Consider the following 57671-nt stretch of genomic DNA (forward strand, 5'->3'; position numbering starts at 1 on the left):
TCTTGTCGACCTCCCGGTCGTGGAAGGCCCGTTTGAGGTGCGTGTACGCGTGCTCGGACTTCGCGACGACCATGAGGCCGCTGGTCCCGACGTCGAGACGGTGCACGATGCCGGCCCGTTCGGACGCACCGGAGGTGGCGATGCGGTAGCCGGCGGCGGCGAGGGCGCCGAGCACCGTCGGGCCGGTCCAGCCCACGCTGGGGTGGGCCGCGACGCCGGATGGCTTGTTGACGACGACGATGTCGTCGTCGTCGTGCACGATCGTGAGATCGGGTACCGCGATGGGCACGATGACGAGGTCCTGCTTGGGCGCCCAGCTCACGTCGAGCCAGGCCCCGGCACGCAGCTTGTCCGACTTGCCGACCACGACGCCGTCCTGGGTGACCCCGTCGGACTCGGCGACTTCGGCCGCGAAGCTGCGGGAGAAGCCGAACAGCTTGGCGATGCCCGCGTCAACGCGTACACCGTCCAAACCATCGGGCAGGGGAAGGGCTCGGTTTTCCATGATGCCGTTCAGTTGGAGGGAGTGAGGGGCGCGGCGCTGCCGGCGGGCACGGTGCTGGCGGCCGGTTGGGCGGCATCCGGGTCGGATGTCGGCGTGCGACGGCCGTCGAGGCCGATGCCACGCAGGGTGAGCAGCATGAAGAGCGCCATGCTCACCACGATGCAGCAGTCCGCGATGTTGTAGATGGCCGGCATCATCCACGGGGTGTAAAGGAAATCTACGACGTGCCCGAGGCCGAAAGACGGCTCCCGGAACAGTCGGTCGGTCAGGTTGCCGAGCACACCGCCGAGCAGGAGACCGAAAACGATCGCCCACAGGCTCGAGCGGATGCGTGGGGCGAACCACACGACAAACACGACGACACCGGCCGCAATGAGTGAGAACACCCAGGTGAGGCCGGTGGCGAAGGAGAAGGCCGCGCCGGGGTTCCGGATGAAGTGCAGTTGAAGCACATCACCCAGAACCCGGGCGGTCTGACCCTCGGTCATCAAGCTGACGACGAGGGCCTTGCTGATCTGATCGAACGCATACCCACCCACGGCCACGAGGGCCAGGACGATAAGTGCGCGGTAACTGATCTTCGACGGGTTGTTACGCGCCAAAGCCCTGGAAGCTCGCCTTCGGCGAGTTGCCCGAGTCCTTGCCCGCACCCGCGCCGACGGGCGACGTGGAGTCGAGGTCGCGCAGCTGACCCTCGATGTAGCTCTTCAGCTTCTGGCGGTACTCGCGCTCGAAGGTGCGCAGTTCCTCGATCTTGTTCTCGAGGACGGCACGCTCCTTGTCGAGGACGTTGATCTGGGCGCGCTGCTTGGCTTCGGACTCCGCGATCACGCGGGCAGCCGTGGCGTGGCCCTCAGCGATCAGGGCGTCACGCTTCTCGGCGCCTTCCTTGACGTGCTCCTCGTGCAGGCGGCGGGCCAGCTGCAACAGGTTCGTCGTGCCGGCGGTCTCGTCGATCGGCTCGGCAACCGGCGCCGGGGCGACGGGTGCTGCAGCGACGGGCTCGGGCACGACGGCAGCGACGGGCTCTGCGACGGGCTCAGGAGTGTTGACGGGCTCAGCGGTCTTGGCCGCAGCGGCACTGACCGGAGCAGCAGGTGCGACCTCGCCGCCGGAGAGACGGGCCTTGAGGTCCTCGTTCTCCTGGGTCAGGCGTCGCAGCTCGACAACGACCTCGTCGAGGAAGTCGTCAACCTCGTCCTGGTCATATCCCTCGCGGAACTTGGTCGACTGAAACCTCTTGTTGACTACATCTTCCGGAGTTAGCGCCATGGCTTTCCACCTCAAAACTTAATTGCGAACAGTTGTGCGAACACGTGCTTACGACCAACTGGCACTCGGTGTTGTACCGGGCCGGTTGGCCGTCATCGATCAAGAATACATGCCGAGGCCCTGGTGAGGCTGCGTGTCAGAACCGAATCGCCGTAATCCACATGCCGATGATGCAGCACAGCATGGTCAGGCTCCAGCCAAAGTCGAACGCGATCGGGCCGACGCGGAGCGGCGGGAAGATCCGACGGAAGAAATTGATCGGCGGGTCGGTGAGTGTGTAGACCAGCTCAATGAGAACCAGGACGAACCCGTGCGGCCGCCACGACCTGTTGATTCCCCGGACGAGGTCGACGATGAATCGGCCCCACATGACGAAGAAGTACAGCAGCAGGAAGTAGTAGGCGATCCCCAGGATCAGGTTGACTACGGACACGTCGGGTTATGACTGGGCGAAGAAGGAGGAATCGGCGTCCCCCTCCTCGACGGCGTTGTCGCCGGAGATGACGACGTGCGACGGCGACAGCAGGAAGACCTTGGCCGTTACGCGCTCGATCTTGCCGTAGAGACCCTGAGACAGGCCGCTGGCGAAGTCGATGAGACGGCGCGCATCGGCATCGCTCATCTGGGAGAGGTTGATGATGACCGGGATTCCATCACGGAAGGACTCGGCGATCACCTGCGCGTCGCGGTACTGGCGCGGGTGGACGGTAAGGATCTCGTTCATTTCGGACACGACAACATTCTTGGGGGTGGAGGTCTTGTGCAACGGCGTGACCGGTGCGCGGCCGGCGTTCGCCGGAGCAGCGTGGGACGACGCGACATGGGCTGACTGGGTGGGGAGAGTGGAGACGGGAGCCGCTGCCGGCGCCTCATATTCCAGCTCTTCGTCTGCCAGACCCAGGTAGACCATGGTTTTCTTGAGCGGGTTGGACATCTCGACCTCCGTGTTGGTATTACGACGTTTTCAGATTAACCGCTGCCGGGCGATTCCCGGTGATTGCGGTGCCAATTCGCAGGTGTGTCGCGCCTTCGGCGATGGCGGCCGCGTAGTCCTGGGACATTCCCATCGACAGGTACCTGGCGTCGGGAGCGATGCCGCGCATCTGGGCGCCCAGCTCGCTGACCAGGGCGAAGGAGCGCTTCGGTTCCGCGCCGAGCGGCGCGACGGCCATGAGCCCAAGCAGCCTGAGGCCCGGGGCCGACAGAACCCGCTCCACCAACGGTGCGAGGTCCGGAATCGACACCCCGCCCCTGGCCGGGTCCTCGGTGAGGTTGACCTGCACGAAGCAGTCCACCTCGGCACCGGCCTCGACGGCGCCGGTGTGCTCCGCCACCGGGGTGGCAAGGCCGGTCACGAGCGACTCCCGGTCCACCGAGTGGATCACCGACGAGTAGGCCCGCACCTGGCGGGCCTTCTTGCCCTGCACCTGACCGACAAAGTGCCAGCGGATGCCGGCTCCGGCCAGTTCGGCCGCCTTGGCCTGGGCCTCCTGGTGCCTGCTCTCGCCGAGGTCCCGCACCCCGAGCTCGAGGAGCTCACGGATCAGGGACACCGGTTGGAACTTGGTCACCACGACCGTGGTGATGTCGTCCACCGAGCGACCGGCGAGCCGTGCGGCGTCGGCTATGCCGCCGCGCACGTTCGCCAGCCTTTGGGCGAGGTCCGGTTCGCTCATTACTTCAGGAAATCGGGGATGTCCAGGTCGTCTGAATCGTCCTCGAAGGCCGGGTCGGCGACCGGAGTGCTCGCAGCGGGGTCGCTGGACCAGACCGAGCCGCTGGGCTCGGCGACCGGGGCGTTGTCTGCTGCGGCAGAGGCACCGGCGATGGCACCGGCGGCGCCACCGGAGACTCCCGCTGCCACACCGGCGGCGACCAGGTCGGAACGACGGACCTCGGCAACCTTGGCACCGGGCTCACCGCCGTCGAAACCCGCGGCGATGACGGTGACGCGCACCTCGTCACCGAGGGTGTCGTCAATGACGGCACCGAAGATGATGTTGGCTTCGGGGTGCACGGCCTCCTGCACCAGGCGGGCGGCGTCGTTGATCTCGAAGATGCCGAGGTTCGAGCCACCCTGGATGGAGAGCAGCACGCCGTGGGCGCCATCGATCGACGCCTCGAGCAGAGGAGAGGCAACGGCGAGTTCCGCCGCCTTGATGGCCCGGTCCGCTCCGCGCGAGGAACCGATGCCCATGAGGGCGGAGCCGGCTCCCTGCATGACCGACTTGACGTCGGCGAAGTCGAGGTTGATCAGGCCGGGTGTGGTGATCAGGTCGGTGATTCCCTGCACACCGGCGAGGAGCACCTGGTCAGCGGTGGCGAAGGCCTCGAGCATGCTGATGCCGCGGTCGCTGATTTCCAGCAGGCGGTCGTTCGGCACGACGATGAGGGTGTCGACCTCGTTCTTGAGCGAGGCGACACCGGTCTCGGCCTGAGCCTGACGACGCTTGCCCTCGAAGCCGAACGGCTTGGTGACGACACCGATGGTCAGAGCGCCGATGGACTTGGCGATCCGGGCGACGACGGGGGCGCCACCGGTACCGGTACCGCCGCCTTCGCCGGCGGTGACGAACACCATGTCGGCTCCGGCCAGCGCTTCTTCGATTTCCTCGGCGTGGTCCTCGGCGGCGCGACGGCCGACCTCGGGGTCCGCTCCGGCGCCGAGACCCCTGGTGAGGTCGCGGCCGACGTCGAGCTTGACGTCTGCATCGCTCATCAGGAGTGCCTGGGCATCCGTATTGATGGCGATGAATTCGACCCCTCGGAGGCCGAGCTCGATCATGCGGTTGACGGCGTTCACGCCGCCGCCGCCAATTCCAACAACCTTGATGACTGCTAGGTAGTTCTGATTAGTTGACACGTCCGGCCTCCGGTGGAACCCTAAACCTCTACTCGAGGCTTAAAGTTATTCTGAGTATGCAATTCTAAATTCGAAGTTAGGTGCCACCGCTGATGGCTTGGGGAGGCGCGCCCGCGTGTCGCGAATACCCGGTCGGTTTCAGCGAACGACGGCGCTGTCCGGCGATGACACGTCGTATTCGGTCACGCTGCCGACGGGGTGGCTCACAAGTAGGGCCGCCAGAACGAGCGCCTTGTACTCGCTGCGCTCAGCGTTGCCCCAAAGGACCCGCGCTCCCCCACCCAGGGTGAGCGTCACGTCGTCCTTGGTGGCGGCTGTCACGCTGTCCAACTGGCCGCGGATGCCCTCCGGCAGTGCTCCGACCACGGCGACCGCGGCCTGGAAACCGGCACCGCTGGCACCGCCAGCGGCGTCGATGAGGGGGTAGCCCTGCGGCCGGTCCGGTCCACTCTGGATGACCACACCGGCCGCGTCGACGAGGTCGAAGCCGGCGGCGGACGTGATCGCGCCGACGGGCTCCCGTTCGACGATGCGCACCACGAGGGTATCCGGCGGCCGGCTCTCCGTGACGTAGCTGCGGATGAGGCTGAATTCGCTCAGTTGCCCCTTCACCTCGGCGAGGTCGAGGAGCGGCAGCGGGGTACCCAGCTGCCCCTCGAGCGCCTGCGCCACGTCGGCGGCCGGGATGCGGTTGGTTCCGGTGATCTCGATGGTGCGCAACGCCATCAGCGGGGAGAACACGCCGACCAGGACGAAGGCCACCAGGGCGACCACGGTGCCGCCGGCGGCGAGCCAGAGATTGCGGCGGTGGCGGGAGCGGGAGGTGAAGCGACGCACCTCGTTGCGCTCGTACTGCTTCCGGGCTCGCCGCGCCGCTCGCAGCCGGGCCCGGGCCGCTCGCGCGGTCAGCGGGGGCTCCTGTCCCAACGATTGTGGAGTCGACGTCTCCGGAGCGTCCCGTGCGGCGGCGGCCTTAACGCCTCGTTTAGGCAGACTGAAGCCGCCGGGGCGCCGCCGTGTCGGTGGGGTATCCGTCGCTGGGGTGTCGGACGCAGCGCTGGCCGGCAGGACGATGGGCTCGGTCAGCGCCTCAGGCTCGGCACGGGTGGGCGCGGCGCCGGGGCCGGCGGCAGGCCGTTTAGGCCCGCGGGCAGGCTGCTGTCGCGGCTCAGGGGCACGCGGCGGTGTCGCCGCAGCTGGTTTCGCTGCAGCGGGCTTAGGTGCCGCTGGTCGCGCCGCAGGGCCTGCGGGACGCTTCATGCGCGAGCGCCTGGACGGTGACTCATCCGCGCGTACCCGCCGCCGGCTCATCGGCGAGAGATTCGAGCAGCTGCGGAACGATGCGGTACACGTCACCACAGCCGAGTGTCACGACGAAGTCGCCGTCTCTGGCGATGGTGCCGAGGTAGTCGGCGGCATCCTGCCATTCGGGGATATAGGCGACGTGAGCCGGGTCCTGGAAGCGTTCGGAGACCAGCGCACCGGTCACGCCGGGTTCGGGGTCTTCCCGGGCGCCGTAGACCGCCAGCACGATGGTCTCGTCGGCGTATTTCTCCAGTGTGTCGGCGAATTCCTGGGCGAACAGCCGGGTGCGGCTGTACAGGTGCGGCTGGTGCACGGCGATGATCCGGCCGGCGCCGACCACCGTGCGTGCGGCGGACAGCGCCGCGGCGACCTCGGTGGGGTGGTGGGCATAGTCGTCGTAGACGCTCACACCGCGCACGGTGCCGTGCAGCTCGAACCGGCGCTCGGTGCCGCCGAACGCCGAGATCGCCGCCAGGGAAGCGGCCGGCTCGAAGCCGAGCCCCACGAGTACGGCGAAGGCGCCCGCCGCGTTGATGGCGTTGTGCCGGCCGGGGATGCGCAGGGTGGCGGAGTAGTCGACGCCGTCCCAGGTCACGGTGAAACTCACCGGTCCGCTGGTGCCGATGGAGTGCACCCGCGCCGTGGCGCCCTCGGCCTCGCCGAAGGTGATGATGCGCTTGTCGGTGAGCCGGGCGGTGACGTGCACGGCGCCGGGGTCGTCCGATGAGACCACGACGAATTCGTCGGCGTTCTGGGCGAATTCGACGAAGGCCGCTTCGAAGGCCTCGAGCGAGCCGTAGTGGTCGAGGTGGTCGGGGTCGACGTTGGTGATCAGCGCGACGCCGGTGTTGTAGAGCAGGAACGAGCCGTCGGACTCGTCGGCCTCCACGACGAAGAGGTCGTCGGCGCCGCTGCCGGCGCTGACGCCGAGGGATTCGATCACCCCGCCGTTGACGAAACTGGGGTCCTGGCCGAGGCCGAGCAGGCCGGTGACGATCATGCCCGTCGAGGTGGTCTTGCCGTGCGCGCCGGCGACCGAGACAAGCCGGTGCGAGCGGATCAGCCAGGCCAGCGCCTGGGACCTGTGCAGCACCGGGAGACCGCGTTCGGTGGCGAGGACGTACTCGGGGTTGTCCTGCCAGAGTGCGCCGGTGACGACGAGGCTGTCCGCGTCGCCGACGTTGGCGGCGTCGTGACCGATGGTGATGGTCGCGCCCAGCTCGCGGAGCGCGTGCACATTGTCGGAGTCGCGTGAGTCTGAGCCGGTCACGGTGTGGCCCGCGGCCAGGAACAGTCGGGCGATGCCGCTCATTCCCGAGCCGCCGATGCCCACGAAGTGCACAATGCCGAGGTCTTCGGGAACTATCAGGGTCAGGTCAGGCTTGATCACGTGAAGGTCTTTCTGGCTGGCGGTGCGCGGGGTGGTGCAGGTTCTGCGGGTTCAACGTTACGCGGAGTGCGGTGCGGTCGCACCCGCCGCCTCGTCGATGAGGTCGATCGTGCGCGCGGTGCCGTCGAGCACGCCCGCGGAGTGGGCGGCGACGCTCATGCCGTGGATGCGCTCGGGCTCGGCGAGGACCGGCAGCAATTCAGACTGGACCCAGCCCGGCAGGAAGGCGGCGTCATCGACGAGGATTCCGCCGCCAGCGGCCACGACGTCGGCGGCGTTGAACCGCTGTTCGCCGTTGCCGACCGGGTACGGCACGAACACGGCGGGGATCCCGAGGGCGCTCAATTCGCAGACCGTGGCAGCTCCGGCACGGGAGACGGCGAAGTCGGCGACGGAGAGCGCCAGATCCATCCGGTCGCAGTACGCGATCATCCGGTAACCGGGCAGGTTCGGATCGTCGACCTCGGCGGAGGTACCGGTGATGTGGAGTACCTGCCAGCCGGCGTCGGTGAGGACAGCCGCGGAATCCACGACGGTGCGGTTGATGCGGCGGGCGCCGAGCGAGCCGCCGGTGACCAGCAGGATCGGCCGGTCGGCGTCGAGGCCGAAGAAGGCCAACCCAGCCGCGCGGGAGCCGGCCCGATCGAGAGTCTCGATTTCCCGGCGCAGCGGCATCCCGACGACCCTGGCGTGGCGCAGCCGGGTACCGGCGAAGGCGACCCCGACCGAACGGGTCAGTAGGGCGCCGACCCGGTTGGCCAGCCCGGGCTTGGCGTTGGCTTCGTGGATGGCGATCGGTACGCCGGCCCGGCGCGCGGCCAGGTAGGCCGGCGTGGCGACATAACCGCCGAAGCCGACGACGACATCGACGCGGCGGTCGCGCAGGATGGTGACCACGTCGTTGATGGCGCGATTGAATCTCGGCGGGAAGCCGAGCGCCGCGCGGTTGGGCCGCCGGGGGAAGGGCAGCCGCGGGACTATCAGCAGTTCGTAGCCGCGTTCGGGTACCAACCGGGCCTCGAGGCCCTCGGCCGTGCCGAGGACGAGGACCGTCGCGTCGGGCTCGCGCAGGCGGAGCGCGTCGGCGACCGCGAGCAGCGGGTTGACGTGGCCGGCGGTACCGCCCCCGGCCAGCAGGTATGTGGTCATCGGGTGGTTCCTCGTTTCGGTGCGGCACCGACGGGCGCCGGGCGTGCGGGCGCGGCCGCAGGGTCGCGGGTCTTGGCGTCCTCGCTCAGGTTGTGGTCGCTTCTGGCGAAGGACAGCACCACCCCGATCGCCGCGAGGGTGGTCAGCAGCGCCGTGCCACCGGCGGAGATCAGCGGCAGGGGCACACCGAGGACCGGGAGGACTCCCAGCACGACACCGATGTTCACGAGGGCCTGGCCGATGATCCAGACCATGACGGCCGCGGTGGTGACCTTGATCTGCATGTTGGCCGTACCACGCATGATGCGGATGAATGCGAACGCCAGCAGGACGAACATCAGCAGGACGACGATGCAACCGATCAAGCCGAGTTCTTCGCCGATGATGGCGAAGATGTAGTCGTTGTCGGCGGCAGGCAGCCACGACCACTTGGCCTTGGAGTTGCCCAACCCCACGCCGAACACTCCCCCGTTGGCCAGGGCCCAGGTGCCGTGCAGGGGCTGCCAGCACGCGGCGGAGATGGTGCCCTTCAGCTCGTCGCAGCCCTCCGCGGCGAAGCTGAGGATGCGGGTCATCCGGTTCTCGCTGCTGATAGCGAGCAGGATGCCGGCGACAGCACCGACGATCAGGGGCAGGGCGAGCATCCGCAGTCGCAGCCCGGCGAAGAACAGCGCGCCGAACAGGATGCCGGCCATGATGATCACGGTACCGAGGTCACCGCCGATCATCACGAGCATGACCGCGCCGCCGCCGACGCCGAACACGGGGATGTACACGTGTCGCCAGTCGTCGAGCTTGTCTTTCTTCTGCGCGAGGATCACGCCGAGCCAGATCACCAGGGCCACCTTGATGGCTTCGGAGGGCTGGAACTGCACACCCGCGATGGATAGCCAGTTGGTGTTTCCCGCCACGGTGACGCCGAGCGGGGTGAAGATCACCAGGCACTGGAAGAAACAGGAGATACCCAGGGCCGGCCAGGCGACGCGTTTCCAGAACGTCACGGGCAGCCGGCTGATCACGAGCATCAGCGGGATTCCGAGCACCGCGAAGATTCCCTGCCGAAACAGCCCACCGAAGAATCCGGCGTCTTCCAGGTAGGAGTCCACCGACGAGGAGGACAGCACCATGACCAGGCCGAAGACGACCAGGAAGAGCGTGGTGCCCAGCAGGAGCAGGTAGTTGGTGGATTCGGCCCGGAACACCCGGCCGAGGTTGATCCGCGTCAGGCTACTGCCGCGGTCCTGGGAACTGTGGTTCTCGGCGGCCTCAGGCACCCGGGTACGAGGACGAGTCTTCATGCGACCCACCTCCCAAATAATCGTGTACGGCCTGGGCGAACTTCGACCCGCGTTCCGCGTAGCTGGCGAATTGGTCCATGGATGCGGCCGCCGGGGCCAGCAGGACCACGTCCCCGGCCGTGGCGAGGGATGCGGCCAGAACGACCGCGGACGGCATGACCTCCCCAGTGTCATCCGAGTCGATCTCGAAGACGCGCAGGGCGGGGGCGTGTCGTCTAAATGCCGCCAGGACTTCCTCGCGCTCGACGCCGATCACGACGGCGCCGCGCAGCCGGCCGGCGTGCTTGGCCACCAGGTCACCGATGTCGACGCCCTTCAGCAGGCCGCCGACCAGCCAGACGACGGAGTCGAACGCCGCCAGCGAGGCATCCGCCGCGTGGGGATTGGTCGCCTTGGAGTCGTCGACCCAGCTGATGCCGTCGCGGATCGCCACGACCTCGATGCGGTGCGCGTCGAGACTGAAGGTGGCCAGGGCCGCCCGGATGGCCTCCGGCGACACGTCGAAGGACCTGGCGAGGGCGGCGGCGGCCAGGATGTTGGCCACCACGTGCGGCGCGGCCAGCCCGGCGGCGGCGAGGTCGGTGATGGTGGTGAGCTCGATGGCGCTGTCGAAGCGGTCCTCGAGGAACGCCCGGTCGCAGAGGATCCCGTCGACGATTCCCAGGTCGCTGGGTCCCGGCACGCCCAGGCCGAAGCCGATGGCTCTGGCGCCGTCGTTGACGTCGGCGTCTTCGACCATCCGCATCGTGGCGAGGTCGGCCTTGTTGTACACGCAGGCGACGGTGGTGTTCGAGTAGACCTTGGCCTTCGCATCGCGGTACGCGCTCGCGGAGCCGTGCCAATCGATGTGGTCGTCGGCGATGTTGAGGCAGACGCTGGAGACCGGGACCAGGGCGCCGGGGCCGGTCAACGGCAGGTGGTGCAGCTGGTAGCTGGACAGCTCGACGACGAGCACGTCCCAGCCCTGGGGGTCGCGGATGGCGTCGAGCACGGGCACGCCGATGTTGCCGCAGGGGGCGACCCTGTGGCCGCCGGCAGCGAGCATCGTCGCGGTCATCTGCACCGTCGTGGTTTTGCCGTTGGTACCGGTGACGAGGATCCAGGGCGCGGCGGGACCGACCTTGTCGCGCAGCCGCCAGGCCAGTTCAATGTCGCCCCAGACCGGGATGGCCTGTGCCGCGGCCCACTGGAGCAGGGCGTGGTCCGGGTGGAATCCCGGCGACACGATGATCAGCTCTGCGTTGTGAGCCACCAGTGCCGGGGGCGCGGCGTCGAGGTCGGCCGTGACCAGCGGCACGCCGAGGACCTCGAGCAGCCGGGCTCGCTCGTCGGGGGCGCGGCCGGCAACGACGAGGACCTCGGCGCCGAGCTCGGCGAGGGTGTCCGCCGCGGCGAATCCGGTCATCCCGAGGCCGAGGACGGCTACCCGCAGACCGGACCAGTCGGAGTGCCAGCTGGTCAGGGCGTCCAGACGGTCGGGTGCGGGGGTGGAGTGCGGCGCGTCGTAGGAGTGGGCGCCCATCAACGGGCCAGCCACTCGAGGTAGAACGTTCCGACGCCGGCGGCCACGAGCAGCCCGCCGATGATCCAGAAACGCACCACGACGGTGACCTCTGCCCAGCCCTTGAGTTCGAAGTGGTGATGGATCGGGCTCATCAGGAAGATCCGTTTGCCGCGGGTGACCTTGAAGTACGCGCGCTGCACGATGACCGAGCCGGCCTCGATCACGAAGAGGCCGCCGATGAGAACCAGCAGCAGTTCGGTGCGGCTGAGGATCGCCAGCGCGGCCAGCGCACCGCCCAGGCCGAGCGAACCGGTGTCACCGAGGAAGATCTTCGCCGGCGAGGTGTTCCACCAGAGGAAGCCGATGAGCCCTCCGACGATGGCGGCGGCCACGATGGCCAGGTCGAAGGAGTCCGGGCCGGCGTAACACTTGTACATGTCGGCGATGTCGGATCCGCCGGTGTTGCAGGACTGGTTGGACTGCCAGAAGCCGATGATGATGTACGAACCGATCGCGAAGACCAGGGAGCCGGTCGCGAGGCCGTCGAGACCGTCCGTGACGTTGACACCGTTGGAGGTGGCGGCGACGATCAGGCAGATCCAGATGATGAACGCGGCGATGCCGATGAAGGTGCCCAGCTTCATGAAGTCCAGCGGCAGGTCCCGGATGAACGAGATGTGCGTGGAGGCCGGGGTCTGACCGTATTTGTCGGGGAACTGCAACGCCATCCAGCCGAACGCGCCGGCGACGACGACCTGGCCGGCGATCTTCTGCCAGCCGCCCAGGCCCAGGCTGCGTTGGTTGCGGGTTTTGAGGTAGTCGTCGAGGAAACCGACCAGGCCCAGGCCCACCATCATGAACAGCACGAGCAGGGGTGACGCCGTCAGCGGCCGCTGTTGCAACCACATCGCGAGAAAGTAGCTGACCAGGACGCCGACGATGATGATGATGCCGCCCATGGTGGCCGTGCCGCGCTTGGCGTGGTGGCTCTTGGGTCCGTCATCGCGGATGAACTGGCCCCAGCCGAGTTTGTGGAACAGCCTGATGAACAGCGGGGTGAGCAGCAGGGTGAAGACGAGGGACATCGCTCCGGCCAGGAGAAGGGCTATCACGAGTACAACTTTCCCAGTCGGTCTCCGAGGAAGCGGAGTCCGGCTGAATTTGATGATTTGACGAGCACGGTGTCGCCAGGTTTCACGGTGTCGCGCAGCAGGTCGAAGGCCTCTTCGGCGGTCTCGACGTAGGCCGATTCCCCGTCCCAGGAACCCTCGTTGATGGTGCTGATGTGCATGCGGCGGGCGGCACGGCCGACCACGATCAGTTGGGAGATGTTGAGGCGTACCGCCAGGAGTCCGATCCTGTCGTGTTCCTCGCCGGAGAGCTCCCCCAGCTCGCTCATCTCGCCGAGCACCGCGATGCTGCGGCCGTCGGATTTCCGGATCTGGGCGAGTGTCTTGAGGGCCGCGGTCATCGAGTCGGGGCTGGCGTTGTAGGCGTCGTTGATGACGGTGATGTCGTCCCGTCCACCCATGACCTCCATGCGCCAGCGTTCGGCGACGGTGACGGATTCGAGCGCGGTCACGATGTCATCGATGGGAACCCCGAGGGCGTCGGCGGCCGCGGCGGCGGCCAGGGCGTTCATCACGTGGTGTTCGCCGAGGACCCTGAAGGACACCGGTCGGCTCTCGCCGCCGGGCAGGTGCAGGGTGAAGCTCGTTCCGGTTCGGCTGCCGTGGACGGCGGAGGCACGTACGGTGGCACCGTCGCTCTCACCGAACCACACCACGCGGGCGGCGGTGACGGCGGCCATGCCGGCCACCCTGTCGTCGTCCCTGTTCAGGATGGCGATGTCGTCGGGGCCGAGGTCGGTGACCATCTCGGATTTGGTGCGCACCGTGGCTTCGATGCCGCCGAAACCCCCGGCGTGGGCCAGGCCGACCTTGAGCACGATGCCGATGTCCGGCCGGGCCATCCGGACCAGACGCCGGATTTCACCCTCGGCACTGGCACCCATCTCTGCGACGAGGAACTGGGTGTCGCCGGTGACTTCGAGCATGGTCAGCGGGGCGCCGACCTCGTTGTTGAAGGAGGCGCGCGCGGCGACGGTGGGGCCGACGCGCTCCAGGACGGCGCGCAGGAGGTTCTTGGTGGTGGTCTTGCCGTTGGATCCGGTGATGCCGATGATCTTCAGTCGGCCGGCGGCGCGGACCCTGGCGATCACCGTGGTGGCGAGGTCACCCAGGGCGACGACGGCGTCGGGAACCAGCACCTGGGCGACGGGCAGGTCGAGCACCCGCTCGACGATGATCACGGCGGCGCCGCTTGCGACGGCGGCCGGCGCGAAGAGATGGCCGTCGGTCTCCTCCCCCGGCTTGGCGACGAAGATGTCGCCGGCGGAGACCTCGCGGGAGTCGGTGTGCACGGCCCCATTGACGACTGATTCGCTGGTCAGGGCGTCAGCGGCAGACGGGTCGACGAGGTGCCCGGGGTAAAGGTGCAGAGTGCCGTTCATGGCTGCGGCAATTTCCGCCAGGGTCAGGGCGATCATCACAGCCACCCGGCTTCCTGCAGTGCGAGTCGGGCGTCATCCCTGGCTGAATACGGGAGCTTCACTCCGGCTACCTCCTGGTAGTTCTCGTGGCCGGGCCCTGCGTAGAGCACGACATCGCCCTCCGCGGCCAACGATAGCGCGCGGCGGAAGGCTGTGGCGGGGTCGGGGACCTCGTAGAGTTCCCCCTCTGGCACGGCTTCCCGTGCCGCGGCGAGCAGGGTCGCCCTGATGGTGGCCGGATCTTCGAATCGCGGATGGAAGTCGGTGATGACGACGGCATCCGCGCCGCGGGCGGCAATGGCGCCCATAGCGGCGCGCTTGGTCTTGTCCCGGTCGCCGTCGGCGCCGAAGACCATGATGATTCGCCCGGCGGTGGAGTCGCGGATCGCCCCGAGGGTGTTGAGGAAGGCATCCGGGCTGTGGCCGTAGTCGATGTAGACCAGCGGGCCCCGGTCGCCGGAGATCAGTTCGGCACGTCCCGGGATGTAGGCGTTGATGCCGCCGTCGCGGGTGAGGGCATGCTCGATGGCGGCAAGGTCGAAGCCGCTCTCCACCAGCATCACGATGGCCAGGGCTGCGTTGGCGGCCATGTACCAGCCGAGCAGGGGCACTCGGGTCTGCAGCCGACGGCCATCGGGGCCGTCGAGGGTGAATTCGGTGAAGCGGGCACCGGTCCGCACGACGTTCATGCGCCAGTCAGCATCGGCCGGGCTGCGGTCGGCGTCGGCCGACCCGACCACGGGGTTGTTGCCGAGGGTAGTGACCGGGATCCGGCTCTCCGACGCAATGCGGCGGCCCCACTCGGAGTCAACCGTGACCACTCCGCGGCGGGAGCGGTCGGGCTGGAAGAGCTCCAACTTCGACTCGAAGTACTCCTCCATCGACGCGTAGTCGTCGAGGTGATCGTGGGAGAGGTTTGTGAACCCGGCGACATCGAAGACCAGTCCGTCGACCCGGTGGCGGCTGATCGCCTGGGCAGAGACCTCGATGCCGACGGCCCGGACCTCGGCTTCGCGCATCCGGGCCAGCAGGGCGTGCAGTTCGCTGGCCTCCGGAGTGGTCAGGGAACTGGTCACGGCGATGTCGCCGATCCGGCGTTCCGCTGTGGAGGTGAGCCCGGCGACGACACCGAGCTGACTGAGGATGGCGAACAGCAGATAGACGACGCTGGTCTTGCCGTTGGTGCCGGTGACGGCGAACAGGTCCGCAGGGTTATCGACTGTGCGGTGGATCCAGGCCGCCACGGTGCCCAGCGCGGCGCGGACATCCGCCGTGACGAGGATCGGGAGGCCGCAATCGGCTGCCAGCAGTGCACCGGCCTCGTCGGTCAGTACGGCAACGGCCCCGGCTTCGCGGGCCGCCCTGATGTGGGATGCCCCGTGGATCATCCGTCCGGGCACGCCGACGAACAGGTCGCCGGGCTGCACCGTGCGCGAGCTGAGGCTCACGCCGGTCAGTTCTACGCCCGCGGTGTCGCCGCGGACGTCAAGCTCAAATTCATCGACCAGTCCGGACAACGATCGCGGGACCGGATGCTGAGGACGGAGAGCCGAGGGTGCCAAATCGGTCACGAGGCTCACTTTCTTACCAGGTACCGGGGAGATCAGGCGCGGCGGCGCCCGAGGGAACTGCCCGGTACTTTTTCAGCACCTGACTCATGACCTCTTGAAAGACCGGAGCGGGGGCTGCTGACGAATTCATGTTAACAGGGTCGGCCAGACTCACCGAAACGACGTACTGCGGATCGTCCGCCGGAGCGAAGCCTGAGACCGATACCAGGTAGCCCTTGGAGTACCCGCCGTTGCCGTCTGGCATCTGTGCGGTACCGGTCTTGGCGGCGGCCCGGTAGCCCGGGATTTCCCAGGTGTCGGCCAGCCAGGCCTTCTGGTACACCATCTCGAGGATGTCCGCAGTGTCGCGTGCCGCCTCGGCTGACACGACCTGGGTGCCCTCCGCCGCGGGAACGTCGGTGAGGGTGCCGTCTGCGGCGCGGCAGCCGGAGACCAGCTGCACGGGCATCCGGACGCCGCCGTTGGCGATGGTCTGGTAGATGCTCGACACTTGCAGGGCCGTCGTGGTCAGGCCCTGGCCGAACATTGTGGCGTACTGGGTCTGGTTGTCCCACTCGTCGGCCGGGTGCAGAATGCCGGGGTCTTCGCCGGGGAAGCCGGTCTCGGTTTCGGTGCCGACCCCGAACTTGGTCATGTAGTCGTAGCGCTGCTGATTGGTCAGACGCTCGCCGAACTGCGACGTGCCGGTGTTGGACGACTCGATCAGTACCCCGGTGAGGGTGAGGTTGAGGTCGGGGTGTGATGAGCTGTCATTGATGTTGGCGCCGTTTTCCGGCAGGTAACGGTAGGGGGCGACGACCTGGGATTCGGGGGTCGCCACGCCGGCGTCGATCACGGATGCCGCGGTGAGGGCTTTGAAGGTGGAGCCGGGCTCGTAAGAGGCCGTGAAGGCGCGGGAGCCGCGATCCTCTGGGTTGGTCGTGGCGCTGACATCGTTGGGGTCGACACTCGGGTAGTCGGCCACGGCGACGAGCTTGCCGGTCTTGACCTCCTGCACGATGACGTTGCCCCACGCTGCTCCGGTCTTCTGGGCCTGCTCGGCGAGCACCTTCTGCACAAAAAATTGCAGGTCGGAGTCGATGGTGGTGATGACGTCGCTGCCGTCGGAGGCGGGCTCGGTGGTCACGGTGCTTTCCGGCAGCCGCACGCCGTCGGCGCCGCGCTCGTAGGTCTCCGAGCCGTTGTTGCTGGCGAGGCAGGAATCCTGGCCCACTTCCAGTCCTGCCTGAGCCTCGCCCGCCGACGAGACGAAGCCGACGAGGTTGCCGGCGACGGCGCCGTTGGGGTAGACCCGGCCCGGGTTCTGCTGGAAGGTGAGCCACGGGATATCGAGGGCGGACAGAGCCCGGAACGCATCGACGCCGACCTGCCTGGCGACGAGCGCGTAGTCCGATTTAGGGTTGTCGGCGAGGGCCTCGGTGATGAGGGCCTGGACCTGCTCGGTGGGCAGACCCACGATGGCGCCGATGTCCGCCACGGACTGGGCCAGTGGCACCGTGGTTTCGACCCCGTCGACGGTGCGGGTGAACGGCGAGGCGTTCTTGGGCGACAGTGCCACGTCGTACCGCATCACGGTCCCGGCCAGCACCACGCCATTGGCGTCGAGGATCTCGCCGCGCGAGCCGTAGACGGTTCTCTCGACCGACCGGTTGCCGAGGGAGTCGGCGCTGAGGGTGTCAGCGCGCACCACCTGGATATCGACGAGGCGAACGACGAACACGCCGATGATGGCGACGAGTACAACGATGGTCGCCGCGATCCTGCGCTTGCTGGACATGTGTGTTCTCGCCACGTGGTGGTCCTCCCGTATCGGACTGCCGTGTCTATCGAGTGGTCGGCGACGGCAGGCCGTCGGCTACCGTAACCGCCGCAGGGGCGGTTCCGGCGGCAGGCGCGCCGGAGGCGACGCTGGTTCCCTGGCCGCCGGCGGGCAGCTGGGTGACGAGGGGAACCCCGGTGAGCAGGGAGTTGGGAACGAGGCTGGCGGCGCCGGCCGCTCCGCCGCTGGCGGAGGTCGGCGCCCCGAGAACGGCGCCGTCGGACAGCCGCAGGTAGGCCGGGGTGGAGTTGCTGACCATGCCGAGTGCTTCGGCGTTGGCGGCGAGGCTCTGCGGCGAGGACACGCGGATGAGGTCTTCACTCACGCTGTCGGCGGTGCGGCCGAGTTCGACCTGGCTGGCTCGCAAGGCCGAGATCTCATAGGCACCCTGAGAGATCCCCACGCTCAGCAACAGCTGAGCCACGATGACGGCACCCACACAGGCCACCGCCGACAGCGCGTAGACGACGCGGGGACGCGTGTGAGTGCTGGGGCTCACGATCTCGATGTGGCGGCGTTCGTCGGCGCCGCTGCGTTCGGTGAAGTCGGGGCGCAGCGGTTCTGTTGTCAGCACCCGGGCCAGGTTGTCGCTCATTCGGCTCTCCTCAGTCGTTCGGCGGCACGCAGGCGAACCGATGTTGCACGGGGGTTGATGGCTTTTTCTTCTTCGGAGGCCAGTTCGGCGCCCCGGATCAGTAGGGTGAACAGCGGTTTGTGCTCCGGGAGCTCCACGGGGAGGCCGGCAGGGGCGCTCGACTGCGATGCGGCAGCGAACATCCTCTTGACGATGCGGTCTTCGAGCGACTGGTAGGCCATCGAGACGATGCGGCCGCCGACGGCCACCGCCTCCATCGCGGCGGGGATGGCGCGTTCGAGGACGGCCAGTTCCTGGTTGACCTCGATGCGGAGCGCCTGGAAGACCCGCTTGGCGGGGTGCCCCATGCGCTGCACGGCAACCGGAGTGACCTTGGTGATCACCTCGACAAGCTGGGCGGAGCGCACGAACGGGGTCGTCGCCCTGGCCTCCACGATCGCCTTGGCGTATCGGCCGGCAAGTTTCTCTTCGCCGTACTCCTGGAAGATGCGGCGGAGGTCCCCCTCGCTGTAGTCGGCCAGGATCCGCTCGGCGGTGAGCGGCGACGTGCTGTCCATTCGCATGTCCAGCGGAGCATCCTTGGAGTAGGAGAAGCCGCGTTCGACCTGGTCGAGCTGCATGCTGGAGACGCCGAGGTCGAAGAGGATGCCCTGCACCTCGCTGATACCGAGGCCGGCCAGCGCGTCGAGGATTCCGTCGTAGACGGTGTGCACGAGGTGGATGCGGTCTCGGAACGGCTTGAGGCGTTCCTCGGCGATGGCCAGGGCGTCGAGGTCGCGGTCCAGGCCCACCAGGGTGAGACCGGGGAACCGGGTCAGCATGGCCTCGGCGTGACCGCCCATGCCGAGGGTGGCGTCGACGAGGATCGCGCCCGGCGCGGCCAGGACCGGGCCGAGCAACTCGATGCTGCGCTCGAGCAGCACCGGAGTGTGGATCTCGTTGAGCTGCGGCCGTTCGGCCGAGGCATCGGGGGTCTTGTCGCTGTTCATCTCGTTGTTCATGTCGTTGTTGTCGTTGTTGTTGTTCATAGCTACCGGGGCCGGATCCTGGAGCCTGATCCCCATCCGTTCCGCCTGGCACCGGGGAAGTGTGTCAGGAGGGCAACGGCTGGGAGTCAGGAACCAGGAGCTAGAAGAGTCCCGGAATCACCTCCTCCGTGATGTTGGCGAACGAGGCTTCCTGCTCGATGAGGTAGAGGTCCCAGACCTCGGTGTCCCAGATCTCCACGCGGTTGCCCACGCCGATCACCGTGAGGTCGCGACCCAGGCCCGCGTAGGCCCTGAGGTTGGCGGGGATGGTCACCCGGTTCTGCTTGTCGGGTGTTTCGGCGCTGGCTCCGGACAGGAAGACACGAAAGAAGTCGCGCCCTTCCTTGCTCGTGATGGGCGCCTGGCGGATCTTTTCGTGCACCTCATCAAAATCACGCGAGGTGAAGACGTACAGGCACCGTTCCTGGCCGCGCGTCATGACGATGCCGGTCGAGAGTTCCTCGCGGAACTTGGCCGGCAGGATGACGCGTCCTTTTTCGTCGAGCTTGGGGGCATAGGTCCCGAGGAACATTCATCACCCCTCTCTTCCGGCCAAGGTCAGGTGTTGCTCCACTTTACTCCACTATCAACCACCGCGTCTGGAAAACGCGCGATATTGCTGCGAACTTGCTTGATTATTCCCTGAAAACACTGTGAATCACTGGGTGGAGGAAAATCCCACACTTTGGGGCCGTTTAGGGACATTTTGGGCGCAAAAAAGAACCGACCTGGTGGCCGGTCCTGTTTGGTGAGACGAAGTGGGTGAAAAGGGAGCGTTCGGGGTGGCGGGCGGCGGGAGCCGGGGAATGCAGAACGCCCGCCGTCTGGGTGAGGGCGGGCGTTGCTGGTTATCGCTGAGTGGTTACTGCTGAGTGATTACTGCTGGCCGTCCTGTCGACGGTCCCAGCGGTCATTGAGCTTGTCCATGAAGCCCTGCTGGTTGCGAGCTTGAGCCGGACGGCGGGGCTGGCTGGACGACGGCCTCGTCGCCCGAGCTGTGCGGCCAGGCGTGATGGCCAGGAGCACACCCCCGAACATGATGATGAATCCGACGATACCCAGCCACAGCTGTTGCACCGCGACACCGGCGACAAGAGTCGCTATCCCGACGACGCCGGCGAGTACTCCGAGCACAATAGAACGGTAGTTGGGGCGGAGGCGGGTGCCTCCAACGCTCGCCACGAATTCGGCATCGTTGTGATAGAGACTGCGCTCCATCTCTTCGAGGAGTCGCTGCTCTTGTTCTGAAAGCGGCATCTCATTCCTCCAATTGGGGATCGAGCGGATTAGACCCTAATTCTAGTCCCGCCGAGATGGCTAGGCTAGGCAGGTGACCGAAAGCACTCGACTGGTCGATCTGGTTCATTCTCGTATCGACGAATTCATCAATACGCGTGAGTCAATTGTGACGACCATCAGCGGCGACCTGGCTGTGCTGGTCGACTTCTCACGGCAGTTTCTCAGCGGCGGAAAGCGCTTCCGGGCCCAGTTCGCCTACCTCGGCTGGCAGAGCGTTACGGCCTCCCCCGGGCCCCCCGCGGCGGGCGCTCCCGCCGGCGTGCAGGGCGAGACCGCAGGCATCGTGTCGGTCGCCTCGGCGTTGGAGGTTTTCCACGCCGCGGCGCTCGTGCACGATGACATCATCGACAATTCCGACACCCGCCGCGGTGCGCCATCCGCTCACCGCCGCTTCGAGAGCCTCCACGGCGCCGAAGGGTGGGCGGGCAGCCCCGGTGACTTCGGCCGGGCCTCGGCGATCCTGCTCGGCGACCTCCTGCTGGGCTGGAGCGACGAGCTACTCGACGAGGGCCTCGACGACGCCCCCGACCGGGTCAGCGCCCGTCGCGCGCGGCGGGAGTTCAACCTGATGCGCACCGAGGTCACGGCCGGCCAGTATCTGGACATCCTCGAGGAACGCGCCTGGCTTACCCAGCCGGAGGCGGAGCTCCTCGACCGCGCCGTGCGGGTGATCATCTTCAAGTCGGCCAAGTACAGCGTTCAGGCTCCCCTCGTGATCGGCGCCGCCCTCGCTGGAGCCACCGACGACCAGCTGGACACCCTGCGTGCTTTCGGCCTGCCGCTCGGCATCGCCTATCAGCTGAGGGACGACCTGCTCGGAGTTTTCGGGGACGCAGCAGTGACCGGCAAGCCCAGCGGGGACGACCTGCGCGAGGGCAAACGCACAGTCCTGATCGCTCTGGCGAGGGAGCGCCTGGACACGTCCTCGCTGCACACCGTCGACCGGCTGCTCGGCCGGCCCGACCTGACGCCGGATCAGATCTTGTCGTTGCAACAGATCATCGTGGACAGCGGAGCCGTCGACAGGGTGGAGACCCTCATCCAGCAGAACGTCGGCCAGGCGCTGGAGGCGTTGACCGGATCGGACGTGGCGGCCGGGGTCGCGGCAGAGCTGACCGACTTCGCTGGAACGGTAACGCGGCGCGTCTTCTAGTAGCGCGGCGCGTGTCTCAGCACCGCGCCACGTCGTCTAACGACGGGGCGCGGTGGCGTGGATCGAAAGTGCGATCAGGCCAGGGCTTGAGCGACGCGACGGACCTCGGCCTTGCGGCCGGCCAGAAGTGCGTCGATCGGGGGAACTCCGAGGCTGTCGTCCACCTCGAGCAGCCACTCCATGGCCTGGTCGTCGGTGAAACCGTCGTCGGCGAGCACGATCAGGGTGCCGCGAAGCTCACCTACCGGCGCGCCATCACGGATGAAGGAGGCGGGCACGCTGACCTTGCCGTCGCGGCGGACGGCGAGCAGGTGCTTGTCCTCGATGAGCTGCCGAACCCGGCTGTGGCTGATGCCGAGGACCTCTACGAGGTCGGGAATGCCGAGCCAGTCTGGGCCGGAGGCGGATGTTTGAACAGAAGACGATTCGGTCACCCCTCAAGCTTCCCATGATTCGTCATCGCCGACAAACCCCTGCTTCGTCGCCAATTCCAGACACTTCCTGGGGCGTACCCGCGTGGTTAATTGACTCGGCATTCCATCTGTGTCAGCGTTGAGAACACGTCAGCTCTCACGGAGACAGCTGTCGACGAGTAGTCAACGAGCGGAGCGTCATGTCGGTTAGAGCCAGCAAGATCGAAACGGGGACGGTCCGACCGGACTCCCCCGTCGAGACCAGCTCAGCACGGCACCGCCCGGCTCCGACCGGAATGCGGCGGTCCATCGGCGCCTTCGCCAGCATTCCCCTTGTTGTGGTGAGCACCCTCGCGATCGTGCTCAACCTGGCATCACCGGCCCAGGCCGCCACCGCCCTCAAGAAGCCGTTGAAGAGCCGCACCACGGTGCCGCAGGTTGCCGTGAAGCCGGCGCAGGCCGTTCAGCCGGCCACGGCGACGCCCGCGCCCAGCCAGTACACCGTCGTCGACGGGGACACCATCAGCGCCATCGCCGGCAAGTTCGGCCTGTCGACGGCTTCGGTTCTGGCCCTGAACGGGCTGGGCTGGTCCGCCGTGATCTTCCCCGGCCAGGTTCTCACCCTGTCCACGGCGCCGATCGCCGTCGCCGCCACCCCTGCCCCTGTCGCGACCGAACTCACCAGGTACACCATCAAGTCCGGCGACACACTCAGCGGCGTCGCGGCCGCCCACGGGGTGCCCACCGACGCCCTGTTCAGCGTGAACGGTCTCGGCCGCAACAGCATCATCTTCCCCGGCCAGGTCATCGTGCTGCCCGCCTCCGGTTCGGCCGCTGCCGCCGTCACGACGGTCGCCTCGACAACTGTCACGGCCTCGACGCCCGGCAGCCACACTGTGGTGGCCGGCGACACCGTGGACAAGGTCGCCACCGGCGCCGGAGTTTCGGTGCAGGCGATCCTCGAAGCCAACGGCCTGGGCTACTCGAGCATCATCTACCCCGGCCAGGTGCTGACCCTCCCCGGCGCCGCATCCGCGAGCCCCGCTCCGACAAGCACCGCACCGGTCCTCAACGCTGTCCCCGCCGTGGTCATCACACCCGCTCCGGCCCGCGGTACCGTGACGCCCCTCACAGCGGACATGGCCGCGAACGCCCGTCTGATCATCTCCGTCGGACGGGACGCCGGCGCGAGCGATGCCGCCCTCGTCGTGGCTCTGGCCGCCGCCGCGCAGGAATCCGGCATGCGCAACATCGACTACGGCGACCGCGATTCGCTCGGCCTCTTCCAGCAGCGCCCCAGTTCCGGTTGGGGCACCGAGGAGCAGGTCATGGACGCGGAGCGGGCCACCCGGGCCTTCTTCGGCGGATCGGTGAACCCGAACCCCGGCATCACCCGTGGGCTCCTGGACATCCCGGGCTGGGAGGCCATGACGGTCACCCAGGCAGCACAGGCCGTTCAGCTGTCCGGACACCCCGACCTCTACGCCAACTGGGAAGCATCCGCCCGCAGTTGGCTTGCCGACCTCGGCTGAAACCGGCGATCCGAAGGATCAGTGACCGAATCGTGTCACGCCGCGCTGCGGGCCGTCCAGAGGAACGCCCGACTTTTCCGTAGACTCATCGGGTGACCGAAAGCCCCACAGACCCCATGATCGGCCGTCTCATCGACGGCCGCTATCAGGTGCGCTCCCGGATCGCCCGCGGCGGTATGGCCACCGTGTACCTCGCCACCGACCTGCGCCTCGAGCGCCGGGTGGCCATCAAGATCATGCACGGCCACCTGGCCGACGACAACGCGTTCCGCAGTCGCTTCATCCAGGAGGCCCGCTCCGCGGCCCGACTCGCCCACCCCAACGTGGTGAACGTGTTCGACCAGGGCCAGGATGCCGACATCGCCTACCTGGTGATGGAGCACCTGCCCGGCATCACGCTGCGTGACCTGCTCAAGGACTACGGCAAGCTCACGCCCGAGCAGACCATGGACATCCTCGAGGCGGTGCTCTCGGGTCTCGCAGCCGCACACAAGGCCGGCATCGTGCACAGGGACGTCAAGCCTGAGAACGTGTTGCTCGCTGACGACGGTCGCATCAAGATCGGTGACTTCGGGCTCGCCCGCGCCGTGAACAACAACACCGCCACCGGTCAGGCCCTGCTCGGCACCGTGGCCTACCTCTCCCCCGAACTCGTCACCCGCGGCATCGCCGACGCCCGCAGCGACATCTACGCCCTGGGCATCATGACCTACGAGATGCTCACGGGCGAGCAGCCGTATGTCGGTGAGGCTCCCATGCAGGTGGCGTACCAGCACGCCAACGACACCGTGCCGATGCCCAGCCTGGTCGCGCCCGGCACTCCCACCGAGCTCGACGAACTCGTGCTCTGGGCGACGGCACGCGACCCCGAAGAGCGTCCCCGTGATGCCAGAGTGATGCTCGACCAGCTGCTCGACGTGGAAAAGCTCGTGAGGCCCCAAGGCGACACAGCCATGCAGGCCACCATGGTGCTCCCCCGGGGCATCGCGGCCGCATCGGCCGACGCCGAAACCCAAATCCTCGGCCGCAGCCCTCTGGCCGTCGCGCCCGCCGCCGCAGTCGCGCCAGCAGACGACGACGAACCCGACAACACCGCCCAGCTCGCGGGCAGTGCCACGAAGCGCCGCCGCCGGGGTTACTGGTTGTTCGCCCTGATCGTGTTCCTGGCCGCCCTGGCCGGCGGTGTCGGCTGGTACTTCGGTGCCGGTCCCGGTTCGGAGGTCCAGGTTCCTTCCCTGGTTTCGGTGAGCCCGGAGGAGGCTACGGCGACACTCGAAGAGCTCGGCCTCGTCGCCGAGCAGGGCACCGAATACAGCACCGAGATCCCGGCCGGGCTGATCGTCAGCACCGACCCCGGCGACGGGGCCCGAGTTGCCCAGGGCAGCACGGTGACCCTCAACGTCTCGCAGGGACCCGCGCCGATCACGCTGCCGCCGCTGGCCGGTCTCAGCGCGGATGCCGCCGCCTCGGCCATCGCCGAAGCGAAGGCCGTTCCCGGTCAGGTCGACGAGGTGTTCAACGGCGACGTGGAGGAGGGCCTGGTGCTCTCGGCCAGCAGGGAGAGCGACGGCAGCGACATCTCGGCGGGCGGTGACTACTTCGAGGGGCTCAACGTCAATCTCGTGGTGTCGCTCGGACCCATCCCCGACGTCGGTGGGGAGTCGCTCGATGACGCCGTCAGCATCCTCGAAGACAAGGGCCTCGTCGCCACAGCAGGCGAGGAAACCTACAGTGACACCATCGCAGAGGGCGACGTCATCTCGGTCGCCGCTGCCGAGGAGGGTCCGATTCGGGCAGGCTCGACTCTCATCCTCACGGTGTCCCGCGGCCCAGAGCCGGTGGAGATCCCTGATGTGGTGGGGATGGCCTGGAGCGAGGGCAAGCAGGTGCTCACCGACCTCGGCTTCAAGCTGAACTACAACCTGGCCGCGGATGCCATTGCGGCGATCATCAGCATCAAGTCGACGGATCCGGCGGCTGGTACCCTCGCGGCCAAGGGCAGCTCCATCACCCTGACCCCCACCAACCCCTTCGGCTAGACCTACCGTCTCCTGCTCGAGGCACGAGCGGAAGCGCGACCGCCGGACGGGGCGCGACCCTCTCCGCTGGTTGACCCTGTCGCAACCACGCGGGACGACCCCGCCAGGCCGCCGACGGGCGGGGCGCGACACACGGGCACGTCACCCGGTGTCAGATGCGAGATGCCCCGCTACGGACGAGTTGCCCCGGGATACGGGAGCAGCTCGTCCGGAACGGGGCAACTCGATGGTGCTGGTCGTGCGGGTTAGCGGGCCGCGAGCTCCTCGGCGACCAGGAACGCCAGTTCGAGCGACTGCATGTGGTTGAGCCGCGGGTCGCAGAGCGACTCGTAGCGGGTCGCCAGGGCGGCCTCGTCGATGTGCTCCGAGCCACCGAGGCACTCGGTGACGTCGTCGCCGGTGAGCTCCACGTGGATGCCGCCGGGGTGCGTCCCCACGGCGCGGTGCGCCTCGAAGAAGCCCTTGACCTCGTCGACGACGTCGTCGAAACGACGGGTCTTGTAGCCGGTGGGCGTGGTGACGCCGTTGCCGTGCATCGGGTCGGTGACCCAGAGCGGCATGGCGTCGCTGGCCTTGATCGCCTCGAGCAGCGGGGGCAGGGCGTCGCGGATCTTGCCGGCGCCCATCCGGGTGATGAAGGTCAACCGGCCGGGCTCGCGGTTCGGGTCGAGCTTGTCGATCAGCCGCAGCATGTCGTCGATCGAGGTGCTCGGGCCGAGCTTGACGCCGATCGGATTGCGCACGCGGGACAGGAAGTCCACGTGGGCGCCGTCGATCTCCCGGGTGCGTTCGCCGATCCAGACGAAGTGCGCCGAGGTGTTGTACGGCGTTCCGGTGCGGGAGTCGATGCGCGTCATGGGGCGCTCGTAGTCCATCAGCAGGCCCTCGTGGCTGGTGTAGAACTCGGTGCGACGCATGGCCTCGAAATCGGCCCCGCAAGCGATCATGAACTTGATGGCGCGGTCGATGTCCTTGGCCAGGCCCTCGTAACGCTGGTTGGCCGGGTTCTTGGCGAAGCCCTGGTTCCAGCTGTGCACCTGGCGGAGGTCCGCGAAGCCGCCCTGGGTGAAGGCGCGAATGAGATTGAGGGTGGACGCCGACGTGTGGTACGCCTTCACCAGCCGGTCGGGGTCGGCCTCGCGGGACTCCGGGGTGAAGTCGTAGCCGTTCACGATGTCGCCACGGTAGGCCGGCAGGGTGACGCCGCCGCGGGTTTCGAAGTCGCTGGAGCGGGGCTTGGCGAACTGACCGGCCATGCGGCCCATCTTCACCACGGGCATCGACGCACCGTAGGTGAGCACGACGGCCATCTGCAGCACTGTCTTCACCCGGTTGCGGATCTGCTCCGCGGTGGCGCCGCCGAAGGTCTCGGCGCAGTCGCCGCCCTGCAGCAGGAAGGCCTCGCCGCGGGCGGCCTCGGCCAGGCGGTCGCGCAGGATGTCCACCTCGCCGGCGAAGACCAACGGCGGCTGGGTGGCCAGCTCGGCGGAGGCGGCCGCGACGGCATCGGCATCCGGCCAGGCCGGCTGCTGCTTGATGGGAAGGGTGCGCCAATAGTCCAGTCCGGCGATCACAGATTTGTCTGCCATTACAACCGGTTCGGTGGGGTCTACCACGGGACTGAGCCTGTTTTCTCTAATGCGGCCCGCACGAGCGCGGGTCTGGGATGAACGATATTCGAGCCTAGCGTGAAAGGCTGGCGCGCTTCTCTTTGACACTGGTGGCGTACACGTCGACGTACTCCTGGGTACTGAGGCGGCGCAGTTCGTACATCAGCTCGTCCGTCACGGAGCGCAACACGAATCTGTCACCCTCCATTCCCTCGAACCGGCTGAAGTCCAGCGGCTCCCCGATGACGATGCCGATCCGGCGCACCTTGGGGATGCGGGTGCCGGTGGGCATGGCCTTCTCGGTGTCGATCATGGCCACGGGGACGACGGGGACGCCGGCCTCCAACACCATGCGGGCCACACCCGTGCGACCCCGGTACATCCGGGCGTCCGGGCTGCGAGTGCCCTCCGGATAAATACCGAGCGCTCCCCCGCCGTTCAGGACCGCGAGGCCGGTGTTCAGGGAGTCCTCGGACGCCTTGCCCCCGGAGCGGTCGATGGGCAGCTGGCCGGTGGCCTTGAAGAACTGCTTGGTCGCCCAGCCCTTGAGGCCGGTGCCGGTGAAGTACTCGCTCTTGGCGAGGAAGACCACCCGGCGCGGCACCACCAGAGGCAGGAAGACCGAGTCGATGAAGGACAGGTGATTGCTCGCCAGAACGACACCGCCCTCCTTGGGGATGTTGTCCAGCCCGATCACCCAGGGCCGAAACAGGCCGAGCAGCAGCGGGCCGGCCACAACATTCTTCATGAACCAGTAGAACATCGGTGTCCTTAGATAAGCGGATGCCGGCCGGCGCAGTCGCGCAACACGCGGTGGAGAAACACAGCCAGCCTACTCACCGGTGACGTGTCGGCGGGCGAGGTCGGCGGCGCCGACGACGCCGGCGTCGTTGACGAGTTCCGCGATCGCGAACTCTGCCTCGGGGTGGTAGCCGCGGGCGGGCAGGTTGGCCAGGTAGGCGGTGCGGATCGGCTCCAGGAGCTGCTCGCCGGCCGCGGCGACACCGCCACCGAAGACGAACACCTGCGGGTCGAGCACCGCGGCGAGGCTGGCGCAGGCCTGGCCGAGCGAGGTGCCCAGCTGGCGCAGCGCCGCGAGGGCGCCGGGGTCGCCGTCCTGGATCAGCCGGCCGATGTCCTTGCCGGTGAGCTTGCCGCGCTTGCCACGGGCGGCGGCCAGGCCCAGGCCGATGCCGCCGGCATCCGCGAACTCGTTGGCGATGCGGGCCAACGCTCGGCCGGAGCCGTACTGTTCGATGCACCCGTGCGCGCCGCAGCCGCAGGGCAGGCCGTCGGGAACGACGCGCATGTGGCCCAGCTCGGCGCCCACGCCGAAGCCACCGCGGAACAGGCGGTCGTTGGAGACGATGGCGCCGCCGACGCCGGTGCCGATGGTGAGGGTGACCATATCGCTGTACAGGCGGCCGGCGCCGAAGCAGAATTCGGCCCATCCGGCGGCGTTGGCGTCGTTCTCGACGATGATCGGCAGCGACAGGCGCGACTCGAGCTTCTCGCGCATCGGTTCGTTGCGCCAGTTGATGTTCGGGGCGTAGTACACGGTCGACTGGGCGGCGTCGATGAACCCGGCAGCGGCGACACCCGCAGCGATGACGTCTTCGCCGGCGGAGAGATCCTTGATCATCTCCACGACAGCGTTTTCGATCTCGCTCGGGTTCGCGGCGTCGGTCGGTCTACGATCCGACTTGATGATGGTTCCGAATTCGTCGACGAGGGCACCGGCGATCTTGGTTCCGCCGATGTCAATCCCAATGGCGTGCACGAGCGCACCTTTCGTTGGTGGAGCAACAGGAAGTTCTTCAGGTCGGCTCAAAAAAGGAACGGGGCACGCAGCGACCTGATCGACCACGCAAGGCACCCCCTAGAGTGTAGTAAATGACTACGCCGCCGGGAGAATCGCAGGTTCGTGTCGATTCAGCGGCTAGAGTGGTCGCACTTACCCGTCCGGTGCCAAAGGAGTTACCGTGAAACAGTTCGATGAGCCCGCCGTCGTCCCCGCAGACCCGAACGCGAACGTCACCGACCTGTTGGTCGACCGTCTCGCCTTGACCCCGCAGCTGGTTCTGTTCTCCCGGCCCGAGAACGGCGGTTGGCTTCCGGTTACGACCGCCGCCTTCCACGCCCAGGTCGTCGCCCTGGCGAAGGGGTTCGTCGCCGCCGGTATTCAGCCCGGCGACAAGATCGGCCTGACCTGCAAAACCCGCTATGAATGGACCCTGATCGACTTCGCCGTCTGGTTCGCCGGCGCGGTGCTCGTGCCGGTCTACGAGACGAGTTCGCCCAGCCAGGTGCAGTGGATCCTCAGCGATTCCGGTGCGACTTCGTTGATTGTGGAGACCGCGGACCACTTCGCCCGATTCGATGAAGTGCACCCTGAGCTGCCCGACGTTGAGACGGTCTGGCAGATCGACCTGGGCGACCTGGACAAGCTCGCCGCCAGGGGCGTCGATGTTCCGGATGCCGAAATCGAGCGACGCCGTCGCCTGGCCGTCGGCTCCGACATCGCCACCCTGATCTACACGTCAGGCTCCACCGGCCGGCCCAAGGGATGCGTGCTCAGCCACGCCAACTTCGTTGAGACCAGCCGCAACGCCGGGATCGCCCTCAAGCCCGTTCTCACCGACGAGAACGGCGCATCTACCCTGTTGTTCATCACCACGGCGCACGTCTTCGCCCGCTTCATCGCGGTGCTCTGCGTGCACGGTGGCGTCCGGGTGGGTCACCAGCCGGACACTCGGCAGTTGCTGCCGTCGCTGGGCAGCTTCAAGCCGACCTTCCTCCTCGCCGTCCCCCGGGTCTTCGAGAAGGTCTACAACTCCGCCGAGCAGAAGGCCGAGGCCGGCGGCAAGGGGAAGATCTTCGAGGCCGCCTCCGAGGTCGCCGTGGCGCACTCCAAGCTGGTCGAGGCCGGCGAGCGGATCCCGCTGGGCATGAAGATCAAGTTCGCGCTGTTCGACAGGCTGGTCTACAGCAAGCTGCGCACCGCGATGGGCGGCAACGTCAAATTCGCCGTCTCCGGCTCCGCGCCGCTCGGCGCTCACCTGGGCCACTTCTTCCACAGCTTGGGCATCGTCATCCTCGAGGGCTATGGCCTGACCGAGACCACGGCCCCCGCCACGGTGAACCTGGCAACCAAGTCCAAGATCGGCAGTGTCGGCCCGGCACTGCCCGGTGTCTCGGTGCGGGTGATGGACGACGGTGAGATCGAGGTCAAGGGTGTCAACGTCTTCACCGAGTACTGGAAGAACCCGGAGGCCACCGCCGCCGTCTTCGACGACGGCTGGCTGAAGACCGGTGATATCGGTGCCCTCGACGACGACGGGTTCCTCTCGATCACCGGGCGCAAGAAAGAGATCATCGTGACCGCCGGCGGCAAGAACGTCGCTCCGGCAGCCCTCGAAGACCCGATCCGGTCGAACCCGCTGGTCGGCCAGGTCGTCGTGGTCGGCGACCAGAAACCGTTCATCGCGGCGCTGGTCACCCTCGACCCCGAGATGTTGCCGGTCTGGTTGAACAACAACCACGAAGACGCCGGGATGTCCCTCATGGACGCGTCGGTGCACCCGAAGGTCCTTGCCGAGGTCCAACGGGCGATCGACCACGCCAACGAGACGGTGTCCAGGGCGGAGTCCATCCGCAAATTCGTGGTGCTGCCCATCGAACTCACCGAGGCCGCAGGCTACCTCACGCCGAAGATGAGCATCAAGCGGGACGTGATCCTCCGGGACTTCGCCGCCGAGATCCAGAACCTCTACGGTGCGAACCCGATGACGGCAGCCGTGCCGGTGCGCGAGACCGCACAAGACTAGGCGCGCACACACGAACGAGCTGCCCTGCTACAGCGGGGCAGCTCGTTCGTCTGTGTTGGCAACAACCTCTACAGGTTAGAACCAGTCGGACTCGCGCACTTCCTTCATCGCCGCACGGCGGTTTTCCTTGTCGAGCCGGTCCAGGTAGAGCAGCCCGTCGAGGTGGTCGGTCTCGTGCTGCAGAGCCTGCGCCATCAGGCCCTCGCCGGATACCGCGACGGGGTTGCCGTCCAGGTCGATGCCGGTAACCCTGGCGAACGGGTAGCGCTTGGTCGGGTACCACAGGCCGGGCACCGACAGGCAACCCTCGTCGACCATCGCCGGCTCCCCCGCCAGCTCCACCAGAACCGGGTTGAGGATATAGCCGATGTCCCCGTCGATGTTGTAGCTGAAGGCACGCAGGTTCACGCCGATCTGGGCCGCGGCAACGCCGGCCCGGCCCGGCAGCTTCACGCTGTCCACCAGGTCTTCGACGAGGCTGCGCACCCGGGCGTCGATGGTGCCGATCGGCTCTGAGCGGGTCTTGAGGACGGGATCGCCCAGCAGGCGGATCTGGCGTTCGGGCACGGGGAAACTCTCTTCGGGATGAACGGATGGATCAGATGAAACGGATGGAACGGATACGGTGCGAGGGAGTCAAGCGCGGCGCTCGGCCGGCAACCCTTCGACGACGAGGGCAGCGAGGGTACGCGCGGCCAGTCGGGTGATCGGCTTGAGGTCCTTGAAGGACACCACACTGCCGGCGGCCAACTGCGGGTCGTACGGGATCCGCACGATCTCGCGTACCCGGGACCGGAAGTGCGACTCGATCTCCTCGAGCTTGACCAGGTTGGTGCCCTGGGTCGCGGTATTGAGGGCGACGATGGCGTTGCGAACGAGTTCACCGTAACCGTTGGCCTCGAGCCAGGTCAGCGTTTCGGAGGCCAACCGGGCCTCATCGACACTGCCGCCGGACACGATCACGATGGAATCGGCGCGCTGCAGGGTCGCTCGCATGACCGAGTGCACGATCCCGGTGCCGCAGTCGGTCAGGACGATCGAGTAGAACCGGGCCGCCAGGTCGGCGACGACGTTGTAGTCGTTCTCGTCGAACGCCTCGGACAGGAGCGGGTCGGTGTCGCTGGCCAGGATGTCCAGACGGGTCTCGTCCCTGGATACCAACGCCGAGAAATCGGTGAAACCGCCGATGGAGGCGGCCTTGGTCACGACGTCGCGCACCGTCGACCTGGTCTGCTTGGAGACCCGTTCGCTCAGGGTGCCGCGGTCGGGGTTGGCGTCGACGGCGATGATGCGGTCTTCCCTGGCGTCGGCCATGGCCATCCCGAGCAGTGCGGTGACGGTGGTCTTCCCCACTCCGCCCTTGCGGGTGAGGATCGGGACGAACCTCGCGCCGCCCTCGAACTGCTTCTGGATGCGTTCGTCCATGGCCTGGTGCGCGCGCACGGCGGCCGAATCGCCCAGGTTGACCAGGTGGAAGGTGGCGTTGTAAACGAACCGGTTCCAGCTGCCGTTCGGCGGGCGCCGGGTCTTGCGGTTGATCTCCAGCAGCCGGTCGGAGGTGAGCATCGATGCGGATTCCGGGGCGACGGCATCCGTTCGGGTGCGGTCGCGCCGGCTGGCCGTTGCCGCGCTCGTGGGTCCGATGCTGCGGGACAGCGCTGCCGCTGCGGTGCCGCTCGCGCCCAGCGGAGCTGTGACGCCTCGCGCCGGCTGCGGGGTGACGATCTCGATGGTGTGAGTGCCGGGGTGTGCGCCCGCCATCGGGGTGGCCGGGTCGTGCGCGGCGCGGGGCGCGACAGCGGACCTGGGCAGGCCGGCGGCGCCGAGCGAGACGAAGCTCTCCGGCAGGGCGGCCGCGAGGTTGTCGAAGGTGTGCGGCGGGAGTTCGCTGTGGTACTCGTCACCCGGTCGCGCTCTGGCAGCGCCGGACACCGGCGACCCGGCCCCTGCCGGGGCCGGGCTCAGCTGGCCGTCGCCTTCATCGTGCGGTTGGGCATCGTCTGTCCGTCGATCTGTCACAGCAGACTCCTCGTTTTTTCGCGGGCCACGAATGCGCCCCAAATCAGGCCTCAGCCTAGCGTGGCCGCACCACTACGAGCAGGTCACCCGCGTCGACCTGCTGGGTGGCGGGGATCGCGACCCTTTCGACGACGCCGGCGATGGGCGAGGTGATGGCTGCTTCCATCTTCATGGCCTCGATCGAGGCGACGCTCTGGCCGGCGGTCACGTGGTCGCCATCGGCGACCTGCAGGGTGACCACACCGGAGAACGGTGCGGCGATCTGGCCGGGCTGGTTGGCGTCGGCCTTCTCGGCCGCCTTGCTGACCACCGCGATGCTGCGGTCACGCACGAAGACCGGACGCAGCTGCCCGTTGAGAATGGTCATGACGGTGCGCATGCCCTTCTCGTCGGCCTCGCCGATCGCCTCGAGCCCGACGTAGAGCCGCACACCCTTGTCGATCTCGACCGAGTGTTCGGTGCCCTGTCGCAGACCGTAAAGGTAGTCGACGGTGTCGACCACGGACAGGTCGCCGAAGAGTTCGCGGATCTGTTGGAAGGTCCGGGTGGGAGCCGGGAAGAGCAGCTGGTTGAGCATGGCGCGTCGAGTGGGGCTGTCGGCGTCGAGGGCGGTACGTTCCTCGTCGGTCAGCTCGGTCGTGCTCACCCGGATGCTTCGGCCCTCGAGCACCTTGCTGCGGAAGGGCTCCGGCCAGCCGCCCGGCAGGTCGCCGAGTTCGCCGGCCATGAAGCCCACCACGGAGTCCGGCACGTCGTACTTGGAAGGATTGGCTTCGAAATCGGCCGGGTCGGCGTTCACGGCCGCGAGGTACAGGGCCAGGTCACCGACGACCTTGGAGGACGGAGTCACCTTGGGCACGCGGCCCAGGATCTCGTTCGCTGCCGCGTACATGTCTTCGATGAGCTCGAAGTCATCGGCGAGGCCGAGCGCGATGGCCTGGGTGCGCAGGTTGGACAGCTGCCCGCCCGGGATCTCGTGCTTGTACACCCGGCCGGTGGGGGCGCGGAGGCCCGATTCGAAGGGGTGGTAGACCCGGCGCACGTCTTCCCAGTACGGCTCGAGGTCGCAGACGTTCTGCAGGGAGATGCCGGTGTCCCGTTCGGTGTGAGCGAGCGCGGCCACGAGGGAGGACGCCGACGGCTGGCTGGTGGTGCCGCCCATCGGGGCGCTGGCCACGTCCACGGCGTCGGCTCCGGCCTGGGAGGCCGCCAGCAGGGTCGCCAGCTGGCCGCCGGGGGTGTCGTGCGTGTGCACGTGCACCGGTAGGTCGAAGCGTTCGCGGAACGCGGTGACGAGCTTCGCGGCGGCGGCGGGCCGCAGCAGCCCGGCCATGTCCTTGATGGCCAGGATGTGCGCGCCGGACGCCACGATCTGGTCGGCGAGGCGCAGGTAGTAGTCGAGCGTGTAGAGGTCCTCGGCAGGGTCGAGCAGGTCGCCGGTGTAGCAGAGCGCCACCTCGGCAACGCTGTCGCCGGTGTTCAGCACGGCGTCGATGGCCGGGCGCATCTGGTTGACGTCGTTGAGAGCGTCGAAGATGCGGAAGATGTCAACACCTGAATCGCTGGCCTCGCGGACGAACGCATCCGTCACCTCGGTGGGGTACGGGGTGTAGCCCACGGTGTTGCGGCCGCGCAGCAGCATCTGGATGTTGATGTTCGGCAGGGCCTCGCGCAGGGCGCCGAGACGCTCCCACGGGTCTTCGCCGAGGAAGCGGAGGGCCACGTCGTAGGTGGCACCGCCCCAGGCCTCGACCGAGAGCAGTTCGGGGGTGAGCCTCGCCACGTAGGGAGCCACGGCGACGAGGTCCTTGGTGCGCACCCGGGTGGCCAGCAGCGACTGGTGGGCGTCACGGAAGGTCGTGTCGGTGACGGCCAGCGCCGTTTGGGCGCGCAAGGCGCTGGCGAAGCCGACCGGGCCGAGCAGCTGCAGCTTCTGCCGCGAACCCTCCGGCGCCGGAATGGACAGGTCGAGCTTGGGCAGCTTCTCTGCGGGGTTCAGCAGGGTCAGGGGCACACCGTTGGGCTGGTTCACGGTGACGTCGGCGAGCCAGTTGAGGATCTTCGTGCCGCGGTCCTTGGAAGCCCGGCCACGCAGCAGCTGCGGACGCTCGTCGATGAAGGAGGTGCTCAGGTCGCCGTTGGCGAAGTCGGGGTCTTCCAGCACGGCCTGCAGGAAGGCGATGTTGGTGGAGACGCCGCGGATGCGGAACTCGGCCAGCGCGCGCTTGGAGCGGGTGACGGCGGACGCGTAGTCGCGGCCGCGGCAGGTGAGCTTGGCGAGCATCGAGTCGAAGTGCGGGCTGATCTGCGCGCCGGGGTTGATGGTTCCGCCGTCCAGGCGGATGCCGGCGCCTCCGGGCGAGCGGTAAGTGGTGATCTTGCCGGTGTCCGGGCGGAATCCCGCGGTGGGGTCCTCTGTGGTGATGCGGCACTGCAGGGCGAAGCCACGCAGTTTGATCGTGTCCTGGCCCAGGCCGAGGTCGGCCAGGGTCTCCCCCGCGGCGATGCGGATCTGGGACTGCACGAGGTCGACGTCGGTGACTTCCTCGGTCACGGTGTGCTCCACCTGGATGCGCGGGTTCATCTCGATGAACACGTGCTGGCCGGCGCGTTCGCCGACGGTGTCGAGCAGGAATTCGACGGTGCCGGCGTTGACGTAACCGATCGACCTGGCGAAGGCCACGGCGTCGGCGTGCAGTCGCTGACGGATTTCCTCCGGCAGGTTGGGGGCCGGTGCGATCTCGATGACCTTCTGGTGGCGGCGCTGCACCGAGCAGTCGCGCTCGAACAGGTGCACGGTCTCGCCCGTGGCGTCCGCAAGGATCTGCACCTCGATGTGGCGGGGCCGCAGCACGGCCTGCTCGAGGAACATGGTGGGGTCACCGAAGGCGCTGTTGGCCTCGCGCATGGCCTCTTCGAGGGAACCGCGCAGGTCGGCCATGGAGGCGACGCGGCGCATGCCGCGTCCACCGCCGCCGGCGACGGCCTTGGCGAAGATGGGGAAGCCGATCTCCTCTGCGGCCGCGATGAGCTCCTCGACGTCTCGCGACGGCGCGCTGGACTTGAGGACGGGCACACCGGCAGCGATGGCGTGTTCCTTGGCGGTGACCTTGTTGCCGGCCATCTCGAGCACGTGCGAGCCCGGCCCGATGAAGGTGATGCCGGCGGCCTTGGCCGCTTCGGCGAGCTCGGGGTTCTCGGAGAGGAATCCGTAGCCGGGGTAGATGGCGTCTGCGCCGCTCTCCTTGGCCACCCGGATGATCTCGGACACATCGAGGTAGGCGCGGACGGGGTGTCCGGGTTCGCCGATCTCGTAAGCCTCGTCGGCCTTCAGCCTGTGCAGTGAATTGCGGTCTTCGAACGGGAAGACGGCGACGGTTTTCGCGCCCAGTTCATAGGCGGCGCGGAACGCGCGGATTGCTATCTCTCCACGGTTGGCGACGAGGATTTTGGTGAACATAGAGACCTTTCGATCCGGGAGCGGCACACAGCTGACGGTTAGGTTCTCTAAGACTAGTGAAGGTAACGTATCTACTTGTGCACGTACTTAGCGTTAGCTCCCTCAAGGGAGGGGTAGGCAAGACCACGGTAACCCTTGGTCTGGCTTCTGCCGCCTTCGCCCGCGGTGTTCGGACCCTCGTGGTCGACCTCGATCCGCAATCAGATGTCTCTACCGGGCTCGACATCCAGCTCGCCGGCCACCTCAATGTCGCCGACGTGCTGGCTTCGCCGAAGGAAAAAGTCGTTCGGGCCGCCATCGCGCCCAGCGGCTGGACCCGCGGTCGCCCCGGCACGATCGACGTCATGATCGGCAGCCCCTCCGCCATTAATTTCGACGGCCCGCACCCCAGCATCCGGGACATCTGGAAGCTCGAGGAGGCCCTCTCCACGGTGGAGAAGGACTACGACCTCGTGCTGATCGACTGTGCCCCCTCGCTGAACGCGCTCACCCGCACCGCGTGGGCCGCCAGCGACCGGGTTGCCGTGGTCACCGAGCCCGGCCTGTTCTCGGTGGCCGCCGCCGACCGTGCCCTGCGCGCGATCGAGGAAATCCGTCGTGGCCTCAGCCCCCGACTGCAGCCGTTGGGCATCATCGTCAACCGCGCCCGCACCGCGTCACTGGAGCACCAGTTCCGGATCAAGGAACTGCGCGACATGTTCGGACCGCTGGTGCTCAGCCCGCAGCTTCCGGAGCGCACCAGCCTGCAGCAGGCCCAGGGCGCCGCGAAGCCCCTGCACACCTGGCCGGGCGACAGCGCCCAGGAGATGGCGCACTACTTCGACCAGCTGCTGGACCGGGTCCTGCGCACCGCACGCATCGGCGAGTACGCGGAAGTCCCCGCGCGCTAAGAGCTCTCGAGCTGTGAGAAAAGCCCCGAAACGCGAGCGTTTTCGGGGCTTTTCTCACAGTTCGTGCGGCTAGGAGACCTTGCGGGAGACGCGACGGGCGGCGAGCTCGTCGGACGGGTCGGCCGTCTGGGTGTCGAGTTCGACGAGGGTGGTTTCCACCTCGCGCAGGACCTTGCCGACGGCGATGCCGAAGACACCCTGGCCGCGGCTGACGAGGTCGATGACCTCGTCGTTGGAGGTGCAGAGGTAGACGCTGGCGCCGTCGCTCATGAGGGTGGTCTGGGCCAGGTCGTTGACGCCAGATTCGCGCAGCTGGTTGACCGCGGTGCGGATCTGCTGCAGGGAGATGCCGGTGTCGAGCAGACGTTTGACGAGCTTGAGTACCAGGATGTCGCGGAAGCCGTAGAGCCGCTGCGAGCCGGAGCCGGCCGCGCCGCGAACCGTGGGCTCCACGAGTTCGGTGCGGGCCCAGTAGTCGAGCTGGCGGTAGCTGATACCCGCGGCGCGCGCCGCGACGGCACCCCGGTAGCCGGAGTTCTCGTCGAGCTCGGGCATCCCGTCGGTGAAGAGCAGCCCCTGACCGTACCGAGACGAATCATCTCGGGGATTGAGTTCACTCATACAGAACGCCTCTCGGGGGTGGATGCGAACCTTCAGGCCGCACTTCAACGTTAGCGAGACCGACGGCCCCTACCGATGACATCCGCCCGAACGTGTCGGCGTGTCGAGAGAACGCTGGTTCTCGGTGCGTTGAACTTTCAGTCTACGACTTATTTGGTCAGGCGGCCCAGGGCGGAGCGGATCAGGCTGCCACGGATCACTTCGAGCTGCCCGGCGATCTCCACGGCCATTTCGGCCGCCTTGGCGCGGCTGGAGGCGTCTTTGCGGCGGGCCAGCGGAACCAGGGCGCTCTCGATCAGGCCGAGCTCGCGTTCGGCCGCACCGCGGAAGCCGCGGAGGTGCCTGGGTTCGATCCCGCTCTGCTGCAGGTCGACCAGGGCGCGGAGCACCTTGAGGGCGTCGTCGCCGTAGTGTTCGGCCGGCACGATGATCGACGCGGTGACGGCGTCGTGCAGAAGAGTGGAGGAGGCTCCGGACTCGCGCAGGAGGTCCTCGCGGGTGAAGCGTCGCGCGATCACGAGCATGCTCGGACCGGGTGCCCCGCCGCCGGGAAGAACCGGTGACAGGCCCGCGTCGAGGTCGTCGAGGTAGGCGCGGATCACCTTCAGCGGCAGGTAGTGGTCGCGCTGCATCGACAGGATCAGGCGCAGCCTGTCAACGTCGCCGCCGTTGAACTTGCGGTAGCCGGACTCCGTGCGTGCCGGGGAGACAAGCCCCTGTTCCTCAAGGAACCGCAGTTTGGACGGGGTCAGGTCCGGGAATTCCGGTGTCAACCGGGCCAGGACCTGGCCGATACTCAAGAGTGACGTCGCGCCCGGCAGTCTGGCCTGGGCGGAGGACGCCGACACTAGTCGCTCGCCAGGTGAACGAGGTCGAGCCGCGAGGCGTAGAACGTGAGGCGGAATTTGCCGACCTGAACTTCGGATCCGTCGGTGAGGACGGCCAGGTCGATGCGTTCGCCGTCAAAATAGGTGCCGTTGAGCGATCCCAGGTCTTTCACCTGGAAGATGCGGCCGTTGCGCAGGAATTCGGCATGGCGACGCGACACCGTGACGTCATCGAGGAAGATGTCGGCATTCGGGTGTCGTCCCACCGTGGTGACATCGGCATCCAGGAGGAAACGCGCACCCGAATTGGGACCGCGGCGCACCACCAGGAGGGCTGACCCTGAGGGCAGCGCCGCAATGGCCTCCTGCTCCTCGACGGTGACGTTGGCGTCGAGCGCGGCCAAGGACGCCGCGAACTCCTGGCTGAACGTCATCGTCGTGTCGACGTTGCCCGTGGCATTCTCAGGCGCCACCTTACGCACGGGTTCTTTCTTGTCGTCGGGATCGACCACGGTGCACCTCCTACTGGGTAAATCGTATCGGATGGAACGGACCTTCAAGCGCGCGGAAGCCGAATCACCCGAACCGTTTCAATCGCGTAGATGGCCCCGGCCCACCAGTAGAGGTAGGCGCCCCAGAGACCGAACGCCCAGCCGACGGGCTGCGACCACCAGGACAGCTCGGGGAACGCCTGGCCGAGCATGATCATCGGGAGGGCATAAAAGAGGCAGAACGTGGCCACCTTGCCCAGCTGATGCACAGGAAGCGGGCCGAAACCATGGTTGGCCAGCACAACTCCCAAGCCGAGCAGGAACACATCGCGACCGACGACGACGGCAACGATCCACCACGGCACCAGATCGCGAAAGGCGAGCCCGACGAGTGCGGCAAAGATGTAGAGCCGGTCCGCGGCCGGGTCGAGCAGTTGGCCGAGCCGGGTGATCTGGTTGAACCTTCGCGCGATCACGCCATCGAGGTAGTCGGTGAGGCTGGCCACCGCGAGGACCAGGAGCGCCCAGGCGTCCTCACCGCGCACCAGCAGGGTGAGGAAGACCGGGACGAGCGCCAGTCGCAGGAAACTGAGCACATTCGGGACCGTCAGCACCCTGGAGCTGAGGTGAGGTGGAACGGGTCCGGTCACGACACGAGTCTATCGAGCGGCCACCGTAGAGGCTCAGGCTTCTTTCCTGGCGGCGGGCTTCTTCGTGGCGGCCTTGGTCTTGGTGGCACCGGTCTTGGTTGCTGCCGTCTTGGTTGCTGCGGTCTTGGCGGCACCGGTCTTGGCGGCACCGTCCCCGGACCGGCTGCGGTCGACGCTGCGGCGCAGCGCCTCCATCAGGTCGAGCACCTCTCCCCCGCCGGCCTCCTCGTCGGCACCGCCGAAAGTGGCCTCGGTGTCGATCGCGTCACCCTTCTCGAGCTTCTCTTCGATGAGGCGGCGCAGTTGGGCCTGGTACTCATCGGTGTAGTCGCCCGGGCTGAAATCGGCGGCGAAGGAGTCCACCAGGGCCGCGGAGAGGTCCAGCTCCCGGTCGGAGATCTTCACGGCCTGCTCAAGCGCCGGGAACTCGGCCACCCGCACCTCGTCGTCCCAGAGCAGGGTCTGCAGCATCAGAACGCCGTCGCGCACCCGGAGTGCGGCGAGCCGCGTTTTCTGCCGCAACGCGAAGTGCACGATGGCGGTGCGGTCGGTCTGCTCCAGGGTGCGCCGCAGCAGCACGTAGGCTTTGGGCGAGGAACCGTCTGGCTCGAGGAAGTAACTGCGGTCGAACATGATCGGGTCGAGCTGGTCGCTGGGCACGAATTCGACGACGTCGATCTCGCGGCTGCGTTCCTCTGGCAGGGACTTGAGGTCGGCATCGGTGATCACGACGGTCTTGTCGCCGTCGGTGAAGGCCTTGTCGATGTGCGCGTAGTCGACGACCTTGCCGCAGACCTCACAGCGGCGCTGGTAGCGGATGCGTCCGCCGTCAGCGTCGTGCACCTGGTGCAGTTCGACGTCGTGGTCTTCGGTGGCGCTGTAGACCTTGACCGGCACGTTGACCAGCCCGAACGTGATGGCGCCCTTCCAGATTGATCGCATCGTTCGTCCTCCAGAGCCCAGTACACACCCGTCCTATGGGGTGAGGCTAGACCGGTGGGCGGGCGTGGAGCAAGCTGGGCACATGGTGACTGGCGCGGGGGCTGCGGGGAATGGCGCTGTGAGCGCCGACGGCGCTCAGCGGGAGGTCGTGACAGTGGGTGGCCGCCGGGTCACCCTCACCCATCTGGACAAAGTGATGTACCCGGAGACCGGCACCACCAAGGCCGACATCCTGGGCTACTACGCGGCGGTCGCGGATGCGCTCATCCGCCATGCGCGGGACCGGCCGGCGACCCGCAAGCGCTGGGTGCACGGCGTGGGCACGCCCCAGGAGCCCGGGCAGGTGTTCTTCCAGAAGAACCTGGCCGAGGGCACGCCGGACTGGGTGGAGCGCCGGGAACTCGCTCACAAGGCGCGCACCACCGTGTACCCGCTGGTGAACGATCTGGCCACCCTCACCTGGCTCGCCCAGATCGGCACCCTGGAGATCCACGTGCCGCAGTGGCGGTTCGACGTGGCGGGCGCCCCGGCCCGCCCCGACCGGCTGGTGCTGGACCTGGACCCCGGCGAGGGCGTCGGCCTCGCCGAGTGCGCTGAGGTGGCCCGGTGGGCCAGGGCCCTGCTGCTGGACATGGGCCTGGACACCCTGCCGGTGACCAGTGGGAGCAAGGGCATCCACCTGTATGCGGCGCTGGACGGCAGCCACACCTCTGAGCAGGTGGGCCAGGTCGCGCATGAACTCGCGCGGGCGTTGGAAGCGGACCATCCAGGGGAGGTGCTCAGCGCGATGACCCGGTCGCTGCGGGACGGGAAGGTCTTCGTGGACTGGAGCCAGAACAGCGCGAACAAAACCACTATCGCGCCGTACAGCCTGCGCGGACTGCTGCGGCCGCTGGTGGCGGCACCGCGAACCTGGCGGGAGCTGGAGTCGCCCGGACTGGAGCAGCTGGATTACCGGCAGGTGCTGAAGCGACTGGAACGACGCCCCGACCTGCTGGGCCCGGTGGCGGACGCCATCGACGCGGGCGCCGGCTCGGCCTCACGGACCGACGAGGACCGCCTGCACCAGTACCGCAGCAAGCGCGACGCCCGGCGCACCCCTGAGCCCGTGCCGACGGCGACACCGCCCGCGCCCGCCGGTGGTGGCGGGGCATCGTTTGTGATCCAGGAGCACCACGCCAGGGCCCTGCACTTCGACCTGCGCCTGGAACAGGGCGGCGTGCTGGTCTCGTGGGCGCTGCCCAAGGGCGTGCCCGCCGACCCCACCCACAACCACCTGGCCGTGCACACCGAGGATCACCCGCTGGAGTATCTCGAGTTCCAGGGTGATATTCCGGCGGGAGAGTACGGCGCCGGCACCATGTCGATCTGGGATTCCGGCACCTATTCGCTGCAGAAATGGCGGGACGATGAGGTGATCGTCACCCTGCACGGCAAACCGGACGGCGGTCTGGGCGGTGCCGAACACGAGTTCGCGCTCATCCGGACCGGCGGTGCGGAGTCACGCAACTGGCTGATCCACCTGATGAAACCGAAACGACCGGTACCGGCCGGCGGGGGTCCTACCGAGGCCCGATACTCCCCCATGCTCGCCAGGCTGGGCAGCCTGCGCGAGCTGTCTGCGGAGTCCGACTGGGCCTACGAGATGAAGTGGGATGGCATCCGGATGCTGGCCTACCTCGACGGCGGCGGGAAGGTGCGCTTCCTCACCCGGAACGGCAACGACGTCACGGCATCCTTCCCCGAGCTCGTGGACGACCTGCGAACGGCCGTGGGAACCGGCGGCGCCGTGCTCGACGGGGAGGTCGTGGCCCTGGACACCACAAACCGGCCCGACTTCTCACTGCTGCAGACCAGGCTCGGGCTCACCGATGAGGGTGATGTGCGCCGGGCGCAGCGGCGGGCCCCCGTGCATTATTTTGTCTTCGACCTGCTCGAGAACGACGGCGCTGCTCTGGTCGACCAGCCGTACGCGGAGCGCCGGGCGGCCTTGGAGGCCGGTGTGACGGCCACCGGAACCGTGCAGGTGCCGCCGTCCTTCTCCGGCGATGCCGCCACGGTGCTGGCCACCAGCCGGCAACTCGGCCTGGAGGGACTGATCGCCAAGGAGACCGGCAGTACCTACACAAGCGGACGCCGCACCGACCGGTGGGTGAAGATCAAACACGTCAGGGCACAGGAGGTCGTGATCGGCGGCTGGCGGCCCGGAAACGGGCACCGCGGCGACACCTTCGGCTCGCTTCTCGTGGGCGTGCCGACGGCCGGCGACACAGCCCGTCTGCGGTACGCCGGGCGGATCGGCACCGGCTTCCGCGACCGCGACCTGACCAGCCTGCGCCGCCGGCTCGACGAGCTGCCCACGACGGACACCCCGTTCGACGACGTTCCGTCGGAGGAGGCGTCCGACGCCGTGTGGGTGCGCCCGGTGCTCGTGGGCGAAGTGGAGTTCGCCGGGTGGACACCGGCCGGCCGGCTGCGGCACCCGAGCTGGCGTGGCCTGCGCCCAGACAAAGCGCCCAATGATGTGGTGCTCGACGAGGCGATGCCGGCGGACGCAGCGCCGGATGCCGCGGCGCGGGATGCCGCGGCGCGGGATGCCGCGGTGCCGGAGGGGACGGCGCCCCGATGACCGCCGCCGCATCCGCCCTACTGGTGTGCCTGAGCCTGTGTGGGGCCGCCATCGCCACAACCTGGCTGCTATCGGTTCTGACCCGGGAGTACTCCTGGGTGGACCGTGCCTGGTCGGTGCTGCCGCCGGTCTATCTGTGGGTGTTCGCCGTCGCCGGCGGGCTCACCGATCCCCGGCTGGTCGTCATGGCCGTGCTCGGCACGCTGTGGGGCCTGCGACTGACCTTCAATTTCGCGCGGAAGGGCGGCTACCGGCCCGGCGGGGAGGACTATCGGTGGGTGGCGCTGGGGCGCAGGATGAGCCGGCGCCAGTTCGCCCTGTTCAACCTGGCGTTCATTTCCGGCTACCAGAACCTGTTGCTGCTGCTCATCACCCTGCCCGCGTGGATCGGGCTGCAGCACCCACAGACACCGTTCGGCGCCGCCGACCTGGTCGCCACCGTGCTGTTCCTCGCCTTCCTCGCCGGGGAAACCGTGGCCGATCAGCAGCAGTGGGACTTCCAACGCTCCCGCACCGTGCTCCGTGCGCGGGGCGGGGCCGACCCGGGGTTTCTGCGGAGCGGACTCTTCGGGTTCTCCAGGCATCCGAACTACTTCTGCGAGATCGCCCAGTGGTGGGTGATCGCCGGCTTCGGCGCCATCGCCGCCGGCACCTGGCTGCAGCCGGGTGCACTCGGCGCGGTGTTGCTGACCCTGCTCTTCGCGGGATCCACCGCCTTCACCGAGAGCATCTCGGTCTCCAGGCATCCCGGCTATCGGGCCTATCAGCGCGAGGTCTCCGCCCTCGTGCCGTGGCCGCCGCGCCGACCGGCGCCCGACTCGGTGGGCGCATCCGCCGGCGACGGCCCGGTCAGACCAGGCGCTCCCTGAGCGCGGGCCAGCTGGCCGCGAAACCCGGATGCAGCGGCAGCTGCTGCACCTCGGCCGGCGCCACCCAGCGCAGCGCGATGCTCTCGGTGTCACTGATGATCGGGTCGAACGGTTCCAGCGCCCGGACGACCACCGTGGTGTACGACCAGAAGCCGAGGTCGACCACCGAACTGAAGCTCAGCCTGAGCAGGTGCGCGGGAACACCGGCCTCTTCGCCGGCCTCCCGGATCGCGGCGTCGAGGGCGCTCTCGTTCTCGTGCCTGGCGCCGCCCGGGACTCCCCAGGTGTCGCCCTGATGGCTCCACAGGGCACGGTGCTGCAGAAGGACACCGAGGTCCGGATGGTGCACGAGCAGACCGGCCGCCCCGTACCGGCCCCAGAACCTGGCACCGTCGGGGCCGTAGACCCACGCATCACCGCTCCCGCTCATAACTCAAGCATGCCGCACCCGCCAGGGAACATCATCCGCTCGCCGGGTAAGATCGAGCCAGGCGGACACCTCGCCGCCCCTCCCAAAGGACTTACGAGCATGACCTCTTCCACCCCCGCCCCCGCACTCGACGCCGCCGGCCTCGCCCGCTATATCGACCACACCCTGCTGAAGCCCGAGGCCACCCAGGCCGACGTGGCCGGCCTCATCGCCGAGGCCGTTGAGCTCGGCGTCTACTCGGTCTGCGTGTCGCCGTCGATGTTGCCGCTGACCCTTCCCGCGGATGCCGACCTCAAGGTCGCCGTGGTCTGCGGTTTCCCGAGCGGCAAGCACGCCAGCTCGATCAAGGCTGCCGAGGCCGCCCTGTCGGTGTCGCAGGGCACCGACGAGGTGGACATGGTCATCGACATCGGTGCGGCCAAGGCCGGCCGGTTCGATCTCGTCGAAGCCGACATCAGCGCCGTGCGCGCCGAGATCCCCGCACCCCTGATCCTCAAGGTGATCATCGAGTCCGCCGCCCTCACCGACGACGAGATCGTCGGCGTCTGCCGCGCGGCCGTTGCCGCGGGCGCCGATTTTGTCAAGACCTCGACCGGGTTCCACCCTGCCGGCGGCGCCACCGTGCACGCCGTGCGCCTGATGCGCGAAACCGTCGGCGATGCCCTCGGCGTCAAGGCCTCCGGCGGCGTGCGCAGCCACGCCGACGCCCTCGCCATGATCGAGGCCGGCGCGAGCCGTCTCGGCGTGTCCGGCAGCAAGGCCGTGCTCTCCGGCGCAGCCGTCGAGGCGTCGGCCAACCCCGCAGCCTACTAGCGGCACCCGGGCCTGACCCCGCCACGAACGTCACGGCGCGGGTTAGCCCCGGCGGCACGTGGTAGTCGCGGCGGCCTGCGTTCCAACCCGGGCTGTCGGAAATACCACGTGCCGCGAGGAACAACCTGTGCCGTCGGAGACGACCCGTGCCGAAGGCACCATCCGACAGGGGTCAGAAGGCGGGCGGCTAGACCGAGACGATGGTGTGCACGGGTGCGTCGCCGATACGGCTACGCCCGTCGAGCTCGGCCAGTTCGAGCACCACGCCGACACCGATCGTCAGGTAGCCGGCCCGTTCGATGAGGCGCGCGGTGGCCGCGACGGTGCCGCCGGTGGCCAGCACATCATCCACGATGAGCACCCGGGACCCGGCGGGCAGCTGCCCGACCTCCAGTTCGAGGCGTGCCGAGCCGTACTCCAGGTCGTACTCCTCCGTCAGCACCGTGCCGGGGAGCTTTCCGCCCTTGCGCACCGCGAGGACCGCGCACTGGGCGGCGTAACCGATGCCGGCCGCGAGCAGGAACCCACGGGCCTCGATGCCGGCCACGGCGTCGAACTGGCCCCGGTAGCGCTCACTCAGGTCGTCGATGATCGCTCGGAAGGCCACGGCATCGGCGAAAACCGGGTTGAGGTCACGGAACAGGATCCCGGGTTGGGGGAAGTCCGGATACGAGGCGAGGAGGGTGTGCACGTGCTGGGCGGCGGGAATAATCACGTACTCAAGGGTACCGCCCGGTTTCCTCGCCCCTCGGCCACCAGCAGCCGCCGCAACCCGCGAGTCAGGGTGCGGTGGGGGCGTCGGTGTCGGGCGCGGCCGAGTCGGCCGGCTCGTCCATCGCTCCGCTGAGCTCGTCGAGGAAACGCACCACGGCGAGCTGCTCCGGCGCGGTGAGCTTCTCGGCGGCGGCCAGCATCCGCTGGTGTGCCGCTCCCAGGGTGCGCCGCATCTCGTCGTGAGCGCGCCGGGTGGCGTGCAACACCTGCGCACGCCGGTCGCTGGGGTGCGGCTCCCGGCGCAGCCGACCGGATGCCTCCAGCCGCGAGAGCAGCTTGGCCGTGGCGGCCGAGGTGATGCCGAGAACGGCGCTGAGGTCCTTCGGGCCGATCGGCTCCGAGCGCTCCTCCGCCGCGATCAGGTGCCGCAGGGCGACCAGGTCGGAGTCGTTCATGTCCATGTCGGAGCGCGCCCGGATGCGCATCGCCACGTCGGCCGCGCGGAACCTGCGCACGGCGCGGAGCACGTCGACCGCGGTGACCCGCTCCGGGCCGGCACCGGAGGCGGCATCCGGGTACCAGTACGCGTCGGAACCGACTCGACTCGGCTCCGCGGCGGGTACGACGGCGGGAGGCATAGGCACCATGCTAGCCTCGAATATCGCTAACTCGGTTAGGTACTTTTTCGGGTATCTTGGCTGCACGAGAGGAAGTCCCGTGATGCACACAGCAGAACACACGATCGAATTCGACACCATCGAATCTCGGCACGCCGCCCCTGCCGACGATCTGGTCGTTCTGCTGGACGAGGAGGGTCGCGAGATCGGCACCGCCGCCAAGAGCAGCGTGCACGGCGCCGACACCTCCCTGCACCTGGCGTTCTCCTGCTACGTCTTCAACGATCGCGGTGAGGTCCTGGTGACCCGGCGGGCACTGACCAAGAAGACCTGGCCCGGCGTCTGGACCAACTCCTTCTGCGGCCACCCGGCCCCGGCCGAGACTCTCACCGACGCCGTGCACCGGCGCGCCGACTTCGAACTCGGCCTCGACATCGACCGCATAGACCTGGCCCTGCCCCTGTTTCGCTACCGCGCGACCGACAGCAGCGGCATCGTCGAGAACGAGGTGTGCCCGGTCTACCTGGCGCGGGCATCCGCGGATCCGGTGCCCAACCCCGACGAGGTCATGGAATTCACCTGGACCCAGCCCGAGACCCTGCGGCGCTCGGTGCTGGCCAGTCCGTTCGCTTTCAGTCCTTGGATGGTGTTGCAGATGCGCGAACTGGAGACCTTTCGTGCATGAGATCGCGACGCTGGGCGTCGAAACCGAACTGCACAGGTTTTTCGCCGCGGCCCGGTTGCGCGCCAGCGACTACGGCGACCACTACGTCGCGCTCTGGGATTCCCTGGACCAGGCCAGCCGCGGCGGCAAAAGGGTCCGGCCCGCCCTGGTGCTGGCCGCCTACGACGGCTTCGGCGGCACCGACCGCACCCTGTCCACACCCGTCGCGGTGAGCTTCGAGCTCCTGCACACGGCGTTCCTGATCCATGACGACGTGATCGACCGCGACCTGTCCCGCCGCGGGATGGCCAACATCGCCGGCCGGTTCACCGAACGTGCCATCGCGCACGGTGCGGCAACCGGGCAGGCCGAGGCATGGGCCGCCACAGCGGCCATCCTCGCCGGCGACCTGGCCCTGAGCGAGGCGCATCGCGCTCTGGCCCTGCTGCCGGTGCCCGCCGAACTGCGCGGCCGGCTGCTCGATCTGCTCGACCGGGCCGTGTTCGTCTCCGCAGCCGGCGAACTCGCGGATGTGACCAACACCGTCAGCCGGGACCCCCTCACGATCGACCAGGTCGTCACCACGCTCGAACACAAAACGGCGATCTACTCCTTCGAGGCTCCCCTGCAGGCCGGCGCGGTCCTGGCCGGCGCGCCGGAGGAGGCCATCGACGCCCTCGGCCGGTTCGGCCGCCTGATCGGTGTCGCCTTCCAGCTCACCGACGACCTGCTGGGCGTGTTCGGCGACCCCGCCAGCACCGGCAAGAGCGTTCTCGCGGACCTCCGCGAGGGGAAGCAGACCGCCCTGATCGCGCACGCCGGCGCCACCGACCGGTGGCCCCTGATCGCGCCGTTCCTGGGCAAGGACGACCTCACCGAGGCCGAGGCCGAACTGGTGCGCGGGCACCTCCGCGACTGCGGAGCCCCTGACACCGCGGATGCTCTCGCCCGAGAGTACGCCAGCCGTGCGGTTGAGGCCCTGCAGGGCCCGCTCATGCCCGACGAGCTGCGCGCCACCCTCACCCAGCTCGCCCTCAGCGCCGTGACGCGGCAGAAATGAGCCGCGACACGGCCGGTTCCCTGGTCGGCGCGGAGACTACGGGCCTGGACAGCTACAACGCCGCCGCGCTGGCCAGCGCGAATACGGTGATCGCCCAGTACTCCACCTCGTTCGGCCTGGCCGCCCGACTGCTCGCCCCGGCCCGGCGCGACGAGGTGCGCAGCATTTACGCGCTCGTGCGCATCGCCGACGAAATTGTCGACGGCGCCGCCAGCGGGGCAGGCATCGACCTGGCCGGACAGCGCGAGCTGCTCGATGATCTCGAGCACGAAACCGAACGCGCGATGGCGCGCGGCTTCAGCACCAACCTGGTGGTGCACGCGTTCGCCGTCACCTCCCGCCGGGTCGGCATCGACCCGGCCCTGACCCGCCCGTTCTTCTCCTCGATGCGTCGAGACCTCGACCCGGCCCCGTTCACCGAGGCGGGTGTCGCCGAGTACATCTACGGGTCCGCGGAGGTCGTCGGGCTGATGTGCCTGCGCAGCTTTCTGCGCGAGTCCCCCCGGACACCGCAGGAGCAGGCCGTCCTCGAACACGGTGCCCGCAGCCTCGGCGCCGCGTTCCAGAAGGTGAATTTTCTGCGCGATCTGGCCGCCGACCGGGATGCGCTGGGGCGCAACTACTTCCCGGGTATCGACCTCACCCGGCTCACCGAACCGCAGAAGAACCTGCTGCTGGACGACATGGATGCCGACCTCGACGCGGCCGCGCGGGTGCTGCCGCTCCTGCCTCCTGGCAGCCGCCGCGCCGTCACCGCCGCCCACCGGCTGTTTGCCCGGTTGTCTGCGAAACTGCGGGAGACACCCGCCCAGAGTTTGATGAGCACCCGCGTTCGGGTGCCGGATCCGGAGAAACTGATGATCGCCCTCTCGTCCTCGCTCGGCCCGCAGGCGTGGCGACGGTGAGCGGCCAAACCGGCCAGACCCGCCCCGCCCCGACCAGAACAGCGCCGGCCGGACACGCGCCGACCAGGACAGTGGTGATCGGGGGCGGCATCGCGGGCCTGGCCAGCGCGGCACTCCTGGCCAGGGAGGGCCACCAGGTCACCCTGCTGGAGGCCCACGACACGCTCGGCGGCCGGGCCGGCTTCTGGGAGGCCGAAGGTTTCCGCTTCGAGACCGGTCCGTCCTGGTACCTCATGCCGGAGGTGTTCGAGCACTTCTACCGGCTGATGGGCACGAGCGCGGCCGAGCAGCTGCAGCTGACCCGCCTCGACCCCGGCTATCGGGTGTTCTTCGAATCGGACACCGAGCCCGTGGATGTGCGCGCGGAGCGGGCCGACAACATCCGTCTGTTCGAGAGCCTCGAACCCGGTGCCGGTGCCCGCTTGGAGAAGTACCTGGCCAGCGCCAAGGAAACCTACGACATGGCCGTGGACAGGTTCCTGTACACGAGCTTTGCCTCCTTCAAGCCCCTGCTGGTGCAAGACGTGCTCTCCAGGATGGGCCGGCTCGGCCGCCTCCTGCTGCAGCCGCTGGATAAATTCGTTGCCGGCTACTTCCGCGACCCGCGCATCCGCCAGATCCTCGGCTACCCGGCTGTGTTCCTCGGCTCCTCGCCCGACCGGACCCCGTCGATGTACCACCTGATGAGCCACCTCGACCTGGCCGACGGTGTGCTCTACCCGCAGGGCGGCTTCAGCCGGCTCATCCAGAGCATCGTGGATCTGGCCCGCGCGGAGGGCGTCACCATCGAAACCGGTGCCACCGTGCAGGCCATCCGCAGCGGGCCCACCCCTGCCGGTCGGCGCGCCAAGGCCGCCGTCGAGGGTGTCACCTACACCAACGCGGCCGGTGCGACGGTGCGACTGGATGCCGATCTGGTCGTCTCGGCCGCCGACCTGCACCACACCGAAACCGAGCTGGTCGAACCGGCCAAGCAGACCTACCCGGAGCGCTGGTGGCAGAAGCGCACCTCGGGCCCCGGCGCCGTGCTGGTGCTGCTCGGCGTGAGCGGCGAGCTGCCCAAGCTCGCTCATCACACCCTGTTCTTCACCGAGGACTGGGCCGACAATTTCGACCGCATCTTCGGCAAGGAGACCTCGGTGCCCAACCCGGCGTCGTTCTACGCCTGCCTGCCGAGCGCTACCGACCCCGGGGTGGCGCCCGACGGTGCCAGCAACATGTTCCTGCTCATCCCGGTGCCCGCCGACACCGGCATCGGCCACGGTGGCATCGACGGCGCCGGTTCGGCCGGTGTCGAGGGCATCGCGGATGCCGCGATCGGCCAGCTGGCCGAGTGGGCCGGCATCCCCGACCTCGCCGAGCGCATCCTGGTGCGGCGCACCATCGGGCCGGCCGACTTCGCCGACGACCTCAACTCGTGGAAGGGCGGGGCGCTGGGACCGGCGCATACCCTCAAGCAGAGCGCGTTCTTCCGCGGCACCAATGTGTCCAAGCACATCGACGGCCTGTACTACGCCGGTGGCACCACCATCCCCGGCATCGGCCTGCCGATGTGCCTGATCAGCGCCGAGATCCTGCTCAAGCGGATTCGTGGGGACGTGAGCACCGGGCCGTTGCCCGAGCCCCTGGCCGCCGTTCTGCACTGATGCTGGGCTTCGCGTATCTGCTTGCCCTGCTGGTGTCGTTGACCGGGATGGTCGTGCTCGACCGCCGGTTCGGCCTGTTCTTCTGGCGGACGCCCCGCGCCGCGGCCGTCGTGCTCGCGGCGGGGGTGCTGTTCTTCCTGGCCTGGGACCTGGTCGGGATCGGTACCGGCATCTTCTACCGCGGCGAGACCGTCTTCATGACCGGTCTGCAGGTGGCCCCCGAGCTGCCGATCGAAGAGGTCTTCTTCCTGACCTTCCTCTGCTACCTGTTCATGAATGCCTTGCAGGGCGCGCGGATGCTGCTGGAGCGGCGGCGACCCGCGTGAGCTACCTGACGCTGAACGCGATCTTCCTCGGCCTCGCGGTGCTGGCGGCTGCCGCGGCCCTGTGGCGGCGGCCGGCCTCCAGACGGCTCTACGCCGCATCCGGGCTCGCCCTGGTCGCTGTGCTCGTGCTCACCGCGGTCTTCGATAACATCATGATCGGGGTGGGGCTCGTCGCGTACGACCCGGCCCTGATCTCCGGAGTGTTCGTGGGAATCGCGCCAGTGGAAGACTTTGCGTATCCGGTGGCAGCGGCCCTGCTGCTTCCGGCCGTCTGGTCGCTGCTCGGCGGCGACACCCGGCCGCCCATACGCCGCCGGACCACCCCACGATCGGAGCAGGACGAATGACCGAGTCGATTCCCCCCACCGGCGCCGCGGCGACCGGACTCGGCCACACCTTTCGGCAGGTGCTGCTGTCGTCCCGCCCGCTGAGCTGGATCAACACGGCCTTCCCGTTCGCCGCCGCCTACGTCGTCACGACGGGCCGCATCGACGCGCTGCTGGTGGTGGGGACCCTGTTTTTCCTGATTCCCTACAACCTGCTCATGTACGGCATCAACGACGTCTTCGACTACGAATCCGACCTGCGCAACCCCCGGAAGGGCGGCGTCGAGGGGGCCATGCTCGAACAGAGCCTGCACCGCACGGTGCTGATCTCGGGCGTCGCGACGGCGGTGCCGGTACTCCTGCTGATGCTCGTGCTCGCCGGCGCGAACCCCGGGTCCTGGCTGGTGCTGATGATCAGCCTCTTCGCCGTGGTCGCGTACTCGGCACCCCGGCTGCGCTTCAAGGAACGGCCGGTGTTGGACTCGGTCACCTCGAGCATCCACTTCGTGAGCCCGGCAGTGTACGGGCTCGCCGTAGCGGGCGCCCTGGTCACGCCAGACCTCGTCGCGGTGCTGGCGGCGTTCTTCTTCTGGGGCATCGCCAGCCACGGCTTCGGTGCCGTGCAGGATGTCGAACCCGACCGGCAGGGCGGCATCAGCTCGATCGCGACGGCGTTCGGTGCCGCGCAGACCGTGCGCCTGGCCATCGGTTTCTGGCTGCTGGCCGGGGTGCTGATGCTGGTCACCGACTGGCCGGGGCCGCTCGCCGCATTGCTGGTGATCCCCTACGTTCTCGCCGCCTGGCCGTACCGGTCGATCAGCGACGCCGAGTCCGAACGGGCCAACAACGGCTGGAAACGGTTCCTGCGGCTGAACTTCTTCACAGGGTTCCTGGTGACCATGCTGCTCATCCTCTGGGTCGTGCTGCGCTGACCCTGAGCCCTGGCCCGCGTAGAGTCTAGGCATGGAGTTGAGCAGTGCACGGGTGGACAGCTGGGCCTGGGCGGTGCGGATGTACAAGACCCGCTCGCAGGCCACTGCAGCCTGCCGGGCCGGGCACGTTCGGGTGAACGGGGAACGGGCCAAGTCCGCCCAGTCCATCAAGCCCGGCGACGAGGTGCGGATCCGGGCCAACGGCTTCGACAGGGTTCTCGTGGTGTCGCGGATCATCGTCAAGCGGGTGGGTCCGAGCGTGGCCGCCGAGTGTTTCGTGGACAACACGCCGCCACCGCCACCGCGCGAGGAGCTGGCCCTGGTGCCGATGCGCGACCGCGGCGCCGGCCGGCCCACCAAGCGTGAGCGCCGCGAGATCGAGGAGCTGCGCGGGCACTGACCGGCCGGGACGCCCAGCCAGGCCGGGTCACGACGCGCTGCGGTCCTCGGTGTCGGTCGGCAGCCGTACGGGCGGCACCAGGGTGCCCACCTCACTGCGCACCCACCAGACGTGTTCGGCCCGGCGTTCGGCCGGCGTGCTGAACCTGTACAGGAACACCCGGGCACGCACATAGCGCGGCGGCGCCGCGGCGAACGGATTGTGCGCGAGCATCCGCAGGGTGGCGCGGTCGCCCTGCAACAACCGGGCCAGGAATACCTCGAACCACCGGGACTCGCGTGACCCGAGGGCCAGGAACCACATCAGCCAGTCCAGCCGCAGGTGGTAGGGCGCGAATTGCCCTGGCACCCGGGTCACGTCACCGGGCTTGCCGCGGAACTCGTAGGCCCGCCAGGCCGTGGGGTCCCGCGGGTCGGCGGAGTCGCTGCCCTCGACGACCACCTCGAACCGCTCCTTTGTGACGGTGCCGAACGCACCGTAGGCGTTCACCAGGTGGAACGGGTTGAAGCTCGCGTTCATGAGCTGCCGGCGGAGCAGCAGGTTGCGGGCCGGCCAGTAGCTGAGCACCAGCAGGCCGAGGGTCACGGCGAGCACCACAACCACGAACCAAGCCGGCTGCTCCCCCGCCGCGGCCGCCGACCCCGGCGCGCGCAGGGCCGGAACGAACAGCCCGCCGACCCACCGGAAGGCAGCGTCATCGACCGCCGCGGCGGCCAGCACGATGGTGATCCAGTTCAGCCAAGCGAAATTGCCGGTGAGCACCAACCACAGCTGGCTGAGCACGATGACGCCCGCCGCAACCGAGGCCACGGGCTGCGGAGCGAACAGCAGGAACGGGGCAATGATCTGCACGGTGTGGTTGGCGAGCACCTCGCCGCGATGGAACCACCTGGGCAGGTGGTGCACGAACCAGCTCACCGGGTTGGGCATCGGCTGAGTCTCGTGGTGATAGAACAGCGCCGTGAGGTCACGCCATTCCCGCCCGCCACGCAGTTTGATCATGCCGGCACCGAACTCCAGCCTGAACACCAGCCAGCGCAGGAAGTACAAGACGGGCAGCGGCGTGGCGACGTCGGCAGAGCCCAGGAACGCCACGACGAAACCGGCCTCGACCAGGAGACTCTCCCAGCCGAACCCGTAGAAGGTCTGCCCCACGTTCACGATCGACAGGTAGCCGGCGAAGAGCAGTAGGAACACGATCATCACCAGCCAGGCCGGGCCGAGCTGCGGCAGACCCAGCACAACGGCAGCGGCCAGGACGATCCCCGACCAGGCGACCAGGCGACAGAGCCGGTCGGAGTAGCGCCAGTGGAACAGGCTCGGGCTACGGCCGAACGGCACCCGCGCGACAAAATCGCGCACCGGCAGCAGCCCGTTGTCACCCAGGAGGGCCGGGAACTGGGCCAAGGCCGAGGCGAACGCGACCAGGAAGATGGCGGCGATCCCCCGTTGCAACACCTCGCGTGCGATGTCGTAGTCCCCGGTTCCGAACCAGTCCATGGTGCAGTTCACCCTAGGCTCGGGCGGCCGCTGCCTCAATGTGAGAAGTGCTTGACTTCGCCGACTAAACCGGTATAGGTTTGCCCTAAACCGGTTCAGGCATCCGAGGATGCGGCCCGGTCGCCATCAACGAGGAGGCCCCGTGCAGTCCACCCAGGATTCGGTCAAGAGCTCCGCAAAGGTGACCATTGCCGATGTGGCCAGGGAGGCCGGGGTCAGCAAGGGCCTCGTCTCGTTCGCGCTCAATGACCGGCCCGGCGTCGCGGCCGACACGCGGGCCAGGATCCTCCAGGTGGCCGAAGCCCTCGGCTGGACACCGTCGCTGCGCGCCAGGTCGCTCTCGTCGAAGCGGTCTTTCGCGCTCGGCCTGGTCATCGCCCGTGACCCGGAGGTGCTCGGGTCTGACCCGTTCTTCACCTCCTTCATCGCCGGTGTCGAAACGGTTCTCGCCCCGGAGGGACTCGCGCTGGTGCTCAGCGTCGTGCCCGACGAGGAGACCGAGCTGCAGACCTACCGCACCCTGGTCTCGGACGGCCGTGTCGACGGGGTGTTCCTCAGCGACCTGCGCATCGACGATGCACGCATCCAGTGCCTGGCCGACCTCGGGCTGCCCACGGTCACCCTCGGCCGGCCTGACCAGCCCAGCCCGTTCCCCGCCGTGTCGATCGACGACACCCACGGCATCGCGGAATCCGTGCGCCACCTGGCCGGTCTCGGCCACCGGCGCATAGCCCACGTCGCCGGCAGCCCCGCCATGCTGCACGGCAGCCGGCGGCAGGAGGCCTTCACCAGCGCCATGCGCGCGGCCGGTCTCGGGGACGGCCAGATCGTGGAGACCGACTTCTCGATCGCCGCCGGCGCCGACGCCGCACGGCGGCTGCTCAGTCAGCCCGAACCGCCCACCGCCATTGTCTTCGCCAACGACCCGATGGCCATCGCCGGCATCGGGGTGGCCCAGGAACTCGGCATCAGGGTGCCGGAGGATGTGTCGATCACCGGGTTCGACGACATCGAATTCGCACGGTACGTGTACCCGGCGCTCACCACCGTCGGCGCCACTCCCCTGGTCTGGGGCCGCGCGGCCGCCGCCACGCTCCTCGGGCTCATCCGGACCGGAGGCGCCGACGACGTCGACCTCCCCGCCGCCCGGCTGATCATCCGGGGCTCGGCGTCCGTCCCGGCACCCGGCTAGTCGTCCCACCTGCACAGAGCCTTGTCAACTACACACCATGCCGCAGCAGAGCCGCAGCGGATTCATGAATGGAGAAGGAAATGCACAGCAGCACCACAAGACCGCACCGCAGTGCGCGAGCAACCCGGCGACTCTTGGCCGCCGCCGCCACCTCAGCGGCCATGATCGTCACCCTGGGCGCCTGTTCCAGCGGCGGCGACTCCGGTTCGGCCACGGAACGCGGCGACATCACCATCTGGTACTCGAACAACGAGAACGAGGTCAAATGGGGCAAGGCGATGGTCGACGCCTGGAACGCCGACAATCCCGACGAGCAGGTCAAGGCCCAGGAGATCCCGGCTGGCAAGAGCAGCGAGGAGGTCATCGGCGCCGCCATCACCGCCGGCAATGCGCCCTGCCTGATCTTCAACACCGCCCCGGTCGCGGTGCCGCAGTTCGTCAAGCAGGGCGGTCTGGTCGACCTCAGCAGCTTCGAGGACGGCGACTCCTACATCGAGGAACGCACCGGCGACCTGGCCGAGCAGTACACGAGCGAGGACGGCAAGTTCTACCAGATGCCGTGGAAATCCAACCCGGTGATGTTGTTCTACAACAAGGACCTCTTCGCCGCGGCGGGGCTGGACCCGGAGAACCCCGAGCTGTCCACCTACGACGAGTTCCTGGCCACCGCGCGCACCCTGGTCTCCGCCGGCGTGTCGCAGTACGCCATCAACCCGTCGGCGACGAGCGAGTTCTTCCAGAGCTGGTTCGACTTCTACCCGGCCTACGGGAACGAGACCGGTGGCACCTTGTTCGTCGAAGACGGCGAAGCCACCTTCAACTCGGACGAGGGTGTCGCGGTCGGCGAATTCTGGAAGACCGTATACACCGAGAACCTCGCCGGCAAGGAAAAGTACACAGGTGACTCGTTCGCGGACGGCGTGGCCGCCATGGCCAGCGCGGGACCGTGGGCGGTGTCCGTCTACAAGGATGTCGTGAACTGGGGCGCCGTTCCCTTCCCCACCAGCTCCGGCGTCGCCCCTGAGGACGCGTACACCTTCAGTGACGCGAAGAACGTCGGTATGTTCACGGCCTGCGAGAACCAGGCCACGGCCTGGGATGTGCTGAAATTCGCCACCAGCGAGGAGCAGGACGGCCAGCTGCTCGAGCTGACCGGCCAGATGCCCCTGCGCCAGGACCTCCCCGAGGTCTACCCGGACTACTTCGCGGCGAACCCGGCCTACGAGCAGTTCGGTGACCAGGCGTCACGCACGGTCGAGGTGCCGCAGGTGCCGAACTCCGTCGCCGCCTGGCAGGCCTTCCGGGATGCCTGGACGAAGACGGTCATCAGCGGTGAGGGCGACGTCACCGAGGCGTTCGACGCCGCGGCAGACAAGGTCAATGAACTGATCGCGGAGCCGTAAGTCTGATGTCCTCGACCGTCTCCTCCGGGAGCGTCACCCCGAGCCCCGCCGCCAGGCCCGCACGGCCTGGCGGCGGGGGCCCCCGCCGGGGCCGTCGGCGCCAGCCGCTGGGAAGGAATCCCCTCGGGCTCCTGCTCAGCGCCCCCTATCTGCTCTTCGTGCTCCTGGTCTTCGCCTACCCGTTGGTCTTCGCCTTTTACATGTCGTTCCACGACTATTTCTTCGCCGCTCCCGGCGCCGTAGTGGACNCCGTTGGTCTTCGCCTTTTACATGTCGTTCCACGACTATTTCTTCGCCGCTCCCGGCGCCGTAGTGGACCGACCGTTCGTCGGGCTGGCGAATTTCCAGGAGGTGCTGACCGACCCGGCCATCATCCGCTCGTTCGGCAACGTCGCCATATTCCTGCTGATCAACGTGCCCCTCACCGTGGTGCTGTCACTGGTGCTCGCCACGGCGCTGAACAAGGTCGTGCATGCCCGTACGTTCTTGCGGGTGTCCTTCTACGTGCCGTACGTGACGGCCAGCGTCGCCGTCGTCGTCGTCTGGCTGTTCCTGTTCAACAGCAATGGCCTCGTCAACCAGATCCTCGGTCCGCTGGCGCCTGAACCGACCTGGCTGATCA

55 protein-coding genes (2 of these 55 cut by a window edge) are annotated in these 57671 nt (G+C 68.0%); 19 read left to right on the forward strand and 36 right to left on the reverse strand.

The window, feature by feature from the left end; translation table 11 throughout:
* From C3B61_RS10960 to C3B61_RS11055, 20 genes are all read right to left on the reverse strand, one after another.
* On the reverse strand, nt 1-505 hold the 5' portion of the coding sequence (locus C3B61_RS10960; protein ID WP_103460612.1) for an RluA family pseudouridine synthase. It extends 416 nt beyond the left edge of the window; only the first 505 of its 921 coding nucleotides appear in the window; the start codon lies at nt 503-505; the stop codon falls past the left edge of the window.
* Between the two features lie 8 nt (nt 506-513).
* The gene (lspA, locus tag C3B61_RS10965; RefSeq protein ID WP_241990298.1) at nt 514-1107 is read right to left on the reverse strand and encodes a signal peptidase II; all 594 of its coding nucleotides are present in this window, start codon (nt 1105-1107) and stop codon (nt 514-516) included.
* The gene (locus tag C3B61_RS10970; protein ID WP_088456067.1) at nt 1097-1777 is read right to left on the reverse strand and encodes a DivIVA domain-containing protein; all 681 of its coding nucleotides are present in this window, start codon (nt 1775-1777) and stop codon (nt 1097-1099) included. The genes lspA and C3B61_RS10970 overlap by 11 nt, the downstream gene beginning before the upstream one ends.
* Nucleotides 1778-1913: 136 nt before the next feature.
* A complete protein-coding gene (locus tag C3B61_RS10975) occupies nt 1914-2210 on the reverse strand; it encodes a YggT family protein (RefSeq protein ID WP_103460613.1) in 297 nt (98 codons plus the stop codon).
* A gap of 6 nt (nt 2211-2216) precedes the next feature.
* A complete protein-coding gene (locus C3B61_RS10980; RefSeq protein WP_088456065.1) occupies nt 2217-2711 on the reverse strand; it encodes a cell division protein SepF in 495 nt (164 codons plus the stop codon).
* Nucleotides 2712-2730: 19 nt separating this feature from the next.
* Nucleotides 2731-3453, reverse strand: coding sequence for a YggS family pyridoxal phosphate-dependent enzyme (locus C3B61_RS10985; RefSeq protein WP_103460614.1), 723 nt, complete (start codon nt 3451-3453; stop codon nt 2731-2733).
* Nucleotides 3453-4640 (reverse strand): cell division protein FtsZ, encoded by a 1188-nt coding sequence (gene ftsZ, locus C3B61_RS10990; RefSeq protein ID WP_103460615.1) that lies wholly within the window; start codon nt 4638-4640, stop codon nt 3453-3455. The genes C3B61_RS10985 and ftsZ overlap by 1 nt, the downstream gene beginning before the upstream one ends.
* Nucleotides 4641-4778: 138 nt before the next feature.
* Complete coding sequence (locus C3B61_RS10995) at nt 4779-5567, reverse strand: cell division protein FtsQ/DivIB (protein WP_241990297.1); 789 nt, start codon at nt 5565-5567, stop codon at nt 4779-4781.
* Nucleotides 5568-5922: 355 nt separating this feature from the next.
* Nucleotides 5923-7335, reverse strand: a complete 1413-nt coding sequence (gene murC / locus C3B61_RS11000) for a UDP-N-acetylmuramate--L-alanine ligase (protein ID WP_103460617.1) — start codon at nt 7333-7335, stop codon at nt 5923-5925.
* 57 nt (nt 7336-7392) lie between these two features.
* Nucleotides 7393-8484, reverse strand: coding sequence for a UDP-N-acetylglucosamine--N-acetylmuramyl-(pentapeptide) pyrophosphoryl-undecaprenol N-acetylglucosamine transferase (locus C3B61_RS11005; protein ID WP_103460618.1), 1092 nt, complete (start codon nt 8482-8484; stop codon nt 7393-7395).
* On the reverse strand, nt 8481-9782 hold the full coding sequence (ftsW, locus tag C3B61_RS11010) for a putative lipid II flippase FtsW (protein ID WP_103460619.1): 1302 nt from the start codon (nt 9780-9782) through the stop codon (nt 8481-8483). The genes C3B61_RS11005 and ftsW overlap by 4 nt, the downstream gene beginning before the upstream one ends.
* Nucleotides 9751-11304 carry a UDP-N-acetylmuramoyl-L-alanine--D-glutamate ligase gene (gene murD / locus C3B61_RS11015; protein ID WP_103460620.1) on the reverse strand — a complete coding sequence of 518 codons (1554 nt, stop codon included), beginning with the start codon at nt 11302-11304 and terminating at the stop codon, nt 9751-9753. Before murD ends, ftsW begins: the two co-directional genes overlap by 32 nt.
* The gene (gene mraY, locus C3B61_RS11020; protein WP_103460621.1) at nt 11304-12398 is read right to left on the reverse strand and encodes a phospho-N-acetylmuramoyl-pentapeptide-transferase; all 1095 of its coding nucleotides are present in this window, start codon (nt 12396-12398) and stop codon (nt 11304-11306) included. The genes murD and mraY overlap by 1 nt, the downstream gene beginning before the upstream one ends.
* On the reverse strand, nt 12395-13834 hold the full coding sequence (locus C3B61_RS11025) for a UDP-N-acetylmuramoyl-tripeptide--D-alanyl-D-alanine ligase (RefSeq protein WP_103460622.1): 1440 nt from the start codon (nt 13832-13834) through the stop codon (nt 12395-12397). The genes mraY and C3B61_RS11025 overlap by 4 nt, the downstream gene beginning before the upstream one ends.
* The gene (locus tag C3B61_RS11030) at nt 13834-15408 is read right to left on the reverse strand and encodes a Mur ligase family protein (RefSeq protein WP_103460623.1); all 1575 of its coding nucleotides are present in this window, start codon (nt 15406-15408) and stop codon (nt 13834-13836) included. Before C3B61_RS11030 ends, C3B61_RS11025 begins: the two co-directional genes overlap by 1 nt.
* 13 nt (nt 15409-15421) lie before the next feature.
* Nucleotides 15422-17200, reverse strand: coding sequence for a peptidoglycan D,D-transpeptidase FtsI family protein (locus C3B61_RS11035; RefSeq protein ID WP_241990296.1), 1779 nt, complete (start codon nt 17198-17200; stop codon nt 15422-15424).
* Between the two features lie 31 nt (nt 17201-17231).
* On the reverse strand, nt 17232-17822 hold the full coding sequence (ftsL, locus tag C3B61_RS11040) for a cell division protein FtsL (protein ID WP_103431711.1): 591 nt from the start codon (nt 17820-17822) through the stop codon (nt 17232-17234).
* Nucleotides 17819-18811 (reverse strand): 16S rRNA (cytosine(1402)-N(4))-methyltransferase RsmH, encoded by a 993-nt coding sequence (gene rsmH, locus C3B61_RS11045; RefSeq protein WP_088457976.1) that lies wholly within the window; start codon nt 18809-18811, stop codon nt 17819-17821. Before rsmH ends, ftsL begins: the two co-directional genes overlap by 4 nt.
* A 139-nt stretch (nt 18812-18950) precedes the next feature.
* Nucleotides 18951-19382: a division/cell wall cluster transcriptional repressor MraZ gene (gene mraZ / locus C3B61_RS11050; RefSeq protein WP_088456053.1), complete on the reverse strand. Its 432-nt coding sequence runs from the start codon at nt 19380-19382 to the stop codon at nt 18951-18953.
* 344 nt (nt 19383-19726) lie between these two features.
* The gene (locus C3B61_RS11055) at nt 19727-20107 is read right to left on the reverse strand and encodes a DUF3040 domain-containing protein (RefSeq protein WP_103460625.1); all 381 of its coding nucleotides are present in this window, start codon (nt 20105-20107) and stop codon (nt 19727-19729) included.
* A 73-nt stretch (nt 20108-20180) separates the two neighbouring features.
* Between C3B61_RS11055 and C3B61_RS11060 the strand changes: the two genes are divergently transcribed.
* Complete coding sequence (locus C3B61_RS11060; protein WP_103460626.1) at nt 20181-21302, forward strand: polyprenyl synthetase family protein; 1122 nt, start codon at nt 20181-20183, stop codon at nt 21300-21302.
* Between the two features lie 74 nt (nt 21303-21376).
* Here the strand turns inward: C3B61_RS11060 and C3B61_RS11065 are convergent, their stop codons facing one another.
* Nucleotides 21377-21736: an Rv2175c family DNA-binding protein gene (locus tag C3B61_RS11065; RefSeq protein ID WP_103460627.1), complete on the reverse strand. Its 360-nt coding sequence runs from the start codon at nt 21734-21736 to the stop codon at nt 21377-21379.
* Nucleotides 21737-21915: 179 nt separating this feature from the next.
* Between C3B61_RS11065 and C3B61_RS11070 the strand changes: the two genes are divergently transcribed.
* Both C3B61_RS11070 and pknB read left to right on the forward strand, forming a co-directional pair.
* Nucleotides 21916-23247, forward strand: coding sequence for a muramidase family protein (locus C3B61_RS11070; protein ID WP_241990295.1), 1332 nt, complete (start codon nt 21916-21918; stop codon nt 23245-23247).
* A gap of 92 nt (nt 23248-23339) precedes the next feature.
* Entirely contained in the window at nt 23340-25286 is a 1947-nt protein-coding gene (gene pknB / locus C3B61_RS11075; RefSeq protein ID WP_103460629.1) for a Stk1 family PASTA domain-containing Ser/Thr kinase, read from the forward strand.
* 245 nt (nt 25287-25531) lie between these two features.
* Here pknB and C3B61_RS11080 read toward each other — a convergent pair whose 3' ends face one another.
* The 3 genes from C3B61_RS11080 to C3B61_RS11090 all read right to left on the reverse strand — a co-directional run bounded on the left by C3B61_RS11080 (nt 25532) and on the right by C3B61_RS11090 (nt 28676).
* Nucleotides 25532-26875: a class II 3-deoxy-7-phosphoheptulonate synthase gene (locus C3B61_RS11080; RefSeq protein ID WP_088456047.1), complete on the reverse strand. Its 1344-nt coding sequence runs from the start codon at nt 26873-26875 to the stop codon at nt 25532-25534.
* 94 nt (nt 26876-26969) lie between these two features.
* A complete protein-coding gene (locus tag C3B61_RS11085) occupies nt 26970-27659 on the reverse strand; it encodes a lysophospholipid acyltransferase family protein (RefSeq protein ID WP_103431705.1) in 690 nt (229 codons plus the stop codon).
* Between the two features lie 69 nt (nt 27660-27728).
* Entirely contained in the window at nt 27729-28676 is a 948-nt protein-coding gene (locus tag C3B61_RS11090; RefSeq protein ID WP_088456045.1) for an ROK family glucokinase, read from the reverse strand.
* A 202-nt stretch (nt 28677-28878) separates the two neighbouring features.
* Here C3B61_RS11090 and C3B61_RS11095 point away from each other — a divergent pair, with 202 nt between their 5' ends.
* Nucleotides 28879-30723, forward strand: coding sequence for an AMP-dependent synthetase/ligase (locus tag C3B61_RS11095; protein WP_103460630.1), 1845 nt, complete (start codon nt 28879-28881; stop codon nt 30721-30723).
* Nucleotides 30724-30798: 75 nt separating this feature from the next.
* Here the strand turns inward: C3B61_RS11095 and def are convergent, their stop codons facing one another.
* The 3 genes from def to C3B61_RS11110 form a co-directional block, all read right to left on the reverse strand.
* Nucleotides 30799-31290, reverse strand: a complete 492-nt coding sequence (gene def, locus C3B61_RS11100) for a peptide deformylase (RefSeq protein WP_103431702.1) — start codon at nt 31288-31290, stop codon at nt 30799-30801.
* A gap of 69 nt (nt 31291-31359) precedes the next feature.
* Nucleotides 31360-32742 carry a MinD/ParA family ATP-binding protein gene (locus tag C3B61_RS11105; protein WP_241990294.1) on the reverse strand — a complete coding sequence of 461 codons (1383 nt, stop codon included), beginning with the start codon at nt 32740-32742 and terminating at the stop codon, nt 31360-31362.
* A gap of 55 nt (nt 32743-32797) precedes the next feature.
* Nucleotides 32798-36202, reverse strand: a complete 3405-nt coding sequence (locus C3B61_RS11110) for a pyruvate carboxylase (protein WP_088456042.1) — start codon at nt 36200-36202, stop codon at nt 32798-32800.
* Between the two features lie 77 nt (nt 36203-36279).
* Between C3B61_RS11110 and C3B61_RS11115 the strand changes: the two genes are divergently transcribed.
* Nucleotides 36280-37092, forward strand: a complete 813-nt coding sequence (locus C3B61_RS11115; RefSeq protein ID WP_088456041.1) for a ParA family protein — start codon at nt 36280-36282, stop codon at nt 37090-37092.
* A gap of 69 nt (nt 37093-37161) precedes the next feature.
* On the opposite strand, the gene C3B61_RS11120 is transcribed toward C3B61_RS11115, so the two are convergent.
* The 5 genes from C3B61_RS11120 to ku form a co-directional block, all read right to left on the reverse strand.
* Entirely contained in the window at nt 37162-37713 is a 552-nt protein-coding gene (locus C3B61_RS11120; RefSeq protein WP_088456040.1) for a MerR family transcriptional regulator, read from the reverse strand.
* 149 nt (nt 37714-37862) lie between these two features.
* Entirely contained in the window at nt 37863-38561 is a 699-nt protein-coding gene (gene ftsR, locus C3B61_RS11125) for a transcriptional regulator FtsR (protein WP_088456039.1), read from the reverse strand.
* Entirely contained in the window at nt 38561-38974 is a 414-nt protein-coding gene (locus tag C3B61_RS11130) for an FHA domain-containing protein (RefSeq protein WP_088457974.1), read from the reverse strand. Before C3B61_RS11130 ends, ftsR begins: the two co-directional genes overlap by 1 nt.
* 122 nt (nt 38975-39096) lie before the next feature.
* On the reverse strand, nt 39097-39681 hold the full coding sequence (locus C3B61_RS11135) for a CDP-alcohol phosphatidyltransferase family protein (RefSeq protein WP_241990293.1): 585 nt from the start codon (nt 39679-39681) through the stop codon (nt 39097-39099).
* Nucleotides 39682-39714: 33 nt separating this feature from the next.
* Nucleotides 39715-40623 carry a non-homologous end joining protein Ku gene (ku, locus tag C3B61_RS11140; RefSeq protein ID WP_103460631.1) on the reverse strand — a complete coding sequence of 303 codons (909 nt, stop codon included), beginning with the start codon at nt 40621-40623 and terminating at the stop codon, nt 39715-39717.
* An 82-nt stretch (nt 40624-40705) separates the two neighbouring features.
* On the opposite strand from ku, the gene C3B61_RS11145 reads away from it, so the two are divergent.
* Together C3B61_RS11145 and C3B61_RS11150 are read left to right on the forward strand one after the other, a co-directional pair.
* Nucleotides 40706-43252: an ATP-dependent DNA ligase gene (locus C3B61_RS11145; protein ID WP_103460632.1), complete on the forward strand. Its 2547-nt coding sequence runs from the start codon at nt 40706-40708 to the stop codon at nt 43250-43252.
* Nucleotides 43249-44121: a DUF1295 domain-containing protein gene (locus tag C3B61_RS11150; RefSeq protein ID WP_103460633.1), complete on the forward strand. Its 873-nt coding sequence runs from the start codon at nt 43249-43251 to the stop codon at nt 44119-44121. The genes C3B61_RS11145 and C3B61_RS11150 overlap by 4 nt, the downstream gene beginning before the upstream one ends.
* On the opposite strand, the gene C3B61_RS11155 is transcribed toward C3B61_RS11150, so the two are convergent.
* Entirely contained in the window at nt 44102-44551 is a 450-nt protein-coding gene (locus C3B61_RS11155; RefSeq protein ID WP_103460634.1) for an NUDIX domain-containing protein, read from the reverse strand. The two genes, C3B61_RS11150 and C3B61_RS11155, sit on opposite strands and share 20 nt — an antisense overlap.
* A 99-nt stretch (nt 44552-44650) precedes the next feature.
* Between C3B61_RS11155 and deoC the strand changes: the two genes are divergently transcribed.
* Complete coding sequence (gene deoC / locus C3B61_RS11160; protein ID WP_103460635.1) at nt 44651-45364, forward strand: deoxyribose-phosphate aldolase; 714 nt, start codon at nt 44651-44653, stop codon at nt 45362-45364.
* Nucleotides 45365-45551: 187 nt separating this feature from the next.
* Here deoC and C3B61_RS11165 read toward each other — a convergent pair whose 3' ends face one another.
* Nucleotides 45552-46079: an adenine phosphoribosyltransferase gene (locus C3B61_RS11165; protein ID WP_088456033.1), complete on the reverse strand. Its 528-nt coding sequence runs from the start codon at nt 46077-46079 to the stop codon at nt 45552-45554.
* Between the two features lie 64 nt (nt 46080-46143).
* Complete coding sequence (locus tag C3B61_RS11170) at nt 46144-46716, reverse strand: MarR family winged helix-turn-helix transcriptional regulator (RefSeq protein ID WP_165787919.1); 573 nt, start codon at nt 46714-46716, stop codon at nt 46144-46146.
* Between the two features lie 82 nt (nt 46717-46798).
* Here C3B61_RS11170 and idi point away from each other — a divergent pair, with 82 nt between their 5' ends.
* From idi to C3B61_RS11210, 8 genes are read left to right on the forward strand one after another with little or no spacing between them, the layout of a single operon-like run.
* Nucleotides 46799-47380, forward strand: a complete 582-nt coding sequence (idi, locus tag C3B61_RS11175) for an isopentenyl-diphosphate Delta-isomerase (protein ID WP_103460636.1) — start codon at nt 46799-46801, stop codon at nt 47378-47380.
* On the forward strand, nt 47373-48419 hold the full coding sequence (locus tag C3B61_RS11180; protein ID WP_103460637.1) for a polyprenyl synthetase family protein: 1047 nt from the start codon (nt 47373-47375) through the stop codon (nt 48417-48419). Before idi ends, C3B61_RS11180 begins: the two co-directional genes overlap by 8 nt.
* Nucleotides 48416-49324, forward strand: coding sequence for a phytoene/squalene synthase family protein (locus C3B61_RS11185; protein WP_103460638.1), 909 nt, complete (start codon nt 48416-48418; stop codon nt 49322-49324). Before C3B61_RS11180 ends, C3B61_RS11185 begins: the two co-directional genes overlap by 4 nt.
* Entirely contained in the window at nt 49321-50970 is a 1650-nt protein-coding gene (gene crtI / locus C3B61_RS11190; RefSeq protein ID WP_370289801.1) for a phytoene desaturase family protein, read from the forward strand. The genes C3B61_RS11185 and crtI overlap by 4 nt, the downstream gene beginning before the upstream one ends.
* Entirely contained in the window at nt 50970-51296 is a 327-nt protein-coding gene (locus C3B61_RS11195) for a lycopene cyclase domain-containing protein (RefSeq protein WP_370289800.1), read from the forward strand. The genes crtI and C3B61_RS11195 overlap by 1 nt, the downstream gene beginning before the upstream one ends.
* Nucleotides 51293-51643: a lycopene cyclase domain-containing protein gene (locus tag C3B61_RS11200; RefSeq protein WP_103460640.1), complete on the forward strand. Its 351-nt coding sequence runs from the start codon at nt 51293-51295 to the stop codon at nt 51641-51643. The genes C3B61_RS11195 and C3B61_RS11200 overlap by 4 nt, the downstream gene beginning before the upstream one ends.
* Entirely contained in the window at nt 51640-52554 is a 915-nt protein-coding gene (locus tag C3B61_RS11205; RefSeq protein ID WP_103460641.1) for a prenyltransferase, read from the forward strand. The genes C3B61_RS11200 and C3B61_RS11205 overlap by 4 nt, the downstream gene beginning before the upstream one ends.
* 31 nt (nt 52555-52585) lie before the next feature.
* Nucleotides 52586-52954 (forward strand): RNA-binding S4 domain-containing protein, encoded by a 369-nt coding sequence (locus tag C3B61_RS11210; RefSeq protein WP_088456025.1) that lies wholly within the window; start codon nt 52586-52588, stop codon nt 52952-52954.
* Between the two features lie 27 nt (nt 52955-52981).
* Here C3B61_RS11210 and C3B61_RS11215 read toward each other — a convergent pair whose 3' ends face one another.
* Nucleotides 52982-54454: a lipase maturation factor family protein gene (locus C3B61_RS11215; protein ID WP_103460642.1), complete on the reverse strand. Its 1473-nt coding sequence runs from the start codon at nt 54452-54454 to the stop codon at nt 52982-52984.
* 142 nt (nt 54455-54596) lie between these two features.
* Between C3B61_RS11215 and C3B61_RS11220 the strand changes: the two genes are divergently transcribed.
* From C3B61_RS11220 to C3B61_RS11230, 3 genes are all read left to right on the forward strand, one after another.
* Nucleotides 54597-55646: a LacI family DNA-binding transcriptional regulator gene (locus C3B61_RS11220; RefSeq protein WP_244285912.1), complete on the forward strand. Its 1050-nt coding sequence runs from the start codon at nt 54597-54599 to the stop codon at nt 55644-55646.
* A gap of 80 nt (nt 55647-55726) precedes the next feature.
* Complete coding sequence (locus C3B61_RS11225) at nt 55727-57049, forward strand: extracellular solute-binding protein (RefSeq protein WP_103460676.1); 1323 nt, start codon at nt 55727-55729, stop codon at nt 57047-57049.
* A gap of 270 nt (nt 57050-57319) precedes the next feature.
* Nucleotides 57320-57671, forward strand: the start of a protein-coding gene (locus C3B61_RS11230) for a carbohydrate ABC transporter permease (protein ID WP_341866769.1). It continues 425 nt past the right edge of the window; the window shows 352 of its 777 coding nt (coding positions 1-352); it begins with the start codon at nt 57320-57322; its stop codon lies off the right edge, out of view.

It is taken from the genome of Cryobacterium zongtaii (assembly GCF_002909375.1).
Classification (GTDB): domain Bacteria; phylum Actinomycetota; class Actinomycetes; order Actinomycetales; family Microbacteriaceae; genus Cryobacterium; species Cryobacterium zongtaii.

Excerpts from the sequence above, each read along its gene's own strand:
- C3B61_RS10970 (WP_088456067.1), bottom strand. The coding sequence starts at position 1,777 with ATGGCGCTAACTCCGGAAGATGTAGTCAACAAGAGGTTTCAGTCGACC.
- C3B61_RS10980 (WP_088456065.1), bottom strand. The coding sequence starts at position 2,711 with ATGTCCAACCCGCTCAAGAAAACCATGGTCTACCTGGGTCTGGCAGAC.
- C3B61_RS10985 (WP_103460614.1), bottom strand. The coding sequence starts at position 3,453 with ATGAGCGAACCGGACCTCGCCCAAAGGCTGGCGAACGTGCGCGGCGGC.
- C3B61_RS11005 (WP_103460618.1), bottom strand. The coding sequence starts at position 8,484 with ATGACCACATACCTGCTGGCCGGGGGCGGTACCGCCGGCCACGTCAAC.
- ftsW (WP_103460619.1), bottom strand. The coding sequence starts at position 9,782 with ATGAAGACTCGTCCTCGTACCCGGGTGCCTGAGGCCGCCGAGAACCAC.
- murD (WP_103460620.1), bottom strand. The coding sequence starts at position 11,304 with ATGGGCGCCCACTCCTACGACGCGCCGCACTCCACCCCCGCACCCGAC.
- C3B61_RS11025 (WP_103460622.1), bottom strand. The coding sequence starts at position 13,834 with ATGATCGCCCTGACCCTGGCGGAAATTGCCGCAGCCATGAACGGCACT.
- ftsL (WP_103431711.1), bottom strand. The coding sequence starts at position 17,822 with ATGAGCGACAACCTGGCCCGGGTGCTGACAACAGAACCGCTGCGCCCC.
- rsmH (WP_088457976.1), bottom strand. The coding sequence starts at position 18,811 with ATGAACAGCGACAAGACCCCCGATGCCTCGGCCGAACGGCCGCAGCTC.
- mraZ (WP_088456053.1), bottom strand. The coding sequence starts at position 19,382 with ATGTTCCTCGGGACCTATGCCCCCAAGCTCGACGAAAAAGGACGCGTC.
- C3B61_RS11055 (WP_103460625.1), bottom strand. The coding sequence starts at position 20,107 with ATGCCGCTTTCAGAACAAGAGCAGCGACTCCTCGAAGAGATGGAGCGC.
- C3B61_RS11070 (WP_241990295.1), top strand. The coding sequence starts at position 21,916 with ATGTCGGTTAGAGCCAGCAAGATCGAAACGGGGACGGTCCGACCGGAC.
- C3B61_RS11080 (WP_088456047.1), bottom strand. The coding sequence starts at position 26,875 with ATGGCAGACAAATCTGTGATCGCCGGACTGGACTATTGGCGCACCCTT.
- C3B61_RS11085 (WP_103431705.1), bottom strand. The coding sequence starts at position 27,659 with ATGTTCTACTGGTTCATGAAGAATGTTGTGGCCGGCCCGCTGCTGCTC.
- C3B61_RS11110 (WP_088456042.1), bottom strand. The coding sequence starts at position 36,202 with ATGTTCACCAAAATCCTCGTCGCCAACCGTGGAGAGATAGCAATCCGC.
- C3B61_RS11120 (WP_088456040.1), bottom strand. The coding sequence starts at position 37,713 with ATGAGTGAACTCAATCCCCGAGATGATTCGTCTCGGTACGGTCAGGGG.
- C3B61_RS11130 (WP_088457974.1), bottom strand. The coding sequence starts at position 38,974 with ATGACGTTCAGCCAGGAGTTCGCGGCGTCCTTGGCCGCGCTCGACGCC.
- ku (WP_103460631.1), bottom strand. The coding sequence starts at position 40,623 with ATGCGATCAATCTGGAAGGGCGCCATCACGTTCGGGCTGGTCAACGTG.
- C3B61_RS11145 (WP_103460632.1), top strand. The coding sequence starts at position 40,706 with ATGGTGACTGGCGCGGGGGCTGCGGGGAATGGCGCTGTGAGCGCCGAC.
- C3B61_RS11150 (WP_103460633.1), top strand. The coding sequence starts at position 43,249 with ATGACCGCCGCCGCATCCGCCCTACTGGTGTGCCTGAGCCTGTGTGGG.
- C3B61_RS11155 (WP_103460634.1), bottom strand. The coding sequence starts at position 44,551 with ATGAGCGGGAGCGGTGATGCGTGGGTCTACGGCCCCGACGGTGCCAGG.
- deoC (WP_103460635.1), top strand. The coding sequence starts at position 44,651 with ATGACCTCTTCCACCCCCGCCCCCGCACTCGACGCCGCCGGCCTCGCC.
- C3B61_RS11170 (WP_165787919.1), bottom strand. The coding sequence starts at position 46,716 with ATGCCTCCCGCCGTCGTACCCGCCGCGGAGCCGAGTCGAGTCGGTTCC.
- idi (WP_103460636.1), top strand. The coding sequence starts at position 46,799 with ATGCACACAGCAGAACACACGATCGAATTCGACACCATCGAATCTCGG.
- C3B61_RS11185 (WP_103460638.1), top strand. The coding sequence starts at position 48,416 with ATGAGCCGCGACACGGCCGGTTCCCTGGTCGGCGCGGAGACTACGGGC.
- C3B61_RS11195 (WP_370289800.1), top strand. The coding sequence starts at position 50,970 with ATGCTGGGCTTCGCGTATCTGCTTGCCCTGCTGGTGTCGTTGACCGGG.
- C3B61_RS11205 (WP_103460641.1), top strand. The coding sequence starts at position 51,640 with ATGACCGAGTCGATTCCCCCCACCGGCGCCGCGGCGACCGGACTCGGC.
- C3B61_RS11210 (WP_088456025.1), top strand. The coding sequence starts at position 52,586 with ATGGAGTTGAGCAGTGCACGGGTGGACAGCTGGGCCTGGGCGGTGCGG.
- C3B61_RS11215 (WP_103460642.1), bottom strand. The coding sequence starts at position 54,454 with ATGGACTGGTTCGGAACCGGGGACTACGACATCGCACGCGAGGTGTTG.
- C3B61_RS11225 (WP_103460676.1), top strand. The coding sequence starts at position 55,727 with ATGCACAGCAGCACCACAAGACCGCACCGCAGTGCGCGAGCAACCCGG.